Origin of the sequence: Pseudoalteromonas sp. NZS37 (genome assembly GCF_015864265.1) — a bacterium.
Lineage (GTDB): Bacteria > Pseudomonadota > Gammaproteobacteria > Enterobacterales > Alteromonadaceae > Pseudoalteromonas > Pseudoalteromonas arctica.
This window is the reverse complement of the sequence record NZ_JADYXL010000003.1, coordinates 288,358-346,028: the sequence shown is the minus strand read 5'-3', so window position 1 is coordinate 346,028 and position 57,671 is coordinate 288,358. Positions and strand designations below refer to the sequence as shown.

Sequence of the window (57,671 nt, the reverse complement as noted above, 5' to 3'; positions counted from 1 at the left end):
ACAGTAATGATTTTTTTAGAAAAAGAAAACATGAAGAACTCGCAAAAAATAGCCAAGAAAATTTTAGGGCGCTAGTGTAACGGCTAATCTCTAGCAGAGATATAAACTTTTTGTTAACAACAGTTTTAAAGTGTTTAAAAACAAAAATCGCCGTAAACAACTATGTTTACAGCGATCTGTTTAGCATTAAATTAAAAAACAATTAATTTGTAGCTAATGTTGATCTATTTTTAACATATTTATATAAGCCAATTAACGATGCTGCAATCCAAAATATTTCGATTACAAAGCTCGCTAAATTAAAGTTATAACAAAGGCTAATTAACAGTAAAATTGCCCCTGTTAAATTCATCATATTATACGTTAAGCTAGCTGGAGATGTTTTACCTAGCTGCAGTAAAAAAAATGAACCAACTACTAAAAAAGTACCTGTCATGCCTATGATGTCAAATAAGAGTGCTATCACGAAACTATCCTTTATCCATTTTTAAATAACCCAATAAACTGGCCCGATCCATGGGGAGGGTATTTTTTCATTCATTGAAACAGCAAACCGGGCGATTCTATCAATATGGTAAATTCTAACAAGGCCATATGTCCGCATGCACAAGGCTTTATACTTATTCGCTTAATTAAGTATTATTGCGGTTTAGTATTACTTCATATACCTTATTTAAAGGTTACTTTGCCGCCAATTATTTTATAGGCCGGCGCACCGCGAATAATCGCTTCTCGGGCAAATGGCCGGCTACAGTTAGGGCAAATACAAGCCTCTGTTGTAAAGTCTTGGCTAATACGCTCTTTAAAGCACTTAATTAATGCTCCTTTTCCCCCTTTTCGATATTTAAATAAAGAGGCTTTACAAGCAGAGCAAAAAATATCAACCGTTTTAGTAGGGCCTTTTTTGTTGGGTTTTGCCATTACGTCCTGCGGTATTATATAAAGAGTAATTAGCAATTATATCAGTTTAGATGGGTAAAGGTTACCACCTCTGACTTAGAATTTAGATACGGCAGACTTAATCTATAAAGGCCCATTAAAATATAGCCCTTATAAAATAAACACACTCTAATCTTTAAAAAAGAAGCGGTTTAACTGAGATGACAATACATTCATATTAAAAGGTTTGACTATAAATCCTGATACTTTAGCTGCAATAACTTGCTTAACTTTATCTGTACTGTCTTCACAAGTAACCATTAAAACGGGAATATCAGCGAGTTCTTTATCTTTTCGAATGTTAGTAAGTAAACTAACTCCATCCATTTTTGGCATATGAAGGTCAGTAATAACCAAATCGAAATGCTGGTTGCGCAGAAATACCAAAGCTTGCAATCCATCAGTTGCTTCAACGATATTGCTATACTCTAGTTTTCTAAGCATATTAATTAATACGTGTCGCATAAGTGGCATATCATCAACAACTAATATTTTCATTAGTTTCTTTACCAAATTGTATAAATGGGATTATATAAAACTACTCTACTCGTAGATAAGGATCAAATTTGGATTTGCTGATTATTCAAATCTTACGGCCATATCCCTAAAATGAGCCCCATTAACGAAAATTGTAAAATATGGTACCCCCCGTTAATTAAAAAAAGCTTTAGAGGGCGTTGCTCAAATATATAACTCAATCCAAATGAACTACTGATCCAAAAAAAGCCGATCACAAAGCCGGTTCCTATACTTTCACCTACGCTTGCATCCTTACCTAAAAAAAGAGATAGCATTAAAGCCGCTATAAAAACTAAAAAAAAACTGCCACCAAATATCAACTTAGGGTTAGCCGATTGTAAATCCAGATCAGTTAAGCCAATACTTTCTAGCCATGCATTTTTAAAGAGAGCTTTTGAATACCATATACCACCAAGCATAAAAGAAGACAGTGCAGCCACTAGTATCGCAAAATAATCTACATCTAAAAGGTTCATACAAACAGCCATATACAAAAAGTGTAATACCGTTTGGTATTAAATATTAACGGTATAAAGATACTCCCAATGTAGTTATAAATAGGGGATTGAGCAAATGGCCTAACTTAAATTAATTTTTTGTATAGAAGGTAATTATAAAAATAAAATTTATAAATCGCCAAATTTTGCATTGGTTAATAAGGCTAAATCAGTTGGTGAGAGTGCTATTTCTAAGCCTCTTTTTCCGGCGCTCACATAAATAGTGTCAAAGAGAGAAGCACTGCTATGAATAAACGTAGCTAGACGTTTTTTTTGCCCAAGCGGACTCACCCCTCCTAAAATATAACCGGTACTAACTTGTACTTTTTGTGGGGCAGCCATAATTACTTTTTTAGCCCCACATAATTTAGCTAACTGTTTTAAATTAACTTGTTGAGATACAGGCGTTACAGCAACAATTAGTTGCCCTTCATGTGTTTCAAGTACTAAGGTTTTAAATACTTGTGCACTGTCTAAATTTAACTTTTCAACGGCTTCAAGCCCGTAATGGCTATTATTCTTATCGTGCTCATAACTGAGTACTTCAAAGGTTTTTTTTTGCTTTTTAAGTAGATCTATTGCTGGTGTCATGCTGTTTCATCTTTTTTATTCACAGTAACAAAAATTAAGTTTAAAGCAAAAAAAACGACGCTAAAAGCGTCGTTTTTTTGTTCATAATAATTTAAATTTATTTAGTTAAATCATCAAAAAACTTTTTAACACCGTCAAAAAAGCCTTGCTCTTTAGGACGGTTTTTAGAGCTATCTGTGCCCATGCTTTCATCTAACTCTTGAAGTAGTTCACGTTGACGCTCGTTAAGATTAACTGGCGTTTCGATTACCACTTTACAAATTAGATCGCCTTGGGCACCACTGCGTACAGACTTAACACCTTTGCCACGCATACGGAACATTTTGCCCGTTTGAGTTTCAGACGGTATTTTAAGTTTTGCACGACCATCAAGTGTTGGAACCTGAATTTCGCCACCAAGGCCTGCTGTAGTAAAGCTAATTGGTACTTCACAATATAAATTATTCGCTTCACGTACAAATATTTCATGTTCACGAACCGATACTTGCACATACAAGTCGCCCGATGGCGCGCCATGCATTCCGGCTTCGCCTTCACCCGTTAAGCGGATACGGTCGCCTGTATCAACGCCAGCTGGAATTTTAACTGAAAGCGTTTTAGTTTTTTCTACGCGGCCTTGTCCATGACAACTGTTACAAGGGTCTGAAATAATTTGACCTTGCCCCTGACACGTTGGACACGTTTGCTGAACAGCAAAGAAACCTTGGCGCATTTGCACTTGGCCAGCACCATGACATGTAGTACATGTTTTAGGTTTAGAACCCGCTTTAGCACCACTGCCATCACATGGCTCACAACCAACCCATGTAGGTACTTTAATTTCAACTTCTTTACCACGAACAGCTTCTTCTAAGCTTAAGTCCATGTTGTAACGTAAATCAGATCCACGTTGTTGACGAGATTGACGTCGACCACCGCCGCCACCAAAAATATCGCCAAATACGTCGCCAAATACATCACCAAAGTCGCCATGTCCGCCACCAAAACCACCGTGACCACCGCCACCACCTTGTTCAAAGGCTGCGTGACCATGTTGGTCATACATTTGACGTTTTTGATCGTCGGTTAAAATTTCGTACGCTTCTTTAACTTCTTTAAATTTTATTTCGAGATCTTTATCGCCTGCGGTACGATCTGGATGATATTTCATCGCTAAGCGTTTATACGCTTTTTTTATGTCTCGCTCACTCGCATCTTTGCTTACGCCGAGGACTTCGTAATAATCGCGTTTTGACATATCTATCACACTACTCTTTTCTGTTTACAGCGTAAGCTGCTGGATAAACCGATAAATCGCATCGATTTATCATTGAATTTTTAAACCTTGAATACATGCAAAAGGCGCGACAAGCTATTGCTCGCGCGCCTCAATTGTTCATCCTAACCTAAACACCTAACTGAGTTAAGTGTTTTTGGCTAGCGAGAAGCGGTAGCAACAATTACTTGTCGTCTTTCACTTCTTCGAACTCTGCATCAACAACGTCGTCGTCTTGCTTAGTTGACTGTTGTTCGCCAGCGTCTGCTGAACCTTGCTGTGCTTTCGCTTGAGCAATTTCCATTAGTTTTTGAGACTTTTCAGCAAGAGCTTGAGTTTTAGCTTCAATCTCTTCTTTATTGTCGCTCTTAATTGCAGCTTCTAAATCTACAACAGCAGCTTCAATTGCTTCTTTGTCTTCGTTTGGTAATGCATCGCCAGCTTCTTCAATTTGCTTGCGAGTACCGTGAACTAGAGCGTCAGCTTGGTTACGAGCAGCTACAAGTTCTTCAAACTTTTTATCGTCTTCAGCATGTGCTTCTGCATCACGAACCATCGCTTCAATTTCGTCATCGCTTAAGCCTGAAGATGCTTGAATCGTAATCTTTTGCTCTTTACCTGTATCTTTATCTTTCGCAGATACATGTAAGATACCATCGGCATCAACATCAAATGTTACTTCGATTTGTGGTGTACCACGTTGTGCTGGACGAATACCTTCTAGGTTAAATTGGCCTAGTGATTTATTGTCGCTTGAACGTTTACGCTCGCCTTGAAGTACATGAATTGTTACAGCAGATTGATTATCTTCAGCTGTTGAGAACGTTTGCGATTTCTTAGTAGGAATCGTCGTATTTTTCTCAATCAATGCAGTCATTACTGAACCCATTGTCTCAATACCTAGAGATAATGGAGAAACGTCTAGTAATAGTACATCTTTAACGTCACCAGCAAGTACACCACCTTGAATCGCTGCGCCTACGGCTACTGCTTCATCAGGGTTAACATCTTTACGAGGCTCTTTACCGAAGAACTCTGCAACGATTTTTTGTACTAAAGGCATACGTGTTTGACCACCAACAAGAATAATGTCGTTGATGTCGCTTACTGATAAATCAGCATCAGCAAGTGCACGTTTAAGTGGCTCAATTGTTTTAGTTACTAAATCTTCAACTAGTGACTCAAGCTTAGCACGTGTTAGTTTCACGTTCATGTGCTTAGGACCAGATGCATCAGCAGTTACATACGGAAGGTTTACTTCTGTAGACTGTGCAGATGAAAGTTCAATTTTTGCTTTTTCAGCAGCTTCTTTAACACGTTGCATTGCAAGCGGATCATTTTTAAGGTCTAAGCCTTGATCTTTCTTGAATTCAGCTACTAAGTAGTTGATTACACGGTTATCGAAATCTTCACCACCTAAGTGAGTGTCGCCGTTTGTAGCAAGTACTTCAAAAGTGTGCTCACCTTCAACTTCATCAATTTCAATGATTGATAAATCGAAAGTACCGCCACCTAAGTCATATACTGCAACTACGTTTTCGCCACGGTTTTTATCCATACCGTAAGCAAGTGCCGCAGCCGTTGGCTCATTGATAATACGTTTAACTTCAAGACCCGCAATACGACCAGCATCTTTCGTAGCTTGACGTTGTGAATCATTAAAGTATGCAGGTACTGTGATTACGGCTTCAGTTACTTCTTCACCTAAGAAGTCTTCAGCTGTTTTCTTCATTTTTTTCAGTACTTCAGCAGAAATTTGTGGTGCAGCGCGTTTTTCGCCGCCCGCTTCTACCCATGCATCGCCGTTATCAGCTTTAACAATTTTAAACGGCATGATGCCGATATCGCGTTGTACTTCTTCGTCTTCAAAGCGACGACCAATTAAACGCTTAATTGCAAATAATGTGTTTGTCGGGTTAGTAACCGCTTGACGCTTAGCAGATTGACCTACTAATGTTTCGCCGTCTTGCGTATAAGCAATAATAGACGGGGTTGTGCGATCGCCTTCCGCGTTTTCAATAACACGTGCTTTGCCACCATCAAGTACTGCAACACAAGAGTTTGTAGTACCTAAATCTATTCCAATAATTTTACCCATGAAATCTCTCCAACTTCAATATTCGTTAAACGTTCGATGACTAGTAAATAGGGTTGCTCCAAACTTATTTCAACTGTAAAAATGAAAAAAAATTCATTTTTTGTGATTTATTTACAAAATAACCCTAATAATTGTAAGGAATGGTGATTTTTACACCGCCAGGGACGCTTTTAATTACTGGTCTGACTAGTGGCGTTGTGTTATAAATTTATTAAATCGCACTATAAAAGGACATCTTCATGCATTTTGAGCAACTACTTCAACAAGCGGAAAAAATTGGTCAAACCGAAAATACAGAACAATTAAATAATACAATGCAATTTCCAGAAAACTGGTGCCAAGGCAGAACTGCTTTTGGTGGGCTTTCAGCCGCACTGCTGTATCAAGCAATCAGAGGTAAGGTAACGAATGATCGTCGCTTACTTTCGCTTAGTACTAATTTTGTAGGACCATTAATTGCCGATACTCCTTTTTCTTTGTCCGTTGAAATATTGCGCCAAGGTAAAAGCAGTACACAGGTACTCGCCAAAGCAATTCAAAATGAACAAGTGTGCGTAATTGTACAAGCGTGTTTTGCTAAAAGTAGAGAATCGGGTATTAATGTACCTGTTTCAAAATCTTTGGGTTTAAAGCCGGTAGACGAGCGCCATACACTACCTTTTATAAAAGGTCAGATGCCTGAATTTTTCCAACATGTTGATTTATGCCCGCAGCAAGGCGCGATGCCATTTAGTAGTGCAGAAACGTCTCACCTGGGTGGCTGGATGCGCTTTAAACATACGCCCGAACAAATAACTGAAGCCCATGTGATTGCACTTACCGATGCATGGCCGCCAACACTTTTACAAATGTTTAAACAACCCGCTCCTGCAAGTAGCATGTCGTGGTATTTAGAATTTGTGCAAGAGCCAAACTTAACACCTGGAGAATGGCTTGGCTTTGAAGCAATTACTCATCATTCAAAAGATGGTTACGGTTTAGAGGATGGCTGTATATGGTCGCAGTCGGGTGAGCTAATAGCGCTTACACGTCAAACAGTGGCTTTATTTGATTGATGAATGGGTTTGGCCTTCATCAACAATCCTTTTATAAGTACCATTTTGCTTGATGAGCGCCAAACCAATATCAAACTCAGTAGCTAAAGAGAAGTTGTTAAAATAAGCAGGTCGATCTGCTTTTGGAAATAAAGTGTAAATTTGCACAGCTTCGGGGGATTTATGCCGATTGTAGTAATGGTAAAAAATACGCTTATCTAACACAATTACATCAACCCAACCTTTTAACAGCTTATCTACCTGCGCTTTTTGATTAATAACCTCTTGATATGAGCTAAAGTGCTTAACATTCCTTTTAAATATAGGAGGCAGATATGCCGTTGCATTTTGAAAAGCAAGAACGTTTTTATTAAACATGCCTTCTATTTTATCGATGTTATATTTATTTCGCTTGAGTGTAATGGCCACATTTTCATAACTAAGTACCGTTTTACTTGGATAAATACCCGCACTAATTCCTCCAGCATAATTTAAAAGTATATCTACTCCTTTATTATGTAATTGATGCTCAGCGCGTTTGTTCGACATATATTGCACATTAATATTAGCAAATCCATTGGCCTTTAACGCGGCTTTTATTAAATTTAGGTGTATACCCAAGTCCGTTTTTACAAAAACATAGGGTGGAATTGATGCGCTCGCAGCGATGATTATCTCTCGCTCTTTATTAATAGCCACAGCATTTTGCGAGCAAATAAAGAGCCACATTAATATGTAGTAAAAATAATATTTCACACGCTTCCTTTATATAACGAACAGCTTGATGGCAGAACGCGTTGTATTAATGTATTAAATATAGCAAAATTGAAGAAATATTCTTCTTGCTTGGTATTAAATTGCAAACTGTATGCCCCTGCTGCGATCTGATCATAGATATACCTCGCATAATCGCAAAACAAATGGCGATATGCCCACATTGCCACCATAAACTTTGCGAAGCCGATGTTAATCACGATAGTCGTATAGTTGCACTAAGCTTTAGCGCACTATTAATGCTGCTGAGCAGTATGTTTTACCCTTTTATTTCTTTTAGCAGTAGTGGTATTACTCAAACTATTACTCTGCCCGACGCGGCTCGAATTTTATTTAATTATGATAGTGAACTGCTTGGCTTATTTATTGATTTGAGCATTATTGCTCTGCCTATGGGTTTGCTTCTTATTTTAATTCCTTTGCATCTTGGGCTTTTAAAAACATTACCAGAGGGCATAGCAAGGCGACTACTAAAGTTCACCCTTGCGTTAGAACCGTGGATTATGTCGGAAATATTTTTAATTGGCGTACTTGTTAGTATGGTTAAAATCATGTCGCTGGCTGATATTAGCTTTGGCACGAGTTTTTGGGCTTATGTGGGGTTTGTTATTTTATACATAGCCGCGCTTGTTCACTTAAATCGCCCACGCTTATGGGCTCAAATAAAGCCTGTAAAAGTACTTGAAGGCGCAGAACATGCTAAACGTGCAATAGATGAAAATATTAAAGCCTGCCATGTGTGCCATCAACTATGTACCGGTAATATTTGTCAGCGTTGCCATACAAAAACGCACGTTAGAAATCCTTACAGCGTACAAAAAGCAGCAGCTTGGCTAATTACCTCTGTTGTTTGTTATATTCCAGCTAATGTTTTGCCTATTATGCATACCACTAGTCTTGGGGATGAATCCCCTTCAACTTTAATTGGTGGTGTTATTACTCTTTGGAAAAGTGGCTCCTACCCTATTGCCGCTATTATATTTTTAGCCAGCGTTGTGGTGCCACTTGCTAAAGCTTTTGTATTGAGCTTTTTATGCTTTATGGTAACGAGACCTGCCAATAGACATACAAAAAGTTACACCCGAATTTATCAACTTACTGAATTTATTGGAAAATGGTCGATGATAGATGTATTCGTGGTTGCTATTTTAGTTGCCTTAGTTCAACTGGGTAATTTAATGTCAGTAACACCAGGATTAGGCATTGTATTTTTTACAGTTATGGTAATATGCCAAATGATGGCTGCCCATGCCTTTGACCCACGCTTGTTGTGGGATTCCCCTAAAAACAAAAAATCAGAGAACAAAGCATGACCGAAACTGCCGAAATAACAAAAGAACCGAAAATTTCCGCTATCTGGATCATTCCGGCAATTGCGCTGTTAGTGGGCATGTGGATGTTATACCAATACCAAGCAAATAAAGGCCCTACAATTTTTATCGAAATGCCACAAGCTGAGGGCATTATTGCAGGTAAAACTGAAATAAAAGTGCGCAGTGTAAAAATAGGTCAAATTGATCATGTTCGACTATCAGACACCCAAGACAGCGTTATTGCCCGTGCGCAAATAGACAAAAACTACAATAACTTATTAACCGATGATGCCAAAATTTGGGTCGTAAAACCACGCATTGATGAAACGGGTATTAGCGGAATGAGCACGCTATTGTCTGGTGTATATTTAGAGTTTTCACCCGGTGAAAGTAAAGAGCTAAAAGAGCGTTTTAAATTACAAGACGAACCCGCCCTCATTGGTAAAGATGTGAAAGGTGGCCGTTTCAAATTAATGAGTTACAACGCTGAAGTGCTTGATGTGAGTACCGGTATATTTTTCAAAAATTACAAAATAGGGCAAATAGAAACCGCCACTTTTGATTGGGAAAACCAAGCAATGAAGTACGGCGTATTTATTAAAGAACCTTATCAAAATCTCATCACCATGAACTCTATTTTTTGGGTGAACGCAGGGATTGAAATTGACCTATCTGCCGATGGCATCAATATTAATACGGGCTCTTTAAGTAAACTTTTAAAAGGCGGTATTTCGGTTGGCTTACCTGAGCAACAGGCCCCGGGTGAAATAGCACAAGATGGGCATAGCTTTTCATTAAGCCAAAGCTATAAAGAAGCGCTAGAAGAGCGCTTTTACGATTTTGATTACTACCTCATTGAATTTGAACAATCAGTTCGAGGACTACGCACAGGTGCTCCTGTCGAATATAGAGGTATGCGTGTAGGTACTGTTGTTGAAACCCCTGCCAATGTAATTATTGACGGTAAACCTGCCCACTTTAGAAACCATAATACGGCGGTTCCAGTACTTATAAAAGTAGAATACGGACGCTTGTATCACGACAGTGCCTCAGCTAAAGAGTATTGGCAAGGTAGTTTAAAAGGCTGGATTGAAAGTGGTATGCGCGCCTCGTTAAAGCCTGGTAATTTATTAACGGGTGCAGTATACGTTGATTTTGATATATACCCAGATGCACCGCAAGCACACCTAGGTAAACTTGTGCAGTATGATGTTTTTCCGAGTATTTCTAGCGGCATAACCGTATTAGCAGACCAAGTCTCTGACGTACTTAATAAAGTAAATAACTTAAAAGTTGAAGATAGCTTAGAACAAATGCAAGCCACATTTACCGATTACCGAGCGCTTGCTAATGAAATGCGAGAGTTACTAAGCCAAAAAGATACACAAAACTTACCGGGCGACTTTAATCGTAATTTCGAAAAGATGACAAAAAGTATGGAGCAGTTTGAAGTAACTATGCGCCAATTTGATAAAACCATGGCCAGTTACCAAGCAGGTTCTGAACTTCATCATCAAATACAGCAAACATTAAAAGAGTTTAAACGTTTAAGCGAGGGCCTACAGCCTCTAACTCGCGGATTAAACGAGCAACCTAATATGCTAATTTTTGATAAATCATTACCAGCAGATCCAAAACCAAGGAAGCAATAATGAAATCGTTATTTTTAACTGCAAGTTTATTATTACTATTGGCAGGTTGTAGTTCATCAATACAAACTGCAACACAATATTATCAGTTTGAGCAGCCTATTGGTGCCTCGTCTCGAAATGTGACAGACACAGACGCACAATTAAGAATACAAACAGTTGTACTTAGAGGTGCTTTAAATAATTTAGGTATTGCTATGAAAATAGATAGCAACCAAATACATGCCGCAAATTACAACCTGTGGGGCGAATCGCCGGATGTAATGCTCACTGCAACAGCCCAGCAAACTCTTTTTAATGCTATGCCAAATTGGATGGTAATAAAGGGCTTACCGGTCATTACTGAACTCGATCAGCAAACGTTTTATGAGCTTGAATACGAAATTCACCACTTTAATGGCGATATGGAAGGTAACGCTGATATTTCAGGGCTTTGGCGTTTATATTACACACACCCTGAAACAGGCCGACGTCTTATAAGTATTCATAATTTTTCAAACCTAGTGCCTATAGATGATGATGGATACGACGGTTTAGTTTCAACGCTTGAAGCAACATGGCTAAATATAAACCTAAATGTTGCAAAACAAATAGAACAAGCAAGACTTTAATCATTAAGCGAAAATATAATTACGGCGGTTTGATCATTATTGATAACCGCCTTGCCCTCTATTTTAAAGCCCAATTTTAACAACACATTCTGCGATGCCCTATTATCTGGTGATGTTATTGCACACAATTTTGTAATTCCAAATTCATGCTTATGGCGCAAAAGTGCGCTGGCCGCTTCAAAAACATAGCCCTTTTTTTCAAAACCGCTTACAAGTGCAAAACCTAAATCAGGTTGTTGTAACGCTGCTCGTTTATAAAACCCAACAACGCCAACCACTACAGCATTATGCAAAGTAATAACATAAGGCCCAAAGCCTTGGTATTTATGAGAAGCAACAAATGACTGATTGATGTATGACTTGGCATCATCAAGGGTATAAATTGCTTTATCACCAATGTGCTCTATAAAACTAGCCTGATTAACTAGCTTAAGTAAAATAGCTGCATCAAGCTCATTTGCATGGCGTAACAACAGACGATTTGTTTTAAGTACGGCGTTCAATGTAAGTTCCTCTAAAAAACTTTGTTTAGCATATAACTTTTTGTTGACTGAAATTAAAAAGCAGATTATTTTTGCGCCGATGTTTTTACAGGCACAACAATAGCGGTTTGCACTCCTTGCACCGTCTGGCGCCAAAGCCAACGCGTTTCACTTAAACAGCTATTTAACATAACTGTTTAAGTGTCCCTCCCTCGCGTACAAAAGCAGTGACTTGGAAAATGATTTAACAACAAACTTATCATCTTCTTTGTTTTTGTATAAGCAGCTTGAAAATTAATTTAATTTTTATGCATGCTTTTAATTTTGTGAATACTTAAATGCTTGAACCTTCTGCGTTGAGTTTACTACCACCGTTAGTGGTGGTTGTATTGGCTGTTGTATTACGCCGCCCTATTTTATCTTTACTTATTGGTGCTTTAGTTGGTTTAGTTATAGCCGATCCTGCACAGGTACTTACTAACTTTGCGAGTACATCGCTAAAAGTGATGACAGACGAAACCATTGGCTGGCTAATACTTGTATGTGGTGGCTTTGGCGCTTTAATCGCGCTATTAGTGCGCACAGGTGGCGCATCAGCTTTTGGCAAGCTAGCCCTTAAATACACTAAAGGTAAGCGTTCATCTTTGTTTATGACCTTTTGTTTGGGTGTAGTTATTTTTATTGATGACTACTTAAATGCGCTTACCGTGGGTGAAACCATGAAACGCATTACCGATAAATTTAAAGTGAGCCGTGAGATGCTTGCCTATGTTGTAGACTCTACTGCTGCACCAATTTGTGTACTTGTCCCTTTATCTACCTGGGCGGTTTTTTTTGGTGGCTTACTCGTAGATAACGGTATTGCTGAAGAAGGCAAAGGGATTGCAGTTTATATCCAAGCCATACCGTATATGTTTTATGCGTGGTTTGCAGTGCTTGTTGTTTTACTTGTTGTGCTGGGTATTATTCCTGCGATTGGTCCAATGAAAAAAGCAGAACAAATGGCGCAAATTGAGCAAGCTCAAGTCGACCCTGCTCAATACAATGACGTTCAAACAGCGGATGAATATGCAGTAAAAGCAGCTGAAGAAAACTTTGAAGATGCTGATCCTAAAGGTAAATTACGTAACTTTTTGGTGCCGATTATTTTACTGGTTGCATTTACTGTTTACTTTGAAATAGACGTATACAAAGGCTTACTAGCAACAATGGCGGTCACTCTCCCGTTTTATGCGCTACAAAAATTAATGAGCGTAAGTGAAATGATTGAGCGCATGCTTGATGGCTTTAAAAGTATGATCCCCGCTATTGGTACTGTTATAGCTGCGTTTATATTTAAAGATGTATGCGACTTAATTGGTTTGCCTCAGTTTGTTATTGGCAGCTTAAGCCCTTATATGACTGCTGCATATTTACCAGCCGTGGTATTTATTTCAATGGCTATTTTAGCGTTTGCAACAGGGTCTAGCTGGGGTATTTTTGCTGTATCAATTCCGATTGTTATGCCACTGGCAAATGCGGTTGATGCAAACATACCACTGGTCATTGGTGCGCTATTATCGGCTTCTTCTTTTGGTAGCCAAGCGTGTTTTTACTCAGATTCAACCGTACTCGCAGCGCAAGGCTCTGGTTGTAATTTAATGAGCCATGCCGTTACACAATTGCCTTACACGCTAATTGCTGCGGCATTAGCTGTTATAGGCTTTTTAATAATGGCTTAAATTTGCTTAAATAAAAACCCCAATGTAGCAATACATTGGGGTTTATTTTTAGCTGTATAAATAAAGCTTATTTTTGTAGTTTAATACCATTGTAATAGGCATCAAGCGTTGTGATTTTAGTTTGATTTGGTAAATCGGCAAAGTCACTTTCTATAAACTTAGTACCACGTAATTGCACATTTAAACGTGCCGCATTAGGATTAAGCATTGTTTGCTTGTAGTAGTCTTTTATATCTGCAAGCGTTACTTTTTCAACTTCATCAATCAGCTTTTGCTTAGAATCAAAGGTAAAATTTTCACGGTACCAATCGTTTATAAGTGGGCTCATTTCGTCACTTAAGTTTTTAGGCTGCTCTTTAAGCGATACTAGGGTTGAATTTTTAAGCTGCTCAAAAGTCTCTTCGCTCATGTTATCAAGTTCAACTGCGTATTCTTTTTTAAACTTATCAAAACGAGCTTGTATTTCTTTAGGACCTTTAACCGGTGTTTGAATATACAAACCAATTGCTGAGTAATCCTCGATTGGGCGAGCTAATGCACCTACTGCGTATGCAAGTTGCTCCTCAGTACGCATTTTATCAAACGCAACTGTTCTAAAGTGGCTTTGTAATACAGCCGCTTCTGCTTTTTGTTTGTAACCCGCAACAGGGTGAACGGTCATATCAACCACCGCTACATCGGCTACATCAATATCTTTTTGCAGTACCAGCGTTTCGCCCGGTTGTGGCAACCATGCTTTGCTTCGCGCAAATTCACTGCGTTTATGGTTGCTTGGTAATGTTGCACTTAATTCGTCTGCAATCGCGTCTATATCTTGCTGATTGTAGTTACCGTAACTAAATACGCGTAAATCGTTTTGTGCAAACGTAGCTGTTTTTAATTGTGCTAAGTCGGCAACACTCACTGAGTCAGCGGCTTTAATAAGCGCGTCTGTATCAAAACCACCTGTACGCGTTAGTTTTGAATACTCGCCAAATGCTTGTGCATACGGAAACTGTTTTTGTTGGTTTAGTAAATTACGTTTAAAGCGATCAACTGCTTGGCTAAATGCTTGTGCTGTTTCATCGGCTTTTAATCCGGTTAAAGCTTGTTTAAGCAATACATCTTGTTTATCTGTGAAACCACTCATAGATAAAACAAGACCATTACTCGGCGCAAGGCTTACACTCATACCAGCGATTGCTGCTTCGGTACTTAACTGACTTTGTTGAATATTGTATAAATCAGCCCAAACAGAATAAAGTACTTCTGCTTTAATATCGTTCAAACCTGGTTGAGTATTTATATAAACTTCGACAAGCCCTTTTGGCTGTTCTGCAAATTTTTGACTTGCTTGGCGCCATACTTTTACACCATTTTTATCGTAAGCAAGTTCTGGGTGTTTTTGCTCTTTAAATGCTTGAGTTTTTATTGCAAAATTTTCAGGCAATAAATTGTTTACAGTTGGTAGTGCTAACTTAAATTCGCTTGGTTTTTTCCAGCTGGCAATTTCATCATCGCCAATATCACTAATGCGGTATTTGCCGTCGTAAAAGTGTAGTTGCGAGTCAGTCTCTTCTTGCTGCGATACATACCAAATACGAAGAGTATCGGCATTTAACTGCTCAAGTACTTTATTTACCGCATTAGCATCAAATTTTGCATAATAGTAAGGTGCATTAATAGCGTGATTTAACGGATAGTCTTGCATGCTTTGTGTAAGTGAGCTTACATAATTAAACTCATCACCTTTTTCTAAAAACTTAAACTGGTTATTTAGTGATGTACGAATTTCGTTGAAGTACTTGCTATCAACGCCCTCTTTTTTAATTAAATCGATGTACTGCATAATAGTCGCAACTATTTCGTCACGATTTTTCATGCCTTCATCTGTAAGCTCTGCGTTTACGTTTAATGACCCGTAATTACCATATTGATTTGGTGCAGCTGAAGCTGAAAGCTGAGACCCCCACCCTTTGTCGCGAAGCAGTTGCGCTGGGCTGCCCGGCATTTCATTACTTAGTAAATACGCTACAAATCGGTTTGGTTTAAGCGCGAATTCGCTATTATTATTAGCAATGGTGAAATCAAGTTGTAGCTGTTTTACATCTTCATTTGGTGCATAAAACACGCGTTTACCGCCAGCGTTATCAAAATCAAGCTTTGCAGTTACTGTTGGTTTTTCTATGTTTTTATTTTTTATATCAGCAAAGTATTTTTGTGCTTTTTGCTCCATTTCAGCAATAGGTAAATTAGAAATAAGCGCTACTTTCATGACATTTGAAGAATAATATTTATTATAAAAATCAACCGTTTCTTTGTGAAGAGAACTATTTTCTTTGTCACCAAGTGTTTCTAGGTTACCAATTAAAAAGCGATTAGCTGGGTGATCGCCCATCATTTTACGCGCTAGTTTAAATTGACCAAAAAAGTCCATTTCGCGACGCATTGACCACTCTGCGTTTACTGCATTTTTTTCTTTGTCTGTGTATTCAGGGTATAACTTAGGTGCCTTAAAAAAGTCGGCAAAACGGTCTAGCCCTTCATCAAACGCGTCGTTATTAATTTTAAACATGTAATTAGTAATATCGAGCCAAGTATACGCATTGTGCGCGCCACCATTTTTGGTCATAAAATCAGAATACCCTTTTGTATCTGGGTAACGATCAGTGCCTAAAAACAGCATGTGTTCTAAATAATGCGCCATACCCTGTTGCGACATCGGGTCGTGTAGTAAACCTACACCTACACTTAGTGCCGCTGCTGACTTTTCAGCACCCGGATCAGACACTAAAATAACTTCAATGTCGTTTGCTAATTTAAGTGTTTTATATTCGCGGTTATCGTTAGGACTTACAACTAACGTGTCTGATAATAAAGAGGCCGGAGGCGCCACAGAAACCGAAGCTGTATTTGAACAACCACTTAAAACTGCAAGTGCGATAGCACTAAAACCAATAATCTTTTTCATTTTTGTTTTCCATTAAAAAGTATTGCGCAAAATAGCGTGCGCCAATTCAAAGCAATATAGTTAAGCTAAACTAACATTTTCAATTAATAACTTTCTACAAAATAACGCTATTTTGTGTAACACATTGTGAAAAATGTCTTCATAATCGGATATTAGTTGGGAGTCTGCCAACCTTGCGAGATTAAAAATCATTCAATATCAAAAGATACGCAAATTCTAAATAATAATAAGGAAAAACAATGGAAAAAATCATCATACTTGCCATGTTTGCACAAGTTACGCTTTCACTGGTTGTCATGCTCATTATGGGTAAAAGGCGCTTTGCAGCAGCTAAAAACAAACAATTAGATTTAAGCGATTTTAAAACAATGCAATTAGATAAGGCTGGCGACACTATTAGGGTTGCAGATAGAAACTTTTCAAATCAGTTTGAAATACCTGTGCTTTTTTACGCGGGGTGTTTACTTGCACTACAGCTAAATAGCGCCAGTACACTTGTGGCTATACTGGCCTGTTTATTTGTAGCAACACGTATTGTGCATAGTGTTATTCATTTAGGTGAAAATAACGTACGCGCACGTTTTAAAGTGTTTTTACTAGGTTGTGCTTGTGTGTTTTCAATTTGGCTTGCGATGGTTTGGCGAGTATTACTTTAAACAGCAAAGTTTAATAATAATGTGGGCGGCTGGTTTACGCCATCCACATTACCGTTAATTTTAATTATTTAGCACGTTTTAAACGAGGAACCGCAAGTAAAAAAGCACCTAAAAGCCAAATTAATCCGCCGCCAGAACTGCTACCTGAATCTGTTGATGTGTCAGAATCAATTAGCGTATTTTCAGTAACAGTAAGACCTGCGGCTGAATTAGGATCATCATCCATTACCGCCACGTTTTGAATAGTCACTAAATTAGCATTGCTAATTGTTACATCAGTGCTTGCACATTGTTCAGAAGTAATACCAACAACGGGTGTTTCACCACAGTGTACTAATGCTGCAATTTTATCTAACGTTGATTGGCTTGCTGCAGTAATTTGTCCAAACACAGTAAAGCCACCGTTTTGCGTATCAAGTGCTGCACTATTGTCTGTAATATTAAAAAACCACTGGCTTGTTGCGCTATTAGCATCACCCGATAGTTTAGCCATCGCAATGGTGCCCTTAACATTAGAAAAAACAGGCTCATTTTCTACAGCAGGCTTTGTGGTAATCGCATCTAGCGAGTCAGAAAATGTAAATCCTCCCCCTTGAATAACAAAGTTACTAACAGAGCGGTGAATTACTGTTTCGTTATATGAATCGTCTTGAACGTAACTTAAAAAATTTGCAACTGTTTTAGGTGTTTGTTGATCAAACAAGTTAATTTCTATGACACCTTGGCTCGTGTTCATTTCGACAATAGTGGCAGCACTTGTAAAGCTTGCTGCGGCGAGTACTGAGCCAAGTAAAAGTTTTTTCATGTTGTATTCCTGTTGTTATATTTTTAGATAATTGTTAATGCGTTAACACATTAATGCCATAGGCGATTAAAATCGATTCTAAAGTGCGAGTTGATACAAATTAGACCGTGTTGATAACAAATTAATTACATATACCATTACTTATATTCTTTTTAGCTATATAAATCTAATTATTTAAAATTAAATCATCTTAAGAGTATGGCTACTTTTTGTTACCTTTAAAAAACACAAAACAACAGGATCTTATAATGTCACACACTAAACATGCAATTTGCGACTTTGGTTTACACAAAGGCGAACCCTATACAAAACTGCCAGCAAGCTTTTTAACCTGGATGATAGGTACTAATCACCACAAGCGAGAGTATGCGAATACGGAGTTGAAGCGTCGTGAACGTGCTGCCACAAACCAATTAACAGCCCCTTCCAAATAAAATGTAAATAAGTACGTTTTTTTAGCATGGAACTAGTTTAAACTAGCTGCCTGATAAATTAAGTAGACCTTAATCCATAGGTATTTTATGCGTATAATTATTTTATTTTCGGTTATTTTTAGTGTACTCGGATGCACATCTCCTGCTCCTGAATCCGTGTTTAGCGCTACCCCGACTAAATATTTAACTGTTCTTCATACTAATGATAACCACGGGCGTTTTTGGCAAAACGAAAAAGGCGAATACGGTATGGCCGCTCGCAAAACGTTAATTGACTCTTTACGCAATAAAGCTCAAAAGCAAGGTCATGCAGTATTACTACTCTCTGGTGGTGATATAAATACAGGTATTCCTGAGTCAGACTTACAAAAAGCAGAGCCTGACTTTAAAGGTATGTCGCTGATTGGTTACGATGCAATGGCATTGGGTAATCACGAATTCGACAACCCTATTGATGTATTGAAGCAACAGCAAAAATGGGTGAACTTTCCTTTTCTATCAGCCAATATATTTGAAAAAGAGTCAGGCGAACACGCGTTTGATAGCTATAAAATATTCAAAAAGAATGGATTAACTATTGCTGTTATTGGTTTAACAACAACCGACACAGCTAAAATTGGTAATCCTCAGTATATTGGGCACTTAGAGTTTAAAGACCCTGTTGACGTTACAGCAAAACTAGCGAAAGAAATAAAAGCTAAGTACAACCCTGACATTACAATCGCCCTGACTCATATGGGTCATTATGTTGATGCTAGCTTTGGTATTAACGCACCCGGTGATATAACACTTGCTCGCTCACTTCCTGCAAACACGCTAGATATGATCATTGGTGGCCACTCTCAAGAACCTGTATGCATGAGCGATACAAATGTAAATGACGATAGCTTTAAACCAGGTCTTGCCTGTAAACCAGACCAACAAAACGGTACTTACATTATGCAAGCCCATGAATGGGGTAAATATGTTGGTAAAGCTGAGTTTAAGCTTGAAAACGGAAAATTAACGTTACTAGACTACAAACTGATGCCAGTTAATTTGTATGTAGATAAAGTACAAGCTGATGGCTCAACTAAAGAAGTGTTAGCAAACGAGTACATTAAACCAGACTCAAAACTTGAATCTTATTTAGCGGTATATCAAGCAAAAGGCGCTAAACAAATTGAAGGTACCATTGGTGAAGTAGATGCTCGCTTAGAAGGTGACAGAAACAAAGTTCGCTACCAACAAACAAATCTTGCACGCGTAATTATTCAAGCTCAAATGGATGTAGTGGGTGCAGACTTTGGACTAATAAGTGGTGGTGGTATTCGCAGCTCAATAGAGGCTGGTGAAGTGAGCTATAAAGATATTTTAAAAGTACATCCTTTTAAAAATCGTATTACTTACATGGATTGGCAAGGCAGTGATTTATGGGACTATTTAAATACAGTAACGAGCTTCCCACCGGATGCTGGCGCTTATTTGCAATACCATAAACTATCGTTTGAGCGTAAAAATAATCAGTTAGTTAATGTTGTTATTAACGGCCAACCTTTGAACAAAAATAAAACTTACCGTATGAGCTTAAATAGCTATAACGCATCAGGCGGTGATGGCTATCCTGCGCTTACAAATAAAAAAGGCTTTGTTAGTACAGACGAAACAGATGCCCAAGCACTTCAAGATTTTATATCAAAAAACAGCCCTCTTAAAACGGCTGAATTTACTCCTAAATAGCCTCTAATAATAGGAAAGTAACCTTGTTACTTTCCTATTATTTCAATACTGCCCTTTTTAATATTTGCCAGCCCATAACTATGCAGACGAGAGCGAGAACCCTCCCCGTATGCTTTAGGTGGATAATATAACTCTTTTTCTTCGGGATACTCGCTGAGTACTTCATCTAATGCAGCACGTACTTCGCTCAGGGTTTTTTCTAGGCTATTATTAAAGTTAGGCCTTTTTCTAACTGTATGGCCGAGTTCGACCAACCTATAAAAATACTTGTTAGCAAGCTCTAGCAGCTCCTCTGGCACATCTTTATTATGACTAAGCGCTACATCATCGTTATTTGTACAATACTCTACAAGTGCTAAATAAAAGCACAATGGCTTATTGGCTAAACACATTTTTTGTTCTGTATTACAACTACTTGATAATGTTTTATCATTAAGGTCAACAATAAGTATCAACGGCGTAGGCTCTGCAATTGATTGATGCTGTGCATTATTAAACTGCTTATTGCTCTGTTTAATAAACGCAAATTTCACCCAAAAACTAATCAACACACTTAACACTAAAAATATAAAATAGTAAATAAAATGACTCAATGCAAAGTGGGTTTGTTGGACGTTAAATACAACTAATACAAACCCATTACTAGTACTCAAACTACGTATTATTTGGTGTGAGTTTACAGGTGTTACCATCTCGTTTTTTGGTGCAATAGCAACAACTTTGAGCTCGTTCGAATTAATGTAGCTGTTTAAAGTTTTAATGTAGCTGTTAACTGCATCTTTATTACCTGAATGCTTTAGCAGCTCATTCGATAAATCGAGTAATGGTAAGTCGAGTGCTATTTGCCTCTCTACCTGCGTAATTTTTTGTTTAGCTACTTGCTGGCTTTTTTGAGTTACAGAAATATAAAAGACTGACGATAAAATAAAAAATAAACTTATAATAACAAGTAATTGCTTATACTTACTCATCACCAGCCTCCTCTTTTAAGCCTACTAAGCTGGCGCCACAGCGCCAAAATGGCTGGACGTTTTGATAGTAATGCAAACTTTGATCTTTAGACATATCAAGCAAATTTTCCTGCACTGCGCATAATAAATCAGTGTTGTTTTGCTGCATTTTTAAATACCATCTTGTTCCAGAAATATTATTACTCAATGGCGTAATATAGTTTTTTGAAAAACGTTTTTCGTCGCTCTCTTTCCAAAACGAAGCAATAATATCTACTTTTCCATTAGCGAGTAAATCACGTAATTCGTTATGAGAGCTAGCATAAGTGATTTTCAAATTGGCTAAATTAATATCCAACTCTTTAAACGTTTGCTTTGGTAAAATATGCCCTGATCGGCTGGTCGGATAATCAAGCAAACCTATGCGCTTATCTAAAAAGTATTGTTTAGTGACTCGAGGTTTTTCTTTAGAAGATATAAAAAAAGCCGTGTAGTCAGAAAAACCAACAACGGGCTGGTAGTTATAGGTCGACTCTGCTTTAAAGGCTGCCATAATATTGTTTTTAGCCAAAATTAAGTCAGCAATTCCTTTACCCACAAACTCAAAGCTGTCTGCCGTTCTATACCCCCAATACCCTTTTACAGAGCCATATTGCTTAGCCACCACGTTATCAGAGCATAACTTTTGTGTTAATAACTTAGCTATTTTTTTTGATTGCGTAAAAACAATTAATTGGCCTTTGTTACTTGTTGCAGTTGTTTGACACTCTGTTGAGGTTTCGATCATAACTGGAAAGTGTAATTCATCATTGTATACACTAACTTGACCGCAAACCCACGTAACGACCAACAATAGAAACAAAAATGTAACAATTAACATTTTGTGCAACACGATATTTTTAAAATTCAAAGCAATGCCACTCAAAAATAGACTATATAGTGCATTTGAACAATTTCGCTTACTTATTACAACAAGTAATTTTACCTGTTAAACATAACCTATTGATTTAAAAGTAATGTGAATAAGAAACTATGAATTTTAATGAGTCCTTCCTATCAACACCAAAAGTAAGGACAATTGACCGCATTAGCCTATAGCAACGCCATGAAATATTCATTAAGGAAGTTCTAATGCATAGCAATATAAAGTACTCGATATCTTCTGCGCTTTTGATTAGTGCAATATTTACAAGCACTGACTCACATGCTTGGGGTCAAAATGGCCACCGCATTGTAGGGCAGATTGCAGAATCTCATATAAGCGAAACAACTAAAGCGGCAATACAACCCTACCTTGATGGTGAATCACTTGCACAAATATCAACGTGGCCTGATGAAATGCGCTCTGCCCCTGGCGAGTTTTGGCAAAAGCAATCATCTCGTTGGCATTATATTAATGCAGCACCAGGAAAATCTTTCAGCTTCAATCACGATCACACTAAAAACAAAGAATCTGTAAGTAATATCCTAGAAGGCATTCACTATTCAATGCAAACGCTCACTGATAAAAATAGCACCTTAGATGCTAAACAGTTCAGTTTACGTTTTTTAGTACATTTGGTGGGCGATAGTCACCAACCATTTCATGCTGGTCGAAGTGAAGATAGAGGTGGCAACCGTATTAAGGTTTCATTTTTTAACGAAGAAACAAATCTTCACAGCCTTTGGGATACAAAGTTAGTTGAGAACGAGAATTTATCGTTTACTGAGTACGCACAATTTATTGATACAAATAACAGCGAGTTAATTGCTGAGTATTTACAAAGCTCACCTATAACATGGGTTGAAGAATCTCATAATTTAGCCACAAAAATTTATAAATATACCAACAACGAAATTGGTTATAGCTACATATATAACAATACTCCAATTATAAAGACGCGCTTACAACAAGCGGGTATTCGATTAGCTGGATTACTAAATGCCCTATTTGACCCTTCTGCAAAAGAGTTAGAAACGGCACTGAAAATGACGACTGACAAATAAACTGTATTAAATTTATATAACCTACACACGGGAAATCAACATTATGACTAAGCTTCGCCTTTCGAAATTAACTGGAGCGGTAATTTTAGCTCTAGGTGTTTCTACAAGCGCAATGGCTGCTGATACTTCATCTGCAATGCGTGGTAAAATTACAACGCCTTCAGGTGGCAGTGCTGCAAACGTTAAAATCAAAGTAATTCACCAACCAACGGGAACTATTAGCGAACTAACTACAAACGAAAGTGGTACGTTTATCGCTAATGGTTTACGTGTAGGTGGTCCTTACATGGTTATCATTGATTCTGATACGTTTAACGATACCACTGTTGAAAATATATACTTGAACCTTGGTGAAACTTACCGTTTAAGCTCGCAGCTTGCTCCGCTAAACATCGAAAAGATTGAAGTGTCTGGTTATAAGATTGTTCAACAATCAGGTGGCTCTAGCAGTACATTTGGCTCTGACACTATTGAAAATATGCCAAGCTTTAATCGCGACATTAAAGATATTGCGCGCTTAAACCCACTTGCCAGTATTAATGGCAATGGCGAGCTAACGTTTGCAGGTAGTAACCCTCGTACCAACGGTTTAACAGTTGACGGTATTGGTCAAAATGATGACTTTGGCTTGAACTTTGGTGGCTACCCTACTTCTCAGCCTCCTGTAGCACTTGACGCTATTGAACAAGTTTCTGTTGATGTATCTCCTTTCTCAGCTTCTAAAGGTAACTTTGGTGGCGGTACTATTAACGCAGTAACAAAGTCTGGTACGAATGAGTTTAAATTCTCTGGCTTTTATGAAATATCTACTCCTGAGATAGCTGGCGATGTTGATAATATTGTACAAGAAGACGATCTTGATGAGCTAGGTCATAAAACTTACTCTACAAATAAAGTAGAGCCGATTAAAACTGAAGAAAGATTTGGTTTTAACGTTGGTGGAGCGATTATTGAAGATGAACTGTTTTACTTTGTTAACTATGCAGAATGGTCAAGTGAATTAGATCTAGATTACGGCTTTGACGGTTCTGGTGCTTCAAATGAATTTAATACTTCTGAAGCTAACTATAATCGTTTCATTTCTATCTTAAATAATGAATACGGCTTAACTGATTCATTAGCCGGTGCGCCAGAAGATACAAACAAAAACTTGCTTGTTAAATTAAGCTGGAACGCAAGTGATGACCATCGTTTAGATTTCACTTATCAATGGCAAGACGACCAAGATGAGCGTAACTCTAGCACAGGCGGTGATAATATAGCCTTAATTTCAAGCACTTATGCATACGTAACTAAGTTTAATAACTTTTCATCTAAACTTTACTCTGATTGGACTGAAAACTTTTCAACAGAAATTGGTGTGTCGTATAAAGATGTTACCTCTGATAGCGCAACTCGCTCTAACTTAGGAAGCATTACTGTTGAGGAAGACGGTCGAAATGGTCCTTCTTACAACTTTGGTACAGATCAATACCGCCATGCAAACCGTTCAGAAACACAAAACCTAACTTTTACGTTAGACGCTACGTATTTAATGGATGAGCATGAAATAAACTTTGGAGCTCAGTACGAGTCACTTCGTTTATATAACTTGTTTGCTCAAAACTCTCTTGGAACGTGGAAATTTGATAGCTTAGAAAATTTTGAAAACCGTGAAATTGGTTCTTATGATTTCTCTTATCAGAATGCTTACACTAACGATTCAGCTGATACAGCATATGATGTAAGACGTAACCAGCTAGCACTCTACATTGAAGACACTTTTTATGTAGGTGACGATTTAGAAGTCACTGCTGGTGTTCGTTATGAGCGCTTATCATCTGATGATAAACCAACTCTAAATGAGAATTTTGCTAATACGTATGGCTTTACTAACCAAGAAAACCTTGATGGTCTAGACATTATACTTCCTCGTGTTGGCTTTAAGTACTACGTAACAGAAGCGCTTACTATTAATGGTGGTATTGGTCGTTTCCAAGGCGGTATTCCAAATGTTTGGTATAACAATTCATTCCAAAGTGATGGCATTACATTAGTATCAGCACAAAACGATGTAATTAATGATTACTATGCAAATAACACAGCTGATATTACTCAGGTTCCTGATGAAATAAAAAATACATTAGAGCAAGGTGCTGGTAGCGTTGCGTATATCGACCCTGACTTTAAATTGCCTTCAAGCATTCGCACCCAAATAGGTTTTGAATATGAGTTTGATTCTGAACTATTAGGTGATGGCTTTAAATGGCAAGCAGAAATTGCTTACCATAAAAAAGAGAATGAAGCGGTATGGCATAATTCGTCTATTAACCCAGTAGGCTTAGCTGCGGACGGCGAACGTGTTATCAATCAAAGTATTTACAGTGGCGATAATGTTGACATAGAAATGACTAATTCATCGGATGATGGTCGTTCAATTATTATTTCAACGGGTATTGCTAAACAATGGGACAATGGTCTGTTTGTATCGGCAAGCTATGCTCACCAAGATGTTACAGAATCATCAGCAGGTTCAGCTTCTCAGGCAGAAGGTAACTATAAGCACAATATTACAGTAAATCGTAATGAAGATATTGCAGCACGTGGCTTTTACGAAGTTGAGCACAGCTTTAAAATTAACTTAGCGTATAACACTGAATTTTTTGAAGGATATGCAACCAAGTTCAATGTTTATTTTGAACGTCGTTCAGGTCGCCCATTTAGTTACACAATGAATATGTATAAAGATGAAGACTTAGGTGATACTAGCTCTTTATTCACTAATGGTGCTTACTTACCTTATATCCCTACAGGTGCTGATGATCCGAATGTAAATTGGGCTGATTCTAAAATGACTTGGGCTGAGTTAGAACCGTTATTAGAGCGTGCTGGTATATCTCAACGTGGTGGGATCTTAGATAAAAATACAGCAACGCAACCTTGGGTTACTACAATGGACGTTAGCATTAAGCAAGAAATACCTGGCTTTGCTGAAGGTCACACTGGTGAGGTTTATCTAATGATTGATAATTTCGCAAACCTTCTAAACAGCGATTGGGGTGTAGAAAAACGCTTAGGTTACTCTAACCAAACTATTTATGACTTTGGTGGTCTTGATGATCAAGGTAGATATAAAATAGACAACAGTTTTGGCGGTGCGGATGTGCGTAATTACTCACAAATCAGTTCATCGTCATCAGCTTGGCAGGCTAAAGTTGGCATTAGCTACAAGTTTTAAGTCTTAATAGGTAAGTAATATCACATTAAGTTATTTGTTAACAAAACCCATTGCAAAATTGTAATGGGTTTTTTGTTTTTCACACCCCAATTTCACATGTTTGTCATAAAGCCCACGTAATATATACCCCGATATAGAGTTATTGCTCAAAAAAACACTCAAATAGACAAAAATAGTACTATTTATTAAAAATATATTGCAGTTGTATTTTATTTGTAACGAATAAATAAGGTACACTAGTAACGGATTTTGAATAAATGAACTTCAACTGTTTATTTTGCAAAATTTAAAATAAAAATATAAAAATTTAATTAATAACTACACGGGAAAATTAAATGAAAACTCAATTACGCAAAACAGCTCTTTCACTTGCTATTGCAGCATGTGTTGGTGTAAGTGGCGCTGCAATGGCTAACGAAACGACCTCTGCAATTAAAGGTCAAGTAATGGGGCCTAACGGCAACCCAGCAGCCGGCACTAAAGTAACAATTTTACACGTACCTTCTGGATCAGTAAAAACAACTGAAGTAAATGACGCTGGTTATTTCACAGCTAAAGGCCTGCGAGTTGGCGGTCCTTATAAAGTAGTTGTTGATTCAGATGTATATGCAGACCAAGAATTCAATAACATAATTCTTAATATTGGTAACGATTACCCAGTAAACGTTTCTCTTGAGTCACAATCAAGCATGGAACAAATTGTAGTTTCTGGCGCGCCAATTAGCTCTATGTCTGGTGGTACTGGTCCGGCGTCTACATTTACGCTAACTGATCTTGAAAATACGCCAGCTATTAACCGTGATTTAAAAGACATTATCCGTATCGACCCGCGTATCACAATTGATGACAGCCGAGGTTCAATTAACTGTGGTGGTGGTAACCCTCGCTACAACAGCTTAACGCTAGACGGCGTTCGTATGAACGATAACTTCGGCTTAAGCTCAAATGGTTACCCTACTATTCGCGCCCCTTTCTCTTTTGATTCAATTGAACAAGTTTCAGCTGAACTTGCACCGTTTGACGTTCAATACGGTGGTTTTACATCGTGTAACATCAACGCAGTTACCAAATCTGGTGGCAATGATGTTCATGGCGCTGTTTTCTACGATTACACTAGTGACTCTTTCAAGGGTGATAAAATTGAAGGTGATGACGTTGATAACGGTAACTATACTGAAAAACGTTACGGCTTCAACGTAGGTCTTCCACTAATTGAAGATAAACTATTTTTATTCACTTCATATGAAAAACTTGAAGGTGTTCAACAGTTTAACTACGATGGTTTAAGCAGTGGCAGTGTAACTGCTGATGATATCTCGCGTATCACAAGCATTGCTCAAACTGTATATGGTTACGATGTAGGCGGAATGCCTTCAAGTATGCCTGTTGAAGACGAAAAAATCTTAGTTAAACTAGATTGGAACATCAACGAAGATCACCGTGCAAACTTAATCTATAACTACAACGATGGTAATACTGTTTCACAGTCTGATACTGGTTCTAGCCGTGTATCACTATCTAATCACTTTTATGACCAAAGTGCAGAATTCACTTCAATAATTGCATCTGTTTACTCTGATTGGTCAGATGACTTCTCTACTGAAGTTCGTATTGGTAAGTCTGAGCTTGATGCAACAGTACAATCACTAGATGCAGCAAGCAGCTTTGGTGAAATGCAAATTCGTACCGAAGATGGTGGTACAGTTTATATTGGTCCAGATGACTCACGTCAATCTAATGACTTAGACTACGATACAACTACATTTAAAGTTGCAGGTACTTACTACCTTGATCAGCACACAATTACTGCTGGTTACGAGTTTGAAGAGTTAGATGTATTTAACTTATTCGTTCAGCATACTGAAGGTGAATACCGTTTCAACAATGTTGATGATTTTGAAAATGGTATTGCAAGTGCTGTTTACTACAACAATGCTGCTGCTACAAATGATCCAAACGATGCTGCTGCGAGTTTTTCGTACGCTCAGCATACATTTTACGTGCAAGACGAGTACTCGTTTACTGACTTAGACGCAAATATTACGTTTGGTTTACGTTACGATAAATACACCAGTGATGATGTACCTAACTTAAATCAAAACTTTACTGATCGCTATGGCTACAGTAACCAAAGTACATTTGATGGTATTGATTTAATTCAACCTCGTGTAGGCTTCCAATGGTACGCTACAGATGCACTTGAAGTACGTGCAGGTGTTGGCTTGTTCTCAGGCGGTAACCCTAACGTTTGGTTATCTAACTCTTACTCAAACGACGGCATTACTAACATTAGTGCAAACCAGTTTGGTTCTATCGACTTGTTCGCAACACCTAATGTAAATAATGGTACTCCAGGATTTGAAGTACCTCAGTCTCAATTTGATGCAGTAGCTGACACTGTAATCGGCTCAGGCGATTCACAAGCAAACGCTGTTGACCCAGACTTTGAAATCCCATCAGAGTGGAAATACTCACTTGGTGCAACGTACACAACTGAAAACGAGTACGTAATCTCTCTTGATTACTTATATTCGAAGAAGAATGACGCTGCGTTAATGCGTGACATCGCACTTCAAGATTCTGGCGAAACTACATTTGATGGCCGCCCTATTTACGAATCAATTGAAGGTCGTTCAAACGAATACTTACTAACAAATGTTAGCGGTGATAGCGGTGATTCATCAGTTATCTCATTAGCTGTAAGCAAGATGTTTGATAATGGCGTAAGCGTTAACTTTGGTTATGCATACACAGATTCTGATGATGTTAACCCAATGACAAGCTCTGTAGCTGGTTCAAACTACGGTAACATTGCACTAACTGATCCAGGTAACCCAGGTGTTGCTTCATCTGATTACGAAATCCCACATCGCTTTACTATGACTCTTGGTTATAGTCATGAGTTTGTTGATGGATTTGCTACTCGCTTTAACTTATTTGGTGAAGCATATAAAGGCTTACCATACAGCTACACGTTTGATGGAAGTGATGGTACTTTTGGTGACAACAACTGGAATGGTAACCGCCAACTATTGTATGTTCCACTTGAAAACGATCCTAACGTTGTTTACGACATGAGCGCTGCTGATATCAATGAATTCAATGATTTTATCGCATCAAATGGTTTAGAACGTGGTCAAACGACTAGCCGTAACGCTGAAAACTCAGATTGGTTTGTTAAGTTTAACTTTAAGTTAACACAAGAGCTTCCTGGTTTTATGGACGGACATAAAGGTGAAGCGTTCTTCGTAATTGATAACCTTACTAACCTGTTAAACGATGATTGGGGCGTACTTAAGAAAGGTCCTTTCGTAGGCGCTAGCATGATCGAAACATCACTTGATGATCAAGGCCGTTACGTTTACTCAGGCTTTAACGGAAATAATGCAAATACATCAGTACAAACTGATGCATCTGTATGGCAAATGCGTGTAGGTGTTCGTTACACTTTCTAATTTAGAACTGTAACCTAAAACATCTTTTAAAAGCCCACTTTGGTGGGCTTTTTTATGCCTTTAATTTGTTATTTAACTTTTCAAAAATACTCACTAGCACTTCGTATTCTTCGTTGGTTAAAGTGCTCAGTAACTGTTTTTCCCAATTTAGTGCATCGGGCGCTATATTTTCATATAAGTTTTGCCCTACTTGGCTCAGCACAAGTAAGGCCGCGCGTTTGTCTTGCTTATTTAGCTCACTTCTCACTAAACTTTTATCTATTAAAACTTTTACCGCGCGCGACACTGTCGACTTGTCCATATTTGCTTGCGCGCATAAATCCTTTGCGTTGCTTTGGCCATACTGCGCTAAATTAGCAAGTATTCGCCACTGGGGAATATTTAAACCGTACTTAGTTTGATAAACCTCGGCAAAGTCGTTACTTACACGTGTTGCTACATTCGTTAATTGATAAGGTAAAAACGTTGCTAAATCAATTTTCATTTTTAGTTATCCCAGCTTTGTAAGGTTTACTTTGGTGTTCATTAATATTTACGCAGATGCGCAGTTGCACATTTGATATTAGTCTCACTTGAGAGTATCTTAACTGAAATAAAAATAATATTAAACCAACCCCTCTCACAGGAGTCAGTAATGGCGACACAATTAAGTTATATGACCGGTTTTGGTAATGAATTTGAAACACAAGCGCTACCCGGTGCATTGCCGATAGGACAATTTAGCCCACAAAAAGTTAAATACGATTTATACACCGAGCAATTTAGTTCGACTGCATTTACGGCTCCTCGCGCTTCAAATCGCCGCACTTGGTTTTACCGCCTTCGTCCTTCGGTAGTGCAAGGTGATTACCAAGCAATTGATAACGGCCTAATAAGAACAGCCCCAATCACTGAAGCCGTAACACCACCAACAATGCTACGTTGGAATCCTATTGATATGCCTTCACAGCCTACTGACTTTATTGATGGCTTGGTAACAATGGCAGCTAATGGCAGTGCTAATGGGCAATCTGGTATTGGCATTCATGTATATGTCGCTAATCAGTCAATGCAAGGACGTTACTTTTGCAATGCCGATGGCGAAATGTTGTTTGTCCCTCAGCAAGGTGAGTTATTAATTCACACCGAGTGCGGTAAGTTAAGCATTAAACCAGGTGAAATTGCTGTAATTCCCAGAGGAATTAAGTTCGCTGTTGATTTAATTGATGATACAGCCCGTGGTTATATTTGTGAAAATTATGGCCATGCGTTAGAGCTTGCAGAGCGAGGACCTGTTGGTGCAAACGGTTACGCCAACGACAGAGACTTTCAATACCCCGTTGCTGCCTTTGAAGATAAAGAAGGTGACTTTGAGCTTGTATCTAAATTCAACGGTAATTTATTTAGCTGTGAAATTAAGCACTCTCCTTTTGATGTGGTTGCATGGACGGGTAACAGCTCCCCCTATAAATACGACTTATCGCGTTTTAATGTGATGAATACAGTAAGTTTTGATCATCCCGACCCATCTATATTCACTGTGCTAACCTCTCCTTCTGCTACTGAGGGTATGGCAAATGTCGATTTTGTGATATTTCCACCACGTTGGATGGTAGCCGAAAATACATTCCGCCCGCCGTATTATCACCGCAATATTATGAGTGAATTTATGGGCTTGATTGAGGGTGTGTATGATGCAAAAGAGCATGGTTTTGTACCTGGTGGTGCAAGTTTACACAATTGTATGTCGCCACATGGACCTGAAGCCGACGTATTTGAAAAAGCCTCAAACGCTGAGCTTACACCACAAAAATACGAAAACACATTGGCCTTTATGTTTGAGTCGCGCTATATAATTTCACCGACAAAATATGCATTAGAAGGTAGGGAACGCCAACCAAACTACACCGATTGCTGGCGTACTATTAAAAAACAATTTACAGGTTCACAGGATTAATTATGAAATTATACAGCTACTTTCGCTCATCAGCGGCCTATAGGGTGCGTATAGCGCTTAACTTAAAAGCAATTGATCATGAACTTGCTATTGTTAACCTTTTAAAATCGGAGCAGCTTGGGGAAGAATACTTAGCGACTAATCCGCAAGGCTTACTACCTGCACTTGAAACCGATAATGGTGTTTTAGCACAATCGCTTGCAATACTGGAATGGCTTGATGAAACTTATCCGCAATCGCCATTAATTACAGGAACTGCGTGGCAAAAAGCACAAATAAGAAATTTAAGCTTTGCCATTGCCTGCGATATTCATCCTGTTAATAATTTACGCGTGCTGAAGTATTTATCGAACGAATTAGGTGTTGATGACGAGGCTAAAAATAAGTGGTATCGACATTGGATAGAAGTTGGTTTTGAAAAAATAGAACTGATGCTAAACGAAAGTGATGACTACTGTTTTGGTAACCAACCAACACTTGCTGACATTTGTTTAGTGCCTCAAGTATTTAATGCAATTCGTTTTAACGTAGGTATGAGCGCTTATCCAAAAATTGCAGCTATTTACGAACACTGTAATAAATTAGCTGCATTTAATGATGCTGCACCGCAAAATCAACCCGATGCAAATTAAGCTAGTTTAGTAACTAACCAGAGTTCAGGTTAGCTAGCTTTGTAGCGCACTATGAATAACCGTAATGTGCTCAATTAAATCTAAGCCCAGATCAGTTAAATACCCGCCATCTGGGCTATCTATAATCCCTTTTTCAAATAAACGTTGCGCTGCACTAAGTAAGCTTGGCTCTGCGTCTGAGTGTAATTTAATACCCTGCATTTTACTGTCGCGAGGAAACTTTGCTAATAGTGTGAATTCTTCGATCATTGTTTGATTAAATTGCATTGTGTGCACCTTCTTATTGTTCTGTGAGTAACTAAGTTTATAATTAAAATCACTTTGTGTACTTTACACTAGCACGTTTTTTAGCTTAATGTATTATTTTTAACCCTCCCTATTTAAAGGCCTCTAATGCGTAACTTTTTAATTCTATGCTTTTGTTTTAGCAGCTTATCGTATTCAATACTTAGTGAAGCAACAACCCTTAAAACCCATTCAATTATTGATGCAAACCAGTTTGTAAATGAAGAATCAAACTGTTGGTACGACAACAAACGCTATAGCGAAGGCGCATTAATACAAATTCACTCATTTACACTTTTGTGCGGTGCTAAAACACCCCAACACAGTAACAGCCAACTCATTTGGCTTAAAATAGATAAACAGGGTAATGCTATTTACCCAACAGCTCCTAAAACAATCACTGTGAATTAGCGCTAAAAGCTGATTTGAGCTACAATGCACGCAGTTTAAATAAGTAGTATGGCTATGGATAATCAACCTAAAAACCCTTTACATGGGGTAACGTTAGAACAAATACTTGTTGAGTTAGAACAGCGACTTGGCTGGAGAACACTTGGCGAGCAAGTAAAAATCAAATGCTTTACTGATCAACCGAGCATTAAATCGAGTTTAAAGTTTTTGCGTAAAACGCCTTGGGCTCGCGATAAAGTGGAAGCACTTTATATTCACACTATAAATAACAAACCTATTCGTAGACCAAAAAGTGCGCCGAGAGAAACATCTTCTCAAGCGCCGGATACAACAGGGTTTGTTTGGCCATCAATTAAAAAATGATATAAAAAAGGAGCTAATTTAGCTCCTTTTTTGATTGTAATTAGCGCGATTTATTGCTCTTTGCAAATCACATTTAATGAGGCCGGCTCAATAGTAATAACGAGTTTGTGAGCAGTTTTAACTTCACCGTCAAGTACGTACTTAAGCTCTCCTTCACCTGTCACCTCGACTCTTTTAGCATTTGTATGATGCGAATTTATAGCTAAATGTGTTTGCGTTAAACTGCTAAACATCAGTTCTGCAATGCTCAATATTGTCGTAGAATTTTCATTATTTGGTGTTAGCCAATTCACATCAAGAAGCCCGTCACTATGATTTGGCTGCCCACCACCTTGAGCCAATAACGTTGTAAAAGGCGCAGCATTAGCCACAATAAAGCTATTTGTACATATTTCTTTCGGCTCATTATCATCGAGTTTCACACTAAGTAACTGTGATTTTTGCTCGCCAAACGCTTCAAAAAAGCCATTTAAATAGGCAAGTTGCCCCGACTTATTTTTCGACTCTCTATCTGCTTTTTCAATCATTGATTGCTCAAAACCAATGCCCGCTAATAAAAGTACTAATTCGTTATTACAATAAGCGGTATCTATTGTGCTTGTTTGACCATCAATTATTAAATCACAGGCTTGTTCAACAGGAATAAATTTAGAGCTAATCCCCATCAATACATGCGCAAGTGCGTTTGCAGTCCCCATTGGTATAATACCTAGCTTACATTGTGTATTTACAAGTACGCTTGCAACTTCGGCCACTGTACCATCGCCTCCACACGCTATTATCATGTCTGGTTTTTGCGTAATCGCTTGTTTAGCAAGCTCAATACCGTTTACGTCTTGTGAAGTAGTAAGTACTTTTAAATCGTAATAGGCCGATAACCGCGCAACAATTAAGTGCTCTTTTTCTTGCCATAATCGTGTACCAGATACAGGGTTTGCAATTAACACGGCTTTGTTTTTAATTAGTAATTCGCCTTTTTTATGACGCTTAGCTAAATGGCGAAGCTGATGCTTATTTAAGTTTGCGGTTTCGCGGGTTTCTTTTATTTGTGCAAGTACTTCATGTACATCTGCATTTTTGTTTTGACTCAATAAATAAGCCGCCATTACAAAAACAGAGCGCCCACGGCCTAAAGCACAATGTACAACTACGCGACGGTTTTCTTTAATATGATGATGTATCCAATTAATAGCCTGATTTAACTGAGAATGGGTAGGAATACTATGATCGAGCACCGGAATGTTTAAGTAATTTATATTCTCTTGTGTTGAACTCCACTCGAGTCCGTCGAATTCACACGTTACATCTAAAATTGCAGTAATTCCGTTATCTTTTAATGTGTCTATGTCTGAGGGAAATAATCGGCAAGCTAAAAATAGGTTTTCGTTTATTTTTTGAATTGGCGGCACTTTATCGCGCTTACGTGACCAGGCATTATAAATTTGCACACCAAATAAAAATGGCACAAACGCCCAACGTATATAAAATGGGATCACCCCATTTTCACGTTTTCTAAATATTTTTGCTGTATTAAAAATATATGCGGTACTCACTAATAAAAGTGACAGTGCAGTCCAATAAAAAACAATAGCAAAGTAAACAGAGTTTACTTCCCAACCAATAAAAATAAGTAGTAATGCTAAAAGTGAATAACCAATTGCAGCCCACATAGTTTCTCCTTTGTGTAAATAATTCCGATTTTCTAATTTTAATTTAAACGGCTTTATGTACTCTTTTGCAAATATCACGCCATATAAATGGCATTTTAAATTCAAATTAAAATCATAAGCTATTGATATATAATGTTAATAATAAAATAAATTTAAGTACAATCTGCTCTTTGTGCATTTTTTACAAACATGTGAATAAATTATACTTACACGTCTAAATTTCAAACACTGATCGGTTATTGCTTGTACTAACGTATAAAGCAGCTAATCTAAAAATCAATTAATTTTTTTGCATCCAAATCACACACTCAACCGTTTACTCAATGATAATAAGAAAAACAGGACCCCTATGGATAACGATGATTTACTCCCTCTTTTGTGCGCAACAGCACAAGGAGACAAAAATGCTTTCTCAAGTTTATATCAACAAACTAGCGGCAAACTTTTTGCTATTAGTTTAAATATGCTCACTAACAGAGCTTATGCGGAAGAGGCACTACAAGACGCTTTTATAAAAATTTGGCATAACGCATCTGAATATAACGCCTCTAAAGGCACCGTTATTAGTTGGATGATAAGTATAGTTAGATACAGAAGTCTTGACTCACTGCGCTATCACAAAGTACGAAAAGAGCAGTCGTTAGGCGATGACGAATATGAAAATGAAAATGAAAGTATCGACGTTAATTACGATGAAGAAACGAAACTGGTTAATTGTATCGAACAGCTTGAGCCACAACAAAAACAAGCTATTCACTTAGCTTATTATAAGGGGCTGAGTCATAGCGAGCTAGTGGATCATATAGAAACGCCATTAGGTACAGTTAAAAGCTGGATCAGGCGTGGGCTTATGCAGCTACAAAGGTGTTTAACATTATGAATTATAATAAACCCGAACTATTAGACGCGCTTGCTGGGCAGTATGTGCTTGGCACACTTAGAGGGCTTGCCCGTAAGCGTTTTCAGCGTCTGTTGCTTAATTCAAATCAAGCACGTGAAGCAACAAGTCTATGGGAGCAAAACCTAAACAACTTAGCGAGTGCTATTACGCCGCAAACGCCACGTGACGAGGTATGGGTAAATATACTACAACGTATTGAAAACAGGCCACAAACAAGTAAAACAGTGATACATACCAAGCCTTCAATTTGGCGTACATGGTCTTTTGTGGCAACTGCTGCGTGTATTGTTTTAGCCTTTTTAGTTATTCAACCTAGTACCAATGTTATGCACACTCAACAAATTGCTTTGGTTCAAAATCAAGATAAACAATCATTGTGGTTTATTGATGTAAGCGAGCAAGGGCTCTCAATTAAAGCCAGTAGCCAATTGGTTGCCCAAACTAATAAAGATTATGAGTTGTGGATGATTTTAAAAGGGCAAGATGCACCTATTTCACTGGGTTTACTGCCCAAGCAAGGCAGTAAAATATTATTTAAAGATAACCGCTTTAACGCAAGTGATATCGCATTGTTAGCAGTGAGCTTAGAACCTATTGGCGGCTCGCCAAATGGCTCTCCTACTGAAGTGCTTTACACCACAGAGCTAGTACTTTTATAACCCTACTATTATGACTAAAGTTGGCTGTTTACTTAAAGCAGCCAACCTTCTTTAAAACTTTTTTAACAAAAAATAAAAATAATTTAACTTTTTTGCATCCAATTTAAATCCTGCCCCGTTATTAGCTATGACTTCAATCAAAACTAAAGGACAAAGTCATGAAAGCTTTAACTCCATCAATACTCGCAGTAGTAATATGTAGTACGTTTGTAAGTGCACCAAGTGAAGCATCTAGCCACAGAGAAGCGCCAAATATAAGCCGTTTCCCGACTTTAGATTCAACCGATTTTTATGTATTTAATAGTTACGAGCAAGGTCGTGATGATTTTGTAACATTAATTGCTAACTATATCCCGCTGCAAGATGCATACGGCGGTCCTAATTACTTTGCAATGGACCCAGATGCTACCTACAGCATTCATATAGATAACGACGGCGATGCTGTTGAAGATATTACATTTGCGTTTAACTTTAAAAGCATGCTTCCTAATGATAACCAAGGTGTGCAATTAACTGTTGGACCTGAAGGTAATCAACGCACCGTGTCTGTACCGCTTAAAAATGTAGGCGGTGTATCTGCCGGTGATGACAGCGCTGCAAATTTTAGTGAATCATACACAATGAGCATAATTAGCGGCGCGCAGCGTACTGGCGAAACAACGGTATTAAACAACACAGCATCAAACTCAAGTACATTTTCTAAACCACTTGATTATGTGGGCAATAAAACATTTGGTTCAATGAGCGATTACCAAACTTACGCTGACCAATTTGTGTATCAGGTTTCAATTCCTAACTGTGAAAGCATGGCACAAGTTTTTGTAGGACAACGTAAAGACCCATTTGTAGTTAACCTAGGTAAAACATTTGATTTAGTTAACTATGTACCTGTAGAGGGTGATAGCGCCCCTGGTGCTGGTGACGGCGGTGGTTTTCCAGGTGGTATAACACAATCAGCTGATAACGACGACCTTGCAGATAAAAACGTAACGTCAATCGCTATCGAAATTCCTAAAAGTTGTGTTGTAGGTGAAGGAAATGGCGTCATTGGTTCGTGGACAACAGCAAGCCTACCTCAAGCTCGCGTATTAAACCCTAATGCTAAATTTGCTAATAACGCCGTTAATGGTGGTGCTTTAACACAAGTTTCACGCTTGGGTAGCCCGCTTGTAAACGAGCTTGTAATTGGCATTAAAGACAAAGACACATTCTCTACTGCTCACCCTAAAGATGATGCACAATTTTTAGATTATGTATCTCATCCAGCACTACCAGAGTTATTAAACATTTTGTTTAAAGATGCTGTTAATACGACCCTTGGCGCAAACTTAGAAACACTGGCACCCACAAACTTCCCGCGTACTGATTTAATCACTGCATTTTTAACAGGTTTTGCAGGCGTTAATCAACAAGCAACTGTAACACCTTCAGAAATGCTACGTTTAAATACAGGCATTGCAGCAACAGCGCAAGCTGATCAATCTGCATTTGGTGTAGCGGGTAATGATTTAGCCGGCTTCCCAAATGGTCGTCGCCCGGGTGATGATGTGGTTGATATTGCACTTCGTGTTGTGATGGGTCGTTTATGTCATCCTATCCCTGTAAATGGTGAAGACACTGATTTAGGACTTTGTGCACCAGAGGATGCTAATACGGGCACAGTGCCATTTACAGACGGCGCACCTATTGATGCAACAATGATGGATTCATCATTCCCATACCTTGCAACACCACTTGCTGGCTCTAAATAAGGAGTAAAATAATGCGTAATTTAAAAACTACCCATATTTGTGCTCTCCTCAGTGCATTAACATTGGGAGCATGTAGTAGCGATGATGATAAAAAACAGCCTACACCGGTTGTAAACACAGCGCCTACAGCAAGTGATGCAATGCTAACTACACAAACTGAAGTAAGCATTACCGATATGCTTAGCGCAACCGACAATGATGGCGATTCACTGACTTACTCGTTAACAAGTGAGCCAACTCTTGGAACTGTTACCGTTAATAGCGATGGTAACTTTACCTACACACCGAATAAAGAAGTGACAGGTTCAGATAGTTTTATGTTTGGTGTAAGTGATGGCGTTAATTCGCAAGTAACTGCAACAGTGAACATTACAATTGACGCACTACAAGTCGACTTTGCTCAATTTGCAACCGATGCATTTAATCAAGCCCCAAATGCAGAGCCGTTAACTGTTAACGGTCGGGTGTTTACAAACACCGATACCGATGTTGATGGATTAATTTCAACAAACGGTAACTAACCAAGTAATTAAGCTGACAGGCCATGGATGGCTTTTTTCAAAGGATATTTATAATGCATTTATCAATTTTTAAGTCCGTCGCATTTATTACTTTATGCCTAACACCCTTTGCGTTAAGCGCTGCGCCTTTTACCCCAAAAGATGATGCAGTTATTGCTAAAAGTAATTCAACGCTTAGTGCTTCCCTCTCTGTTGACGAAATAAATACATTAGTCACTAACAGCCAATATGCCGGCCAAACAGAGCGCTTACAGGGGCTACTTAAAACCCGTTTAGCCCAGCTATATAAACACACACCCTCATCTCAAATTGGTTACTTATATGCTCGCGTTTTACAAAAAGAGCACCTTTTTGACGAAGCTATTGATATTGCTAACAACGTTTTGATTAAAGAGCCAAAACATAGTAATAGCCATTTATTGCTAGCCAATATATTTATGACTCAAGGTAAGTTCGCACAAGCAAAAAAACACTGCGTAGCCTTAATTGGGCAAGTAAGCACTATTACTGCTAGCACCTGTGTACTCGATGTACAAAGCCAACATGAAAGCGTTTTAGACAGCTACCAAGCATTAGTAAAAATTATAAATAATAATCAAACTAGCCTAGCTACAAACCATGTTTTAAGTGAAATGAGCTACCGTTTAAATAACTACAAACAAGCTATGTCTCACTTACAAAGTGTAGATTTAGTTCAAGCCCCTGTGAGCCTTATTGTTTTATGGGCCGATATTCAAATTGCTCTAAATCAACCACAACAAGTATTAAATACATTAAGCGTACTGCTTCCTGATAAAAGTAATTTAGAGGATGCTATTTTGCTAAGACTTTCAATCGCAGAAAAAAAACTAAATAAACGCGATAAAAAATGGCAAAATACAATGACGCAAAGAGTTACACTACGAGAGCTTCGCAAAGATTCTTTTCATGCAAGTGACTTAGCTAAATATTACCTTGATGTACAACCAAATCGCGAAAAAGCACTTTACTGGGCTCATATTAATTGGCAACAGGCTAAAATGAGCACCGATGAGCAATTACTTACTCAAGCAAAAGCGATGCAACGAGACACACTATGAAAACGCCTTATCTATTTATACTCACTTTAATGCTGTGCATTTTTTCAACTTACAGCTTTGCCCATCAACTAAGTACAAGTTATATAACCTTAAATAGCGAGAACAATAACGACACCAACAAAAACCAATACACGGGTACCTGGCAAATTAATATAGCCGACTTAGAGCACGCAGTGCCTCTGGATTTAGATAAAAACGGGCAAATTTCGTGGGCAGAAATAAAAGCAAAACGCAGCTCAATTAATAACTTCATTGAAGAAAATTTAAATATCACGCAAAACGCGCAATCATGCCTTTTAAAAAGTGAAGGTATCTATCAGCTAGATAACCATTTTAACCAGCCTTATTTGGTGATTCCGTTGCTGTTTAGCTGTGATGACAATGAAGCAATCTCCCTTTCCTATTCCGCTTTTTTTAAAACCGATGCCAATCATAAATCCATCGTAAATATAAACGGTGTATCTCGTGTATTTAATATCAACGAGGCACAACAAACGTTCAGCTTTGAGCAAACAAGTTATTTAAGTACGTTTAATCAATACGTGTATCAAGGTGTTTTACATATTTGGATTGGTATTGATCATATTTTATTTTTAATCGCCCTGTTACTTACCTGTGTTTTAAAGCGCAGCGATAAAGCATGGCAAGGTATTAGCTCTAAAAAACAAATTATTAAACACACAGCATGGATAGTAACCGCGTTTACACTTGCGCACTCTATTACGCTTACCGCAACAGCTATGAGCTTAGTCTCACCAAATAGCCGCTGGGTAGAGCTTGGAATTGCTATATCTGTTTTATTTGCAGCATTAAATAATGTGTGGCCGTTGGTACTTCGTTTAGGTTGGCTTACTTTTGCTTTTGGTTTACTGCATGGGATGGGATTTGCGAGCGTACTTGGCGAGCTTGGCTTGTCGAGCGACTATCAGCTGCTTAGCATTTTAGCGTTTAATTTAGGCGTCGAAATCGGTCAACTTAGTATCTTACTAGTAGCCTTACCAATACTCATTTATGTACGACACTACACTTGGTATAAAAAGTGGTTAATGCCAATGGGCTCCGTTGCTATCGCAATTGTTGCACTTCAGTGGTCAATCGAGCGCTTTTAAATAGACTAAAATAAAAAAGCTAGCCAAATATTGGCTAGCTTACTTTTAGTTATTTATTTTGAGCGTTACTGCGCTTCATCAAATGGCATCAGTAATGTTTTCATTGCAGGGCGAAGTGCTATTAGTACCGTTTCTTCGGTTAGCTCAGGGTAAAGTAACTTTCTGAGTAATAACCCCGCCATCATCGAAAAAATAACGTTAATTCGGCTTTCAAGTTCAAGCTCATCAATGTCTTTGAGCGCACTTCGCTCGCTTGTTAAAAGCTGTCTCATGCGCCCTCTTGCTTGAATATCGGTTTCACGCAAGAGAGTTGCTACTTTAACATTTCGACCTGCTTCTGCCATCATGTCTAAATCAATAACACACGAGCCTGTATCCATATGCCTTTGCACACCAATATTTAATCCATCTAAAAGAGCCGCTAAAACATCACCTGGGTGATCTTCAAACTTTTGAAAGATGGAGAACATTTCTTCCATATCTTTTTCAATAATGCTTTCTATAATGGCTTCTTTACTTTCAAAGTAATTATAAATATGGCCTGCACTCATCCCTGCCGTTTTAGATATTTCAGCCATACCTGCACCGTGATAACCTTTTCGGCGAAAACACTCTGCAGCAGCTGTTAATATTTGCTCACGCCTAGCCAATGCTATCGCGGGATCTGTTTGCCTTTTTGCTTTAGGCTTCATGTTCAACTCCACTACCAAGTCATAAACCCAGTAAAGCAAAAGCTATAAATAGTCTTGCCATGTAAATATGTAATGCGGCTTTAAAAGCCGCAAATATTATTTCTCTACCTGAGCTGTTTCACTGGTTACGTTCCATCCGCCACCAAGCGCTTTGTACAAGTTAATTTGGCTTGCAAGATACGCTTGCTGACCCGAAATTAACTGTTGCTGCGCGCCGTACCATGTACGCTGAGCATCAAGTACTTGCAAGTAGCTATCTGCGCCTTTTTCGTAACGCATTTTTGATAAATCAAACGTGATTTGTCGGCTATTTATAAGCATATCAAGGGCACTTAATTGCTCTTGGTAACCTTCTCTATCAGCAAGTGCATCGGCAACTTCGCGAAACGCATTTTGAATTTTTTGCTGATAAGTAGCCACTGCAATTTCTTGATCAGCTTTTGCTACATCAAGATTTGCTTGGTTACGTCCCATATTAAAAATAGGTAAGCTAATTGACGGCACAAAACTCCATGTACCCGAGCCTGAATCAAACAAGCCACTTAAATCACTTGAAGCAGACCCGGCATTGGCTGTTAAGCTAATACTTGGATAAAACGCCGCACGTGCAATACCAATATTGGCATTTGCAGCAAGCATTAAATGCTCAGCGGCTTTAATATCAGGGCGTTGAGATAACAGGTCAGACGGTAAACCGACCGGCACTTCTGGCATGCTGATCAAGTTAGTCAGGTCTTTACTAGGCAGTAAATCAGCTGAAACAGATTTACCCACTAATAAATCTAGGGCACTTTTATCACGTTTTAACAAACGCTTGTACGTAGCTATGTCTACTTTTGCCGTAGCAACTGTACTTCTAAGCTGCTCAAGGGTAATTGAAGAAGTTGCACCTAAATCAAAACTTTTTTGCGTAAGCGATAATGACTCTTGCTGAGAGGTGAGCGTTTCTTTTGCAAGCTCTAGCAGTTGTAAGTCCGTCGCGTAACTAAGCCACGCATTTGCCAACTCTGAAATTAAAGACACCTGCGTACTGTATTGGCTAAGCTCTGTAGAGTATAAATTTTGGAGTGCTTGCGCTGATTGGTTGCGTACTTTGCCCCAAATATCTAACTCATAAGATGTAATACCCACTGTTGCACTGTATTGCGAGCTAATAGCTGCATCGCCAGTACCGGATAAATCAGCCGGTAAACGCTGGCGCGTACCAGAAGCATTTAAATCAAGTGACGGGTACAAAGCAGAGTCTTCGATTTGATACAAACCACGCACACGCTGCACGTTAAGCACAGCAATTTGCATGTCTTTATTATGCTCAAGGCTTTGCGTAATTAAGGTTTGTAGTTTTTCATCATTAAAAAACTGCTGCCAATTTAATTGCTGTGCAGCGCTTTGCTCAGTACCTGATGCATAAGCATCAGATACTGGTAGAGCAAGGTCTTTTTGCTCTGGCGCTAATTGACAACCGCTTAGCACCAATAGAGCAATTGCACTTAGGCTGAATGTTTTAATGCTCATTCTGCCCTCTCCTTTGTTGTCTCGTTAGTTTTTCCAGGAAATACACGGCGAACTAACACAAAGAACAACGGTACAAATACAACAACTAATATTGATGATGCGAGTGTGCCGCCAATAATCGAAATACCTAACGCATTTTGTGCGCCCGAGCCCGCACTTGAGGCTATTGCAAGTGGTAAAACACCACAAATAAAGGCCATCGAAGTCATGAGTATTGGACGTAATCGTAAGCGTACAGCTGCAATAGCTGCATCAACTAAGCCAAGCCCATCATCCATTTTATGAATCGCAAACTCTACAATCAGTATCGCATTTTTAGATGCCAAACCAATGGTGGTCAACAAGCCTACCTGCAAGTAAATATCGTTTGATAAGCCACCGCCTAGCGCTGCCATAATCGCACCAAAGATACCCAGAGGCACAATCATCATTACCGCAAACGGTACCGACCAACTTTCATAAAGCGCGGCTAAACATAAAAATACAAACAACAGCGATAAGCCATATAGTAAAGGTGCTTGACCGCTACTTGAGCGCTCTTGGAATGAAATACCGGTCCACTCAGACGAAATACCATTAGGCAGCTGTTTAACTAAACGCTCCATTTCATCCATTGCTTGGCCTGTACTGTAACCCGGCGCTGCACTACCTTGAATTTCCATTGCTGAAAAACCATTGTAACGCTCTAAACGTGGCGAACCATACGTCCAGTAGGCACTAGCAAACGCTGAAAACGGCACCATATCGCCATTATCATTGCGCACATACCACTTATTTAGATCCTCAGGCACCATGCGCGATTGTGCATCACCTTGCATATACACTTTTTTAACTCGACCACGGTCAATAAAGTCATTCACATAACTACTACCCCATGCTGTCGAAAGTGTACTGTTAATATCGTTTTGCGACACGCCAAGCGCTTCAGCTTTTGCCAAATCTGTATCAAGTTGTAGTTCTGGCATATCTTCTTGTCCATTTGGACGCACGCCCGCTAAAATTGGACTTTGGCTTGCTAAACCTAATAACTGATTTCGTGCCGCTAAAAGTGCGTCATGGCCAAGACCTACACGGTCTTGTAAGAAAATATTGAAGCCATTAGCAGTACCCAGTTCAACAATTGCAGGTGGCGGGAATGCAAACACAAATGCTTCTTTTATCGTTGAAAAGTAGCCCATCGCTTTACCTGCAACACCTTGAACAGATAACTCGTCACGCTGACGCTCATCCCAATGTTTAAGGTTAACAAAGGCAATTGCTGAGTTTTGGCCAGAACCTGCAAAACTAAAACCAGTAACGGTAAAAATACCATTCACAGCTTCAGATTGATCGTTTAAAAAGTGATTTTCTACCTTTTTAACAACCTCAAGCGTTTGTTGTGTTGTAGAGCCTGCTGGCAGTGAAACTTGGTTAAACAAAATACCTTGGTCTTCGTCAGGTAAAAATGCCGTTGGCAAGCTTGAGAATACATAAACCATACCGCCCACAATCACGCCATAAATAAGTAAGTAGCGTTTAGAGTGCGTAAGCATACGGCCTACAAAGCTTTGTGCACCTGAATTTGTTTTATCAAAACCACGGTTAAAGCCTGTAAAAAATCGGCCAAATAACGTCTCATTGTTATGTACATGGCTTGGCTTTAAAAGCGTTGCACACAATGCAGGCGTTAAAATAAGAGCAACTAAAACAGATAACCCCATCGCCGATACCAGTGTTATAGAAAACTGACGATAAATAATACCGGTAGAGCCACTAAAGAATGCCATTGGGATAAATACCGCAGAAAGCACCATGGCAATACCTACCAGCGCGCCTTTAATTTCATCCATCGATTTACGCGTAGCTTCAAGTGCCGAGAGTTTTTCCTCGGTCATTAAGCGCTCAACGTTTTCTACAACAACGATTGCGTCATCTACCAATAAGCCAATGGCAAGTACCATCGCAAACATCGTTAGCGTATTTATTGAATAACCAAAGGTGTACAAAATACCAAACGTACCTAGTAAAACCACTGGCACTGCTATTGTTGGTATAAGTGTTGCTCTAAAGTTTTGTAGGAACAAATACATAACTACAAAAACAAGTACAACAGCTTCAATTAAGGTGTGAATAACTTTTTCGATAGATAACGATACAAACGGCGTTGTGTCATAAGGTATAACAGCATCTAACCCTTCAGGGAAAAATGGTTTTAGCTCTTCAATTGCTTTTTTAACTCCAGCGGCAGTATCAAGTGCGTTAGCACCACTGGCTAATTTAATACCTAACCCTGATGCAGGTTGCCCATCGTAACGAGCAACAACGCGGTAGCTTTCACCGCCAAGCTCTACTCTAGCAACGTCCTCTAGACGTACAAAAGAGCCATCTGGATTGGTTTTAACTAATATTTGTTCAAATTGCTCTGGCGTTTGTAATCGACTTTGCGCTGTTACTGTTGCATTAAGTTGCTGACCATCAACGGCAGGCATACCGCCAAGTTGACCGGCAGATACTTGTGCATTTTGCGCACTAATTGATGCACTAATATCAGCAGGTGTCAGCTTATAATTTTGTAACTTTGAAGGGTCTAACCAAATACGCATCGCGTACTGAGAACCAAACAGCTGCACTTCACCTACGCCTTCAACACGCGAGACAATATCTTGCACGTTTGATGAAACATAATCGCCAATATCAATATTGGTCATGCTGCCATCTTTAGACACAAAAGCATAAACCATTAAAAAGTTACGCGCTGACTTTGCAACTACAACACCTTGCCTTTGAACGGCTTCTGGTAATAGTGGAGTCGCTGTTGCTAGTTTATTTTGCACTTGAACTTGTGCAATATCAGGGTCTGTTTCAGCGCTAAATGAAAGTGTAAGCGTAGCAGAACCACTCGACTCAGACGTAGATGACATATAAAGCAGGCCATCAAGTCCTTTCATTTTTTGCTCAATAACTTGCGTTACCGTATCTTCAAGTGTACGTGCAGATGCACCAGGGTACGTTGCAGTAATACTCACTGCAGGTGGTGCAATTGAAGGATACTGCGAAATAGGTAAACTCCTAATCGCCAAAATACCTGCAAGCATCACTACAATAGCGAGTACCCAAGCAAATATCGGTCTATCGATAAAAAATCGTGACATTAAAACTCTCCGTTATTGCGCTTGATCGGCTTTAGCAGACGATTGAATTTCAGATGGATTCACTGGTGCACCAGGGCGGATTTTTTGTAAACCTTCAACTATTAACTTATCGCCATCCATTAAGCCATCAGTAACAAGCCAATCAGATCCAATCGTTCTATCTACTTTTAATACGCGGCTTTCTACTGTGTTGTCTTTGCTGACAACCATTGCTGTTGGTTCGCCTTTTGAATTACGGCTAACACCACGTTGCGGAGCTAAAATAGCACCCGCCTTAACACCTTCCACAATAGAAGCTCGGGCATACATGCCTGGCAATAATAATTTTTCTGGATTTGAAAATTTAGCACGTAGTATTACTGAGCCAGTACTTGGATCAACTGTCACTTCAGAAAACTGCAATGTGCCTTTATGAGGATAAACAGAGCCATCTTCCATAATAAGTTCAACGTCAGTTTGGCTCGTCGAATCAACAGTTAGAGCACCTGATGATATTGCTTTTTTAAGTTTGGTAAGCTCATTACTTGATTGTGTTAAATCGATATAAATTGGATCTAACTGAGTCACTGTAGCAAGTGCAGTACTTTGATTGGCACTTACTAATGCACCTACTGTTACGCTTGATTTACTAATTTGACCACTAATTGGTGACGACACATGGCTGTAATCAAGGTTAATTTGCGCCGATTTCAACTGCGCTTTAGCCGTTAATAATTCTGCTTTTGCTTGCTTGTATGCAGCATCTGCTTCATCAAAGTCTTGCTGACTTACCGCTTTTATTTTTAAAAGCTCGCTAAAACGAGATGCTTTAGCTTTACTACTTGAAATACTCGCCTGAGCACGTGCAACACTTGCTTGACTTGCTGCTAAGTCTGCTTCAAATGTCGCAGGGTCTATTTGATACAGAGCCTGGCCTTGTTTAACCTCTTTACCTTCTACAAATAAACGAGATTGCACAATACCACTTACTTGTGGGCGAATTTCAGCAATTTGAAATGCACTGATACGACCAGGAAGTTCTTTTTTGAGAGTAAGCGCTTGGCTTTTTAATGTAAGTACACCCACTGGTACAGCTTTAGGAGCTGAAGCTTGTGACTGCTCAGCAGCCTGATCGCAACCAGTTAAAGCAACAGAACCGACGAGGGCTGACAATACAAATAAAGCGATGCGGGAACGCTGCATGTTAAATACCTTTTAGTTTAGAGTGAACGATCATTCTAAGTTAAAACGCGCTGATAATGAATCTTAATTAGAAGAAATTTACACAAACTTACACTCCTCAGTACAATATACGTCTTAGGTTGCATTTAATGTTAATTAGATGAAAATAGAATCAAGACTGTATGAAAATAAAACAACTTAACATATTGAAATAATATCTCATTTTAGAAACGAAGTTTTTAACAGACACAAAAAAGCCAAGCAAATACAGCTTGGCTATTTATATAAAAACTAAAGCGCACACCTTATTTTAAAGGATATTAGCACTCTGCGGGTTAATAACCCTTGAAACTAACAACTGCTCTACCCTAATTCCTTCTACATCAACAACTTCAAACTTAAAGCCTGAAAAAGTTAAATGCTCCGCGCGTTTAGGTATTCGCTTCATATTGTAAATTAAAAAACCAGCGACCGTTTCATAGTGCATCTGGTCAGGAAATTCTTCTATATCAAGTACTTTTGCTAAATCGGTAATTGGGGTTAAGCCATCTACAAGCCATGAATTTTTATCGCGTTCTATGATTAATTCGTCGCCTTGATGAGTGATTAAATCACCCATAAACCCTTTCATTAAATCTTTTACCGTTACAATACCCACCGAAAGCGCATATTCGTTTACGACAACAGCAAATGGTTTTGCTGCACTTTTAAACGCATTTAAAGCTTCAGATAAGCTTAATGTTTCGGGTAAGTAAAAAACATCTTTATCAATGAGATCATCGTTTATATTGGCGGCTTCGCCCTTTAGTACTTGTCGTAAAATATCTTTAGATTCAACAGAGCCATGCAACTTATCTAAATTTCCTGACACCACTAAAAAGTGGTTATGAGGATGGTCAATAATTTTAGTCGCAATATCATGGCTAGATTCGTTTAAATCAAAATATACAATTTGGTCGCGTGGCGTCATTACGCTTGATAAAAATCGTGCTTCTAGGTCAAACACATTGCCAATGAGTTCATACTCTTGCTTTTGTAAACTGCCATATGCAGCACCTGCTTCCATCATGGCAACAATGTCCTCAGTTGTCACATTGTCTTCTCGCTCAGCGGGCACTTTAAATAAGCGCAGCACAAAGTTAGTGACACCATTAAAAAACATCACCAGCGGGGTTAATGCAAAGGTAACCCAGCGCATTATTGTAACCACTCTAACAGCGACCGCTTCTGGCATGATCATCGCTAAACGCTTTGGCATTAAATCGGCGAACAATATAAACAAGGATGTAATAGTAAAAAACGAGAATAAAAAGCTAATTTTTTCTAAATGTGCACCTTGATAAAACAATACCAACACACTTTCAACATAAGGCGATAAAGCCTGCTCGCCCACAATACCACCCAATATCGCTATCGCGTTGAGTGCTATTTGGATCATGGCAAAAAAAGCCCCTGGATTTTCTTGTAGCTTTAGTACCGCTGCTGCCTTTATATTCCCTTCATCTGCCATTACTCGCAGTTTTATTTTACGCGACGCTGCAATTGCTATTTCTGACATAGCAAACAACGCACTGATCAAGATCAATAAGCTAATCCCGATTAAATCACCCATTTAACGCTCCAAAAAGTTAGTGCTTTTTTAAACAAAAAGCAGCTGGATTATAATCGGTTTTTAAAATGCGGCAATTTATATTTATAAAATATATTAAAGTAATTTAATTTCATTAGGTTACACTGATTAAACTGTTTTTTTTAAACTGTTTAATTGCCTTTAAAGGCGACTTTTAATTGAACAACTAAGGCCGGATCCATATTTATATTACAAGCAAAAAATAATGGAGATTGAGCTGTATTTAGATTTAGTAATGGCTCGAGTAGCTCAAGCCTTGGCTCAGTTTTTATTCGATAGCTAAATTGCTTTTTGCTAAGAACAACAAAATCAAGAATATCGTGACGAGTGCTTATGAGTTTATCTATTTTATCTAGGCTATCGATGAGTAATAAATGCTTGTTCTCACTAAAGCCCCTCTCAAGCAAATAGTGATGACTAAAGTTATCACGCAGTACTGCTATTTTATATTTTTTAGCATCATTGAGAGTATTTAACTTTATACCTCTGGACTTTAGACCATAAATAGCAGAATCAAAGCTTTCCAGTTCACCTACCCAGTTAAACTTACTTTCTCTATTAGGTAATCGAACAATCGAGAATATACAGGTATTTTTATCGCGTAGCGCTGCATTGTAAGATATGGCCCAACTATACGCCAACATAGTGTATTTTATACCAGTGCCTTCTAGCGCTTTATGAACTTTCTCGACAGAGCGGCCAACGAGTTTATTATCTTCATTGAGATACTGAAAGTCCGGAAATACTTCCGTTACTATTGTGATTTCAGTTGCATCAACTTTAATACAGCTAATGAACAATAAAAAGATCAATAATTTCATTCAGCAAGGCCTCAACTAACTCATTATAAGTATTTAATAAATATAGCTGAGGCTTTATGAACTGCTAGTTTTTAGTCATGTAATGCACACTTATACGCTGATAGTGCTAGTATTTATAGCTCATACAGCTTACTTGTTCATCGCACTAATTAAAAAGGCTGAAATTTTAGCGCCTTCTCTAAGTGTCGTTTCAGAGCTTGATTGACCCACTAAAGAGCTGTCGGTAAATGGCGCTATTTCCATCATATCAGCACCCGTAATCGGAAACTCATCCGCAATGGCTGATAAAATATCAAGCGCATGCTGTGGTGTTAAACCATTATGTTCTGGCGTACCTGTGGCAGATGCAAACTCTGCATCAAGCGCATCAATATCAAAGCTTACGTATACTTCATCAACGTTATCAGCTTTTAACTGTGCAATAGCGTCGGCAGCAACCGCTGCTGCGCCGCGCTCAATGATTTCATGTGCCCAATGTTGCTTAACGCCAAAGGTACTTTCCCAGTGTGCTTTAGGCTTGCCACTTGAGCGTATACCAAATTGTATTAAATGATGTGGCGCCGGTAAAAACTCTAAAATATGCGTACACCACGAGCCAAAACATAAATCTATGCCTAGGCGCTCAACAAGTAAATCGGTATGCGCGTCAAAGTGAATAATAGCGGTACGCTTACCTTGCTCACGTTTTGCTTTTAAGTAGGCTTTGGTAAGTGGGTAACTAATTGAGTGATCGCCACCAATACCAAATATACCTTTATCTTTAAATGTTGCGTAAAAACTGTCGCATACATCCTCAGTGATTGATAATGGGCTTACGTAATAGTCGTTATCTTCATTACCGTATAGGGCTTTTTGGCAATTAGAAATGGTTGCATCATTTAGGTATTTATCATGAAGTAAATGTGGGATTACACGTACATCGCCTAAATCAAACGAATGACACTGCGGTTGCTGATCAATTAAAGCTGAGCGCACAAACAGTGGCCCCCAGTTTGCACCGCGTAAAATACCACCGCCACAGTCTGAGCTAATACCTAACATAACGGCTTTATGTGGAGAATTTGGTAATTCATTTAAAGACTCGCGCCACAAATTATCAACGTTTTCAGTTTGTCCATAAAGTTTATTACGCAGTGCGGCTTTGCGCTCCTTTGCAGTATTTACTGTGTATACGCCATCACCAGGTGCGCACAAACAGTGCTCAACTTTGTTTTTAAATGCTTCAAATTGTGTGCTCATAATAAACTCCTTCGATTTTTATTCTGTACGTAGCTAATTACTTTTGATTAGTTATGCAAAATCACCAAAAGTGCCTAAACTTCAAATAAATTCCACTTTGCTAAATAAGTCTGTGCCTAATATAAATAAACACGTTATCTTTTACGTGCTTAATACAAATTTAAGCCATTGAATTAATTTAATATTAATGAATATTTACCATAAACTATTTAGTTGTAGTTACGCGCTTGGTTGATACTTATTATGTCTGCTTGAACATGTCAACAGCACAACAAGCCTACGTATATAAGCACTTGATTGAATATTCATAGTTGATGAATAAATCAAATTAATCCTTAAAATTATTAAGACTTAATTGGAGGAGTTAAGATAAAACGGACAATCGTCCTGTACTTGATAAACGTTTCTAGCAATGATGCTAGATTGACACAATTTATTATAAAAAGGCTTAGCTATGGAAAAGGTATTTCACTTAGGACTATGTATTGACGATCTTAAAGGTGCAAAACTTGCGATTGTACCGGGCGATCCAGATCGTGCTGCACGCATTTCACAATTCCTAGACAACCCAACCTGCCTTGCTCAAACTCGTGAGTTTCATGTTTACTTAGGTCAACTAAACGGCCATTCGGTGGTTGTTTGTTCTACGGGTATTGGTGGTCCATCTACGTCGATTGCAGTAGAAGAATTAGCACAACTTGGCGTGCGTAAATTTTTACGTATTGGTACAACAGGTGCGATTCAACCACATATCAACGAAGGCGAAATTTTAATTAGCCAAGCGTCTGTACGTTTAGACGGTGCAAGCCAGCATTTTGCTCCTCTTAGCTACCCTGCTGTGTCTGACTTTTATGCAACACAAGCTATGGTACAAGCATGTAAAAACTTAAATATCGATTTTCATATCGGTATTACTGCATCAAGCGATACATTTTATCCAGGACAAGAGCGTTACGATACGCATTCTGGTTACGTTCCTAAATCACTACAAGGTAGCTGCGAAGAGTGGCAAAAACTGGGCGTGATGAACTACGAAATGGAATCAGCAACATTATTTACTATGTGTGCAGCCCTTGGTTTACAAGCAGCATGTGTAGCAGGCGTACTTGTTAATCGTACTCGCCAAGAAATACCAAATGTTGACCATGGTGAAATTGAGCGTAAATCTGTAGCGGTAGTATTAGAAGCGGCTAAAGTATTACTTGATTAATACCAAGTAAACTTAATAGATAAAATTGTAAAGCACAGCTCTGGCTGTGCTTTATTGTTTTTCAGAGGTTATTTTAGCTGAGCGCTAATTACTTCTATTGCCGGTAGATTTTTAAAACTTGCAAGTACAGCACGTGCTACACCCGCTTGGTTTTCATGGCCTGCGGTTTCTAAAAGTGTAATTGATTTTACTGTACTTTCGTTAAAGCTAAGCCCTGCGATAAATAATTGGCTAAGTGCACTTTGTAGTGGCGACAAGCTTGGGCTGTACGCTGCGTTTTCTGCGTAACTTCCGTAAAAATCACCATTTTCAAATGTACTAATTTTTACTGCACTAAAGTTTTTACTATAGGGTACGTATGCGTTTAATGCTGTACTTGCTAGCTTTTCATCTAGTTGATCATTTGCAAATACTTGCTGGTGAGGCTCTGGATTAAACAAGCTAAACGCGTTACCTAAATCAGTCGGCCCAAACGAGTGCGGCAGTAATTCTGCCAACTTAAAGTGTTGCTCTGGCAATAAAATATCAAACTCTTTAGCATCTGCGAGTTCGTTCATAAACTGGCGGCAATACCCACACGGTGCATCGCTAATCGCTATTTTAACTATTTTTTTAGCACCGTTTAACCATGCGTTATTTATAGCCGATTGCTCTGCATGAACCACTAAACTCAATGCTTGATGATCAAACTCTACATTTGCACCAAAGTAAAAGTTTACCTCATCGTTTTCATCAAGTGCTTTAACAATTGCGCCTACATGAAAATCTGATATCGGCGCAACAGCATACTCAGAAGCCAAAGGTACTAAACCTTGTAATAATGCATCATCAGACACATTGAGTTGCGCGCATAACGCTTTAATATTATTAGAATTTAATATGCCACGTTGTGATTTTAATTGACTACGTAATGACGCTGTTTGCGCTACGTTTAATGTGATGTGATAATTTGTAAGTGCTGTATCTTGCTGTACAGTAAAAGTTGCTGAAGCCATAACATTTTTTAATTATTCAATGGCTAAGTAGTTTAAAAGGTTAGGATGTTAAATACCAGCCTATTTAACGCAAAAAAAGGGAGCACATCGCGTGCTCCCTTTTAATACCAATAGGTATACCTAACAAAATAAAGTGTTAGCCGGTATTACGCATACCTGCTGCAATACCTGTCATCGTGATCATTAATGCATTATCAATGTCACCTTCGTTGCGTTTTTCCTCTGAGCGAGCACGGCGTAAAAGCTCAACCTGTAGTAAGTTAAGTGGATCGGTGTACGGGTTACGTAAACTAATCGACTCCTTAATCCAAGGTTGTTCGGCTAGTAGGCTTTTTTGCGGGCTAAGTGATTGCACCAAGCTAATTGCTTCTTGAAGCTCTTTTCGAAGTGTTACACCCAGTGGTTTGTACATATCTTCCACCAGCGCATTATCATAATGCTCACTCAACCAACAATCGGCTTTACTAAATACCATTTCTAGCATTTCTAGGCGCGATCTAAAGAACGGCCACTGTAAGCTCATTTCGTTTAGGGTTTCAGCGCCGTACTTATTAAGCGCAGCTTTTAAGCCTGTTAACGCACCTAGCCATGCAGGAAGCATTAAACGGTTTTGGCTCCACGCAAAAATCCATGGAATAGCGCGCAGGCTTTCAACGCCACCATTAGGATTACGTTTTGCAGGACGCGAGCCAAGCGGTAACTTAGACAGTTCAAGCTCAGGTGTTGCCATTCTAAAGTAAGGTACAAAGTTTTCATCATGACGAACTACATTACGGTAATGCTCACATGACTCCTCACTTATTAGCTTCATTACTTCGCGCCACTGCGGTTTTGGCTCCGGTGGCGGTAATAAGTTACTTTGCAGAACTGCGCCTGCGTAAATATTTAAGCTTTGCAGTGCTACATCGGGTAAACCAAATTTAAAGCGAATCATCTCGCCTTGCTCGGTTACACGCAAGCCACCTTTTAATGAGCCAGGCGGTTGTGAATGCAGCGCTTGTGCAGCGGGTGCACCGCCACGTCCTACTGTGCCACCACGTCCGTGAAATAAAACAAGCTCAATACCACGTGCATCAGCAAGTTGTACTAGTTTATCCATTGCTTCGTACTGTGCCCAACCTGCTGCCATCATGCCGGCATCTTTAGCTGAATCAGAGTAACCAATCATTACGTTTTGAGTGTTTTTAATGTGCCCGCGATACCAAACATTATCAAGCAGTGTGGTAATTACATCACTGCCTGCGTTTAAATCGTCGAGTGTTTCAAACAACGGTGCTACTGGTAAATCAAAGCTACAGCCGCTTTCTTTTAGCAATAGTTGTACTGCTAAAATGTCTGACGCTGTTCGTGCCATCGAAATAATATACAAACCAAATGTTGCTTCGTCTTGCTTGGCAATTACATCAAAGGTATCAAGTACTTCTTGTACATCAGGGCTTGGTTGCCAATGTTTTGGAATAAGCGGTCTGCGTGAGTTAAGCTCTGCAAGTAAAAATGCTTGTTTGTCTTGCTCTTGCCATTGGTTATAGTCGCCTAAACCTAAATAACGAGTCAGTTCTGAAAACACATCGCCGTGGCGAGACGAATCTTGGCGCACATCAAGTTTAGCTAAACGCAAACCAAAGCTATTTATACGGTGCAGTAAATCAAGTAATAAGCCATCAGCAACAACTTTCATATTACACTTTAATAACGAGCGATAGCACACCTCAACCGGGTGTTTAAGCTGATTAATATTAGTAATTAAGTCTTGTGAATCGCTGCGCTTATTTTTAATTTTAGCACCTAAGTGCGCCACTGTTTCCGCAACCTGATTTTTAAGCTTTTTGATTACTGCTCTATATGGTTCAAATTCCTGCCCTGCAAGCTCAACAAGCTCATCACTGGCATCTGACATAGAGAGTTCAGCGCACAACGTTTTTAAATCTTGAATGTATAAGTTAAGTGCCATCCAACGACCATGATCAAGCACTTCTTTTGTTACCTGCGATGTTACAAATGGATTACCATCACGGTCTCCACCCATCCACGATGTAAACTCAATTGGGCTGTAATCAATTGGTAACTCTAAGCTCAACTGGTCTTTAACATTCGCTGAAAATTCACGTAAAAAGCGCGGAACGGCATGCCAAAGGCTATTTTCTATTACTGCATAGCCCCATTTGGCTTCATCAACTGGCGTTGGGCGAGAGCGACGAATATCGTCAGTATGCCAAGCTTGGCTAATCAGCTGTTCAATACGATTTAAAATATTGTCCCGCTCTTGTGGTAAGTTATCTTTTCGCTCTAATGACGCTAAGCAATCACTTAGTTCAACGTGTTTGTTAATAATAGTACGGCGCGTAACCTCGGTTGGGTGAGCGGTCAGTACTAAGTTTATGTGGAGTTTTGAGAGTGTTTCGGCCAAATGATTACTGTCTAACTGGCCTTGTTCTGCTTTTGTAGCTAACGTTTTTAATGTTTGAGTGAGAGGGTTTTGTTGACCAAGGCCAACGTCATTAAAACGCGAAACGGTATGAAATTGCTCTGCTACATTAGCAAGGTTTAAAAAATGATTAAATGAACGGGCAACCGGTAAAAGCTCTTCATCACTAAGCGCATGTAAAACATCTATTAGCGCTTGTCTGTCGTCTTCGTTACCACTGCGAGATGATTTTGATAAAGCACGAATTTCTTCCACTTTATCTAAAATCGCTTGACCTTGGGCATCTTTGATTGTTTGTCCTAGTAGTTGCCCTAGTAAATTTACATTACCTCGCAAGGCGGCGTATTGTTCACTCATTTATCAGTCTCCATTTTTTCGTAGGACACTATTAATATCATCATGAAGAGATATTTAATAGATCCATTTGCAATGTCTTGTCGTAAAAAAGTATATATAAAATAATCACAAAGCATTCACATGATCATTTTTTACGATGGTAACTGCCCTCTTTGTAGCACCGAAATGCAGCAACTAAAACACGCTGATAACAAAAACTTAATTACGCTTGAAGATCTTAACGCGGGCGACTTCAGTGAGCGCTACCCGTATATTGATAAAGATAAAGCAATGAACTACCTTCAAGCTCAAAAGCAATCAGGTGAAATGATTTATGGGCTTGATGTAACTTACGAAGCATGGAAAATAGTGGGTAAACACAGCTGGTTGAAAATTTTTCGCTTGCCAATAATTCGCTTTTTCGCTGACTGCGGATACCTATTATTTGCTAAGTATCGGCACCCCATCAGTCGCTTTTTAATGCCAAATACTCAGTGCAGTAACGGCCAATGTGGACTAAAAGCAAAAGGTGATAAATGAAAACTATTGTTTTATTCGGCGCAAGCAGCGCCATAGCAAATGCATATATAGAACATCTACAAATAAACACGCCTACTCATCAGATCGTTTGTATTAGTTCAAAAAGTATTGAATCTGGCTCAAGTGTTGTCCACCTGCATACTGACTACACAAAACAAAGTTTAGCGCGCGTTACTAATTACCTAAAAGAGCAAAATGCCGATATACAACAAGTTATTATATTCAATGGTACACTGCACAACGAAACCCATATGCCTGAAAAAAAGCTGGAGGATTTAGACGCTGAGTATTTTAGCCAACTTCTAAATTCAAACACCCTAACTCCCCTACTTTGCTTACAGAGCGTATTGCCGCTGTTAACCCACAAAACGCAGTGTACTATTACAGCACTCAGTGCGCGTGTGGGCAGCATTAACGACAATAAATTAGGCGGTTGGTATACTTATCGCGCATCTAAAGCGGCGCTTAACATGCTATTTAAAACTGCCGCTATAGAGCTTGCTCGTCGTGCTAAAAATACCAAACTCATTCTGTTTCACCCTGGAACTACCGATACAGCACTTTCAAAGCCCTTTCAAAAGAATGTACCTGAAGGCAAATTATTTACGCCTGAATTTGTAGCCAAGCAACTATTTGAATTAACAAACAATAACCCTGATTTAAAACTCAACGGTGAGCCTGCTTATTTAGACTGGCAAGGCTCAACCATACCGTGGTAAGGATTTTTAATGCATTTTACTAAAGCGCGTATAGACGCACTTGAAAAACATACCCGTACACATTTAATTAATTCTCTTTCGGGTTTTAAAAGCGCTAATTTAATTGGCACGCAAGACTTACTCGGCAATACCAACTTGTCGATTGTAAGTTCGGTTATTCACCTTGGGGCTAACCCACCGTTAGTCGCAATGATTATGCGCCCTCACAGTGTGCCGCGTCATACATTTGAAAATATTTTACAAACGGGCACTTACACCATTAATCAAGTGAATAAGTCAATTTAC

51 protein-coding genes (2 of these 51 only partly in view) are annotated in these 57,671 nt (G+C 38.8%); 25 read left to right on the top strand and 26 right to left on the bottom strand.

The genetic code is table 11. The features are described from left to right. The 8 genes from I6F47_RS07465 to dnaK form a co-directional block, all read right to left on the bottom strand. Positions 1–32, bottom strand: the start of a protein-coding gene (locus I6F47_RS07465) for a sensor histidine kinase (protein ID WP_165735931.1). The gene continues 1,699 nt to the left of window position 1, outside the view; only the first 32 of its 1,731 coding nucleotides appear in the window; the start codon lies at positions 30–32; its stop codon lies off the left edge, out of view. Between the two features lie 170 nt (positions 33–202). Then, positions 203–466: a CBU_0592 family membrane protein gene (locus I6F47_RS07460; RefSeq protein WP_010553937.1), complete on the bottom strand. Its 264-nt coding sequence runs from the start codon at positions 464–466 to the stop codon at positions 203–205. A gap of 203 nt (positions 467–669) precedes the next feature. Next, positions 670–921, bottom strand: coding sequence for a hypothetical protein (locus I6F47_RS07455; protein WP_010553938.1), 252 nt, complete (start codon positions 919–921; stop codon positions 670–672). A gap of 147 nt (positions 922–1,068) precedes the next feature. Further along, positions 1,069–1,437: a response regulator gene (locus I6F47_RS07450; protein WP_010553939.1), complete on the bottom strand. Its 369-nt coding sequence runs from the start codon at positions 1,435–1,437 to the stop codon at positions 1,069–1,071. A 92-nt stretch (positions 1,438–1,529) separates the two neighbouring features. Beyond that, positions 1,530–1,934, bottom strand: coding sequence for a DUF1761 domain-containing protein (locus I6F47_RS07445; RefSeq protein WP_024591801.1), 405 nt, complete (start codon positions 1,932–1,934; stop codon positions 1,530–1,532). Positions 1,935–2,084: 150 nt separating this feature from the next. After that, a complete protein-coding gene (gene ybaK / locus I6F47_RS07440; RefSeq protein ID WP_010553941.1) occupies positions 2,085–2,546 on the bottom strand; it encodes a Cys-tRNA(Pro) deacylase in 462 nt (153 codons plus the stop codon). A 97-nt stretch (positions 2,547–2,643) separates the two neighbouring features. Next, entirely contained in the window at positions 2,644–3,783 is a 1,140-nt protein-coding gene (gene dnaJ, locus I6F47_RS07435) for a molecular chaperone DnaJ (RefSeq protein WP_010553942.1), read from the bottom strand. Between the two features lie 202 nt (positions 3,784–3,985). Next, the gene (dnaK, locus tag I6F47_RS07430) at positions 3,986–5,899 is read right to left on the bottom strand and encodes a molecular chaperone DnaK (RefSeq protein ID WP_008171317.1); all 1,914 of its coding nucleotides are present in this window, start codon (positions 5,897–5,899) and stop codon (positions 3,986–3,988) included. Positions 5,900–6,138: 239 nt separating this feature from the next. Between dnaK and I6F47_RS07425 the strand changes: the two genes are divergently transcribed. After that, positions 6,139–6,954, top strand: coding sequence for a thioesterase family protein (locus I6F47_RS07425; protein WP_197183619.1), 816 nt, complete (start codon positions 6,139–6,141; stop codon positions 6,952–6,954). On the opposite strand, the gene I6F47_RS07420 is transcribed toward I6F47_RS07425, so the two are convergent. Then, positions 6,943–7,689 carry a substrate-binding periplasmic protein gene (locus I6F47_RS07420; RefSeq protein ID WP_197183618.1) on the bottom strand — a complete coding sequence of 249 codons (747 nt, stop codon included), beginning with the start codon at positions 7,687–7,689 and terminating at the stop codon, positions 6,943–6,945. The two genes, I6F47_RS07425 and I6F47_RS07420, sit on opposite strands and share 12 nt — an antisense overlap. 164 nt (positions 7,690–7,853) lie before the next feature. Between I6F47_RS07420 and I6F47_RS07415 the strand changes: the two genes are divergently transcribed. Genes I6F47_RS07415 through I6F47_RS07405 form a run of 3 tightly spaced genes read left to right on the top strand, consistent with a single transcriptional unit; the run spans position 7,854 to position 11,280 of the window. Beyond that, entirely contained in the window at positions 7,854–9,020 is a 1,167-nt protein-coding gene (locus I6F47_RS07415; protein WP_010553945.1) for a paraquat-inducible protein A, read from the top strand. Continuing rightward, on the top strand, positions 9,017–10,672 hold the full coding sequence (gene pqiB / locus I6F47_RS07410; RefSeq protein ID WP_007582433.1) for an intermembrane transport protein PqiB: 1,656 nt from the start codon (positions 9,017–9,019) through the stop codon (positions 10,670–10,672). The genes I6F47_RS07415 and pqiB overlap by 4 nt, the downstream gene beginning before the upstream one ends. Next, positions 10,672–11,280: a PqiC family protein gene (locus I6F47_RS07405; RefSeq protein ID WP_007582431.1), complete on the top strand. Its 609-nt coding sequence runs from the start codon at positions 10,672–10,674 to the stop codon at positions 11,278–11,280. Before pqiB ends, I6F47_RS07405 begins: the two co-directional genes overlap by 1 nt. Here I6F47_RS07405 and I6F47_RS07400 read toward each other — a convergent pair. Next, the gene (locus I6F47_RS07400; RefSeq protein WP_101217035.1) at positions 11,277–11,783 is read right to left on the bottom strand and encodes a GNAT family N-acetyltransferase; all 507 of its coding nucleotides are present in this window, start codon (positions 11,781–11,783) and stop codon (positions 11,277–11,279) included. The two genes, I6F47_RS07405 and I6F47_RS07400, sit on opposite strands and share 4 nt — an antisense overlap. 317 nt (positions 11,784–12,100) lie before the next feature. On the opposite strand from I6F47_RS07400, the gene I6F47_RS07395 reads away from it, so the two are divergent. Further along, complete coding sequence (locus I6F47_RS07395; RefSeq protein ID WP_165724927.1) at positions 12,101–13,483, top strand: Na+/H+ antiporter NhaC family protein; 1,383 nt, start codon at positions 12,101–12,103, stop codon at positions 13,481–13,483. Positions 13,484–13,550: 67 nt separating this feature from the next. Here I6F47_RS07395 and I6F47_RS07390 read toward each other — a convergent pair whose 3' ends face one another. Continuing rightward, positions 13,551–16,433, bottom strand: a complete 2,883-nt coding sequence (locus I6F47_RS07390; protein ID WP_197183617.1) for an insulinase family protein — start codon at positions 16,431–16,433, stop codon at positions 13,551–13,553. A gap of 239 nt (positions 16,434–16,672) precedes the next feature. On the opposite strand from I6F47_RS07390, the gene I6F47_RS07385 reads away from it, so the two are divergent. Beyond that, positions 16,673–17,089, top strand: coding sequence for an MAPEG family protein (locus I6F47_RS07385; protein WP_024593147.1), 417 nt, complete (start codon positions 16,673–16,675; stop codon positions 17,087–17,089). Between the two features lie 64 nt (positions 17,090–17,153). Here the strand turns inward: I6F47_RS07385 and I6F47_RS07380 are convergent, their stop codons facing one another. Beyond that, a complete protein-coding gene (locus I6F47_RS07380; RefSeq protein ID WP_197112705.1) occupies positions 17,154–17,894 on the bottom strand; it encodes a peptidylprolyl isomerase in 741 nt (246 codons plus the stop codon). A gap of 248 nt (positions 17,895–18,142) precedes the next feature. Between I6F47_RS07380 and I6F47_RS07375 the strand changes: the two genes are divergently transcribed. Together I6F47_RS07375 and ushA are read left to right on the top strand one after the other, a co-directional pair. Beyond that, entirely contained in the window at positions 18,143–18,328 is a 186-nt protein-coding gene (locus I6F47_RS07375) for a hypothetical protein (protein WP_101163566.1), read from the top strand. An 87-nt stretch (positions 18,329–18,415) separates the two neighbouring features. Next, positions 18,416–20,047, top strand: coding sequence for a bifunctional UDP-sugar hydrolase/5'-nucleotidase UshA (ushA, locus tag I6F47_RS07370; protein WP_197119943.1), 1,632 nt, complete (start codon positions 18,416–18,418; stop codon positions 20,045–20,047). Between the two features lie 26 nt (positions 20,048–20,073). Here ushA and I6F47_RS07365 read toward each other — a convergent pair whose 3' ends face one another. Together I6F47_RS07365 and I6F47_RS07360 are read right to left on the bottom strand one after the other, a co-directional pair. Continuing rightward, positions 20,074–21,018 carry a hypothetical protein gene (locus I6F47_RS07365; protein ID WP_197183616.1) on the bottom strand — a complete coding sequence of 315 codons (945 nt, stop codon included), beginning with the start codon at positions 21,016–21,018 and terminating at the stop codon, positions 20,074–20,076. Continuing rightward, entirely contained in the window at positions 21,011–21,877 is an 867-nt protein-coding gene (locus I6F47_RS07360) for a hypothetical protein (RefSeq protein WP_029751213.1), read from the bottom strand. The genes I6F47_RS07365 and I6F47_RS07360 overlap by 8 nt, the downstream gene beginning before the upstream one ends. A gap of 251 nt (positions 21,878–22,128) precedes the next feature. Between I6F47_RS07360 and I6F47_RS07355 the strand changes: the two genes are divergently transcribed. The 3 genes from I6F47_RS07355 to I6F47_RS07345 all read left to right on the top strand — a co-directional run bounded on the left by I6F47_RS07355 (position 22,129) and on the right by I6F47_RS07345 (position 29,655). After that, positions 22,129–22,983: a S1/P1 nuclease gene (locus I6F47_RS07355; protein WP_197183615.1), complete on the top strand. Its 855-nt coding sequence runs from the start codon at positions 22,129–22,131 to the stop codon at positions 22,981–22,983. Positions 22,984–23,026: 43 nt separating this feature from the next. Further along, complete coding sequence (locus I6F47_RS07350) at positions 23,027–26,200, top strand: TonB-dependent receptor (RefSeq protein ID WP_197183614.1); 3,174 nt, start codon at positions 23,027–23,029, stop codon at positions 26,198–26,200. A 335-nt stretch (positions 26,201–26,535) separates the two neighbouring features. Further along, positions 26,536–29,655 carry a TonB-dependent receptor gene (locus tag I6F47_RS07345; RefSeq protein WP_197117089.1) on the top strand — a complete coding sequence of 1,040 codons (3,120 nt, stop codon included), beginning with the start codon at positions 26,536–26,538 and terminating at the stop codon, positions 29,653–29,655. A gap of 52 nt (positions 29,656–29,707) precedes the next feature. Here I6F47_RS07345 and I6F47_RS07340 read toward each other — a convergent pair whose 3' ends face one another. After that, the gene (locus tag I6F47_RS07340) at positions 29,708–30,139 is read right to left on the bottom strand and encodes a MarR family winged helix-turn-helix transcriptional regulator (RefSeq protein ID WP_197117091.1); all 432 of its coding nucleotides are present in this window, start codon (positions 30,137–30,139) and stop codon (positions 29,708–29,710) included. A 150-nt stretch (positions 30,140–30,289) separates the two neighbouring features. On the opposite strand from I6F47_RS07340, the gene hmgA reads away from it, so the two are divergent. After that, complete coding sequence (gene hmgA, locus I6F47_RS07335; protein WP_197117093.1) at positions 30,290–31,591, top strand: homogentisate 1,2-dioxygenase; 1,302 nt, start codon at positions 30,290–30,292, stop codon at positions 31,589–31,591. Positions 31,592–31,593: 2 nt separating this feature from the next. Next, on the top strand, positions 31,594–32,223 hold the full coding sequence (gene maiA / locus I6F47_RS07330) for a maleylacetoacetate isomerase (RefSeq protein ID WP_197183613.1): 630 nt from the start codon (positions 31,594–31,596) through the stop codon (positions 32,221–32,223). 33 nt (positions 32,224–32,256) lie between these two features. Here the strand turns inward: maiA and I6F47_RS07325 are convergent, their stop codons facing one another. Continuing rightward, positions 32,257–32,490 (bottom strand): TIGR02647 family protein, encoded by a 234-nt coding sequence (locus I6F47_RS07325; RefSeq protein ID WP_007582405.1) that lies wholly within the window; start codon positions 32,488–32,490, stop codon positions 32,257–32,259. A 126-nt stretch (positions 32,491–32,616) separates the two neighbouring features. Here I6F47_RS07325 and I6F47_RS07320 point away from each other — a divergent pair, with 126 nt between their 5' ends. Further along, positions 32,617–32,919 (top strand): DUF1496 domain-containing protein, encoded by a 303-nt coding sequence (locus I6F47_RS07320; protein WP_008134362.1) that lies wholly within the window; start codon positions 32,617–32,619, stop codon positions 32,917–32,919. Positions 32,920–32,973: 54 nt separating this feature from the next. After that, positions 32,974–33,282, top strand: a complete 309-nt coding sequence (locus I6F47_RS07315) for a VF530 family DNA-binding protein (protein ID WP_010553962.1) — start codon at positions 32,974–32,976, stop codon at positions 33,280–33,282. 50 nt (positions 33,283–33,332) lie between these two features. Here the strand turns inward: I6F47_RS07315 and I6F47_RS07310 are convergent, their stop codons facing one another. Continuing rightward, complete coding sequence (locus I6F47_RS07310; protein ID WP_010553963.1) at positions 33,333–34,952, bottom strand: diacylglycerol kinase family protein; 1,620 nt, start codon at positions 34,950–34,952, stop codon at positions 33,333–33,335. Positions 34,953–35,301: 349 nt separating this feature from the next. Here I6F47_RS07310 and I6F47_RS07305 point away from each other — a divergent pair, with 349 nt between their 5' ends. The 6 genes from I6F47_RS07305 to I6F47_RS07280 all read left to right on the top strand — a co-directional run bounded on the left by I6F47_RS07305 (position 35,302) and on the right by I6F47_RS07280 (position 40,972). Continuing rightward, positions 35,302–35,832, top strand: a complete 531-nt coding sequence (locus tag I6F47_RS07305) for a sigma-70 family RNA polymerase sigma factor (protein WP_197173712.1) — start codon at positions 35,302–35,304, stop codon at positions 35,830–35,832. Further along, complete coding sequence (locus I6F47_RS07300; protein WP_101217046.1) at positions 35,829–36,512, top strand: anti-sigma factor; 684 nt, start codon at positions 35,829–35,831, stop codon at positions 36,510–36,512. The genes I6F47_RS07305 and I6F47_RS07300 overlap by 4 nt, the downstream gene beginning before the upstream one ends. A gap of 158 nt (positions 36,513–36,670) precedes the next feature. Beyond that, on the top strand, positions 36,671–38,263 hold the full coding sequence (locus tag I6F47_RS07295; protein WP_197183612.1) for a DUF4331 domain-containing protein: 1,593 nt from the start codon (positions 36,671–36,673) through the stop codon (positions 38,261–38,263). Between the two features lie 11 nt (positions 38,264–38,274). Then, positions 38,275–38,784 carry an Ig-like domain-containing protein gene (locus tag I6F47_RS07290; protein WP_197183611.1) on the top strand — a complete coding sequence of 170 codons (510 nt, stop codon included), beginning with the start codon at positions 38,275–38,277 and terminating at the stop codon, positions 38,782–38,784. 53 nt (positions 38,785–38,837) lie between these two features. Then, the gene (locus tag I6F47_RS07285) at positions 38,838–39,863 is read left to right on the top strand and encodes a hypothetical protein (RefSeq protein WP_197183610.1); all 1,026 of its coding nucleotides are present in this window, start codon (positions 38,838–38,840) and stop codon (positions 39,861–39,863) included. After that, positions 39,860–40,972, top strand: coding sequence for a HupE/UreJ family protein (locus I6F47_RS07280; RefSeq protein WP_197183609.1), 1,113 nt, complete (start codon positions 39,860–39,862; stop codon positions 40,970–40,972). Before I6F47_RS07285 ends, I6F47_RS07280 begins: the two co-directional genes overlap by 4 nt. A 65-nt stretch (positions 40,973–41,037) precedes the next feature. Here the strand turns inward: I6F47_RS07280 and I6F47_RS07275 are convergent, their stop codons facing one another. From I6F47_RS07275 to I6F47_RS07245, 7 genes are all read right to left on the bottom strand, one after another. Then, positions 41,038–41,664, bottom strand: coding sequence for a TetR/AcrR family transcriptional regulator (locus I6F47_RS07275; protein WP_101217048.1), 627 nt, complete (start codon positions 41,662–41,664; stop codon positions 41,038–41,040). 96 nt (positions 41,665–41,760) lie between these two features. Then, positions 41,761–43,179, bottom strand: coding sequence for an efflux transporter outer membrane subunit (locus I6F47_RS07270; RefSeq protein WP_197183608.1), 1,419 nt, complete (start codon positions 43,177–43,179; stop codon positions 41,761–41,763). After that, positions 43,176–46,310 carry an efflux RND transporter permease subunit gene (locus tag I6F47_RS07265; protein ID WP_197183607.1) on the bottom strand — a complete coding sequence of 1,045 codons (3,135 nt, stop codon included), beginning with the start codon at positions 46,308–46,310 and terminating at the stop codon, positions 43,176–43,178. Before I6F47_RS07265 ends, I6F47_RS07270 begins: the two co-directional genes overlap by 4 nt. 12 nt (positions 46,311–46,322) lie before the next feature. After that, positions 46,323–47,492, bottom strand: coding sequence for an efflux RND transporter periplasmic adaptor subunit (locus tag I6F47_RS07260; protein ID WP_197183606.1), 1,170 nt, complete (start codon positions 47,490–47,492; stop codon positions 46,323–46,325). A 289-nt stretch (positions 47,493–47,781) separates the two neighbouring features. Beyond that, positions 47,782–49,083 (bottom strand): hemolysin family protein, encoded by a 1,302-nt coding sequence (locus I6F47_RS07255; RefSeq protein WP_007582388.1) that lies wholly within the window; start codon positions 49,081–49,083, stop codon positions 47,782–47,784. Positions 49,084–49,232: 149 nt separating this feature from the next. Continuing rightward, complete coding sequence (locus I6F47_RS07250) at positions 49,233–49,922, bottom strand: transporter substrate-binding domain-containing protein (protein ID WP_197183605.1); 690 nt, start codon at positions 49,920–49,922, stop codon at positions 49,233–49,235. Between the two features lie 129 nt (positions 49,923–50,051). Continuing rightward, positions 50,052–51,161 (bottom strand): arginase family protein, encoded by a 1,110-nt coding sequence (locus I6F47_RS07245; protein WP_007582386.1) that lies wholly within the window; start codon positions 51,159–51,161, stop codon positions 50,052–50,054. A gap of 454 nt (positions 51,162–51,615) precedes the next feature. On the opposite strand from I6F47_RS07245, the gene udp reads away from it, so the two are divergent. Beyond that, entirely contained in the window at positions 51,616–52,371 is a 756-nt protein-coding gene (udp, locus tag I6F47_RS07240) for a uridine phosphorylase (RefSeq protein ID WP_007582384.1), read from the top strand. A 68-nt stretch (positions 52,372–52,439) separates the two neighbouring features. On the opposite strand, the gene cdd is transcribed toward udp, so the two are convergent. Both cdd and ppc read right to left on the bottom strand, forming a co-directional pair. After that, entirely contained in the window at positions 52,440–53,366 is a 927-nt protein-coding gene (cdd, locus tag I6F47_RS07235) for a cytidine deaminase (protein WP_197183604.1), read from the bottom strand. A gap of 136 nt (positions 53,367–53,502) precedes the next feature. Beyond that, positions 53,503–56,148, bottom strand: coding sequence for a phosphoenolpyruvate carboxylase (gene ppc / locus I6F47_RS07230; protein WP_197183603.1), 2,646 nt, complete (start codon positions 56,146–56,148; stop codon positions 53,503–53,505). A gap of 120 nt (positions 56,149–56,268) precedes the next feature. Here ppc and I6F47_RS07225 point away from each other — a divergent pair, with 120 nt between their 5' ends. The 3 genes in view from I6F47_RS07225 to I6F47_RS07215 are tightly spaced (at most 9 nt apart) and all read left to right on the top strand, a layout consistent with a single transcriptional unit that may run on beyond the window. After that, a complete protein-coding gene (locus tag I6F47_RS07225; RefSeq protein ID WP_197117103.1) occupies positions 56,269–56,667 on the top strand; it encodes a thiol-disulfide oxidoreductase DCC family protein in 399 nt (132 codons plus the stop codon). Beyond that, on the top strand, positions 56,664–57,386 hold the full coding sequence (locus tag I6F47_RS07220) for an SDR family NAD(P)-dependent oxidoreductase (protein ID WP_007582379.1): 723 nt from the start codon (positions 56,664–56,666) through the stop codon (positions 57,384–57,386). Before I6F47_RS07225 ends, I6F47_RS07220 begins: the two co-directional genes overlap by 4 nt. A gap of 9 nt (positions 57,387–57,395) precedes the next feature. Next, on the top strand, positions 57,396–57,671 hold the start of the coding sequence (locus I6F47_RS07215; protein ID WP_024605704.1) for a flavin reductase family protein. Its footprint extends 333 nt past the window's final position; the window shows 276 of its 609 coding nt (coding positions 1–276); its start codon is at positions 57,396–57,398; its stop codon lies off the right edge, out of view.

What these genes read in the sequence shown, in the direction of transcription:
- ybaK (WP_010553941.1), bottom strand. Translation starts at nt 2,546, where the DNA reads ATGACACCAGCAATAGATCTACTTAAAAAGCAAAAAAAAACCTTTGAA.
- I6F47_RS07310 (WP_010553963.1), bottom strand. Translation starts at nt 34,952, where the DNA reads ATGTGGGCTGCAATTGGTTATTCACTTTTAGCATTACTACTTATTTTT.
- udp (WP_007582384.1), top strand. Translation starts at nt 51,616, where the DNA reads ATGGAAAAGGTATTTCACTTAGGACTATGTATTGACGATCTTAAAGGT.
- hmgA (WP_197117093.1), top strand. Translation starts at nt 30,290, where the DNA reads ATGGCGACACAATTAAGTTATATGACCGGTTTTGGTAATGAATTTGAA.
- I6F47_RS07385 (WP_024593147.1), top strand. Translation starts at nt 16,673, where the DNA reads ATGGAAAAAATCATCATACTTGCCATGTTTGCACAAGTTACGCTTTCA.
- I6F47_RS07340 (WP_197117091.1), bottom strand. Translation starts at nt 30,139, where the DNA reads ATGAAAATTGATTTAGCAACGTTTTTACCTTATCAATTAACGAATGTA.
- I6F47_RS07250 (WP_197183605.1), bottom strand. Translation starts at nt 49,922, where the DNA reads ATGAAATTATTGATCTTTTTATTGTTCATTAGCTGTATTAAAGTTGAT.
- maiA (WP_197183613.1), top strand. Translation starts at nt 31,594, where the DNA reads ATGAAATTATACAGCTACTTTCGCTCATCAGCGGCCTATAGGGTGCGT.
- I6F47_RS07360 (WP_029751213.1), bottom strand. Translation starts at nt 21,877, where the DNA reads ATGTTAATTGTTACATTTTTGTTTCTATTGTTGGTCGTTACGTGGGTT.
- I6F47_RS07455 (WP_010553938.1), bottom strand. Translation starts at nt 921, where the DNA reads ATGGCAAAACCCAACAAAAAAGGCCCTACTAAAACGGTTGATATTTTT.
- I6F47_RS07255 (WP_007582388.1), bottom strand. Translation starts at nt 49,083, where the DNA reads ATGGGTGATTTAATCGGGATTAGCTTATTGATCTTGATCAGTGCGTTG.
- I6F47_RS07325 (WP_007582405.1), bottom strand. Translation starts at nt 32,490, where the DNA reads ATGCAATTTAATCAAACAATGATCGAAGAATTCACACTATTAGCAAAG.
- I6F47_RS07280 (WP_197183609.1), top strand. Translation starts at nt 39,860, where the DNA reads ATGAAAACGCCTTATCTATTTATACTCACTTTAATGCTGTGCATTTTT.
- I6F47_RS07365 (WP_197183616.1), bottom strand. Translation starts at nt 21,018, where the DNA reads ATGAGTAAGTATAAGCAATTACTTGTTATTATAAGTTTATTTTTTATT.
- I6F47_RS07345 (WP_197117089.1), top strand. Translation starts at nt 26,536, where the DNA reads ATGAAAACTCAATTACGCAAAACAGCTCTTTCACTTGCTATTGCAGCA.
- I6F47_RS07300 (WP_101217046.1), top strand. Translation starts at nt 35,829, where the DNA reads ATGAATTATAATAAACCCGAACTATTAGACGCGCTTGCTGGGCAGTAT.
- I6F47_RS07355 (WP_197183615.1), top strand. Translation starts at nt 22,129, where the DNA reads ATGCATAGCAATATAAAGTACTCGATATCTTCTGCGCTTTTGATTAGT.
- I6F47_RS07275 (WP_101217048.1), bottom strand. Translation starts at nt 41,664, where the DNA reads ATGAAGCCTAAAGCAAAAAGGCAAACAGATCCCGCGATAGCATTGGCT.
- I6F47_RS07415 (WP_010553945.1), top strand. Translation starts at nt 7,854, where the DNA reads ATGGCGATATGCCCACATTGCCACCATAAACTTTGCGAAGCCGATGTT.
- dnaK (WP_008171317.1), bottom strand. Translation starts at nt 5,899, where the DNA reads ATGGGTAAAATTATTGGAATAGATTTAGGTACTACAAACTCTTGTGTT.
- I6F47_RS07270 (WP_197183608.1), bottom strand. Translation starts at nt 43,179, where the DNA reads ATGAGCATTAAAACATTCAGCCTAAGTGCAATTGCTCTATTGGTGCTA.
- ppc (WP_197183603.1), bottom strand. Translation starts at nt 56,148, where the DNA reads ATGAGTGAACAATACGCCGCCTTGCGAGGTAATGTAAATTTACTAGGG.
- I6F47_RS07305 (WP_197173712.1), top strand. Translation starts at nt 35,302, where the DNA reads ATGGATAACGATGATTTACTCCCTCTTTTGTGCGCAACAGCACAAGGA.
- I6F47_RS07390 (WP_197183617.1), bottom strand. Translation starts at nt 16,433, where the DNA reads ATGAAAAAGATTATTGGTTTTAGTGCTATCGCACTTGCAGTTTTAAGT.
- dnaJ (WP_010553942.1), bottom strand. Translation starts at nt 3,783, where the DNA reads ATGTCAAAACGCGATTATTACGAAGTCCTCGGCGTAAGCAAAGATGCG.
- I6F47_RS07245 (WP_007582386.1), bottom strand. Translation starts at nt 51,161, where the DNA reads ATGAGCACACAATTTGAAGCATTTAAAAACAAAGTTGAGCACTGTTTG.
- I6F47_RS07290 (WP_197183611.1), top strand. Translation starts at nt 38,275, where the DNA reads ATGCGTAATTTAAAAACTACCCATATTTGTGCTCTCCTCAGTGCATTA.
- I6F47_RS07265 (WP_197183607.1), bottom strand. Translation starts at nt 46,310, where the DNA reads ATGTCACGATTTTTTATCGATAGACCGATATTTGCTTGGGTACTCGCT.
- I6F47_RS07395 (WP_165724927.1), top strand. Translation starts at nt 12,101, where the DNA reads ATGCTTGAACCTTCTGCGTTGAGTTTACTACCACCGTTAGTGGTGGTT.
- cdd (WP_197183604.1), bottom strand. Translation starts at nt 53,366, where the DNA reads ATGGCTTCAGCAACTTTTACTGTACAGCAAGATACAGCACTTACAAAT.
- I6F47_RS07350 (WP_197183614.1), top strand. Translation starts at nt 23,027, where the DNA reads ATGACTAAGCTTCGCCTTTCGAAATTAACTGGAGCGGTAATTTTAGCT.
- I6F47_RS07375 (WP_101163566.1), top strand. Translation starts at nt 18,143, where the DNA reads ATGTCACACACTAAACATGCAATTTGCGACTTTGGTTTACACAAAGGC.
- I6F47_RS07220 (WP_007582379.1), top strand. Translation starts at nt 56,664, where the DNA reads ATGAAAACTATTGTTTTATTCGGCGCAAGCAGCGCCATAGCAAATGCA.
- I6F47_RS07285 (WP_197183610.1), top strand. Translation starts at nt 38,838, where the DNA reads ATGCATTTATCAATTTTTAAGTCCGTCGCATTTATTACTTTATGCCTA.
- I6F47_RS07260 (WP_197183606.1), bottom strand. Translation starts at nt 47,492, where the DNA reads ATGCAGCGTTCCCGCATCGCTTTATTTGTATTGTCAGCCCTCGTCGGT.
- I6F47_RS07320 (WP_008134362.1), top strand. Translation starts at nt 32,617, where the DNA reads ATGCGTAACTTTTTAATTCTATGCTTTTGTTTTAGCAGCTTATCGTAT.
- ushA (WP_197119943.1), top strand. Translation starts at nt 18,416, where the DNA reads ATGCGTATAATTATTTTATTTTCGGTTATTTTTAGTGTACTCGGATGC.
- I6F47_RS07295 (WP_197183612.1), top strand. Translation starts at nt 36,671, where the DNA reads ATGAAAGCTTTAACTCCATCAATACTCGCAGTAGTAATATGTAGTACG.
- I6F47_RS07225 (WP_197117103.1), top strand. Translation starts at nt 56,269, where the DNA reads ATGATCATTTTTTACGATGGTAACTGCCCTCTTTGTAGCACCGAAATG.
- I6F47_RS07425 (WP_197183619.1), top strand. Translation starts at nt 6,139, where the DNA reads ATGCATTTTGAGCAACTACTTCAACAAGCGGAAAAAATTGGTCAAACC.
- I6F47_RS07315 (WP_010553962.1), top strand. Translation starts at nt 32,974, where the DNA reads ATGGATAATCAACCTAAAAACCCTTTACATGGGGTAACGTTAGAACAA.
- I6F47_RS07405 (WP_007582431.1), top strand. Translation starts at nt 10,672, where the DNA reads ATGAAATCGTTATTTTTAACTGCAAGTTTATTATTACTATTGGCAGGT.
- I6F47_RS07380 (WP_197112705.1), bottom strand. Translation starts at nt 17,894, where the DNA reads ATGAAAAAACTTTTACTTGGCTCAGTACTCGCCGCAGCAAGCTTTACA.
- I6F47_RS07450 (WP_010553939.1), bottom strand. Translation starts at nt 1,437, where the DNA reads ATGAAAATATTAGTTGTTGATGATATGCCACTTATGCGACACGTATTA.
- pqiB (WP_007582433.1), top strand. Translation starts at nt 9,017, where the DNA reads ATGACCGAAACTGCCGAAATAACAAAAGAACCGAAAATTTCCGCTATC.
- I6F47_RS07445 (WP_024591801.1), bottom strand. Translation starts at nt 1,934, where the DNA reads ATGAACCTTTTAGATGTAGATTATTTTGCGATACTAGTGGCTGCACTG.